This is a genomic window from Mycetocola lacteus (assembly GCF_003667575.1).
Classification (GTDB): Bacteria; Actinomycetota; Actinomycetes; order Actinomycetales; family Microbacteriaceae; genus Mycetocola; species Mycetocola lacteus.
Genome location: NZ_RCUY01000001.1, coordinates 1 through 56776 on the forward strand (window position 1 = coordinate 1; position 56776 = coordinate 56776).

Genomic DNA, 56776 nt, shown 5'->3' on the forward strand with positions numbered 1-56776 from the left:
CCTGAACGTCGAGCAGACCCCCGTGGGCGGCGCCGCCACCAGCCGCGACACCGTGTCCTTCAAGGTCCGCACCGGCACCTCCTCGGATGTCACCGTCACGACCCCCGCTCAGGACGGCACCGTCTCCACCAAGACCGTGACCTACACCGGCAAGGGCGAGCCGCTTTCCAAGATCACCGTGAACGGCACCAGCCGCCCGGTAGCATCGACCACTGTCCGCTCTGACGGAACCTGGGAAGCCATTGGAACCTTCGAACTGGCCAACGGAAAGTACACCTTCCGCGTCAGCCAGGAGGAGCTCAACGGCGACATGAAGCACACCGACCTGACCTTCACGGTCAAGGCCAACTAGTCACGAGCGCATAGTCGTTTCGACACACCCACGACTGGGGGCGGGAGTAATCCCGCCCCCAGTTTTGTGTTTCACAGCCCGATCACGGTGACACAATCGCAAAAAAGTGAGAGTAAAATATTAGATGGTGTTGCGCTTAGTCTTTATTTGTGACAGACTCATTCATGTTCTGAAATATCAGATTGTTAGAACATAGTGGGACGGACACAACCCTTCTCCGAGCCCGAACTGAGCCACCCGGCCCCTACCCGTAAGGAACCCCATGAAGACCGCAACCCGCACCATCGTGACCACCCTGGCCGGACTCGGCCTGATCGCCGGCCTGGCCGCCTGCAGCGCCGACGCCCCGGACAAGAACAACGCCAAGCCCTCCGCTTCCGCATCGGCTTCGGCCGACACCAAGAAGGAAGAGGCCAAGGACCCCTCGAACCCCGAGGAGATCGAAAAGGTCGAGGGCAAGTGTGAAAACGGCGTCGCCACGATCACCACCAACAACGTGGACGTGACCGTGCCCGACTGCGAGACCATCAAGATCGAGGCCAGCAACAGCATCATCCACATCGGTGCCACCACCAACCTCACCGTCAACGGTGCGATCAACGACATTCAGGGCACCACCGTGCAGAACGCCACCATCACCGGTAGCGCCAACACCCTGACCACCGATAACACCCCCAAGATCGACGACAAGGGTGAGCAGAACGAAGCAAAGACCCGCTAGTCCCCTGAATTCCCTCGGATTTTCCCCGTCCGAGGGAATTCTCCCCCGGCCATCGAAATATTAGATGGCACGCCAGATCCCGCGCCTCCCCCGCCTCCCACCAAGACATCCCTCACAACAGCCCAGCAGATCACCAGGAGCCCAGCAATGAACTTCACCGACTACATAGCGGCGGTACGCCGTCACTGGATCGCCGTGGTGATCGCCATCGTGATCGCCTGCGGAATCGCCGGTGTCGCCACCGCCGTCGCGACCCCGCAGTACCAGTCCAAAACCCAGCTGTTTGTCTCGGTGGGTGGCGGTGACTCGGTAGGCGACCTCGCCCAGGGAAACTCCTTCTCCGAGCGCCGTGTCTCCTCCTACGTGAGCCTGGCCACCAGCTCGCGCGTGCTGGAACCCGTAATCCAGAAGCTCAACCTGAAGATGAGCCTCGACCAGCTCAAGGCCTCCATCTCGGCGGCCTCTCCCCCCACGACGGTTCTGATCAACATCACCGTGACCCACCCCGATCCCGAACTAGCTAAGCGCATCGCCGATGCGGTGGCCGAGAGCCTCGTCTCCGAGGTTGAGGTGGTTGAGGGATCCGCCTCCACCTCGCTGATCAAGATGAGCGTGGCCGAGGAGGCCGTGGTCCCCACCGTGCAGTCCTCCCCCGACATCAAAAAGAACCTGCTGATGGCCATCGGTGTGGGCGGCGCCATCGGCGTGCTCTACGCGGTGCTGCGCTCACTCCTGGACACCCGAATCCGAAACCGCGAGGGCGTCACCAACATCACCGATGCCAGCATTCTCGGCGTGATCGCCGAGGAGCCGGGCCTGGACGATGACCCGCTGGCGATCCTCACCGACCCATACGGTGTGCGCGCCGAAAACTTCCGCCAGCTGCGTACCCAGCTGCAGTTCACCAACCTCGATCACACCTCTCAGAGCGTGGTGGTGACCTCGAGCCTGCCCGGTGAGGGCAAGTCCTCCACCTCGATCAACCTGGCACTGATGCTCGCCGAGGGCGGCGGCCGCGTGCTACTGATCGACGCAGACCTGCGCCGCCCCCGCGTGGCCACCTACCTGGGCCTGGAGGGCACAGTGGGTCTGACCACCGTGCTCGCCGGCCGCGTGGACGTGGCCGATGCGATCCAGTCGGTGGGCAACCGCAGCAAGCTCGATGTGCTCACCTCCGGGCAGATCCCGCCAAACCCCAGCGAGCTGCTCGGCTCGGCGACCATGAATACGCTGCTGCGAGACCTCGAGGAGCACTACGACACCATCATCCTCGATGCCCCGCCCACCCTGCCGGTGACCGACCCGGCCGTGCTGTCCACCATCACCTCGGGTGTGCTCATGGTCGCGACCCTTGACGGCCGCCTGCACAACGAGGAGCTGCGCGCGGGCCTGGATAACCTCGACGGCGTGGGTGCTCGCATCCTCGGGGTCGCCCTCAACCGGATGCCGCAGCGCGCCAGCGCCTACGCCACCTACGGCTATCAGGACACCATCGAACCCTCCCGCCGCGAGATGCGTAAGTCCGCACGCCGCGCGAAGAAGGGCTCGAAGCCGGGTTCCCCGCAGGCAAAGCCCCCGGCCGGTCCGATCCGCAAGCCCGCGACCGCCGGCGCACCTCGGCACAATGAGGCGATCGTATGACCCCGCTGAACGTGCTGGTGGTCTGCACCGGCAACATCTGCCGCTCTCCGTACGCCGAACGAGCACTGCAGGCGATGGCCGACCGGATCGCCCCGGGAGTGTTTCGCGTGACAAGCGCCGGCACCCGCGCGGTTGTGGGCCGCCCGATGGAGGCCGGGTCCGCACGGATCCTCGGCGAGCGCGGCATCCCCGCCGCCGGTCCCGTCGCCCGCCAGCTCACCACCTCGATGGTGCAGGACGCCGACCTGGTGCTGGGCCTCGCCCGTGAACACCGTGCCGATGTACTGGACCTGGTTCCCGGGGCCCTGCGTCGCACCTTCACCCTGCGTGAGTTTGCGCGCCTGCTGGAAACCTGCGGAACCCCCGCCGCCGAAGACCTGAATGACGCCCTCGCCGCCCCCGACATTCCCGCCCGCTGGCGCGCACTCACCCCGCTCGCCCTGCGACACCGTACCGATTCGAAGGCCGCTCATCCCGCGGACGACGACGTGCTGGACCCCTTTGGCCTGGACGACACCGCGTTTCGCACGATGGCCGCCCAGATCGACGCGGCCCTGATTCCCCTGCTCGACACCCTCACCAAACTCGCCGCCGCGGACCGCCATCCGCGCACCACCCACAGCTAGGAGCATCCCATGGCCACCACCCCCACTCGCCGCCTGGTGTATCTCGGCTGGCACGGCTTCATGAACTTCGGCGACGACCTGCTGCGCGACACCTGGCAGGCGGCCCTCACCGACGACCTCTCCCTCTCGGCGCCGCTCAGCCGCCGCGATTATGTGTCCCAGGCACCCCGGGTCGCGATGGACCGGATGCGCACCGCCGGTGCCGAACGCCTCGTGCTCCTGGGCGGCGGAACCACCGTGGGCTTTGCCAACTGGGCCGGGCACGCTCGGCGCGCACAGCTGGCCTACGATGCCGCCGGAATCCTGATCCCCGGGGCCGGGGCTGCCGAGTCCACCGACACGTTTGCGCTGGGCCTGCAGGAGCAGGGCTGGTCCGATTGGGCCGACCTCTCCGGCGTCGCGCTGATGGGTGTGCGCGGACCGCTGACGGCCCGCGAGTGTGCGGCTAACTGGATGCCGACCCCGGTGATTGGAGATCCCGCGCTGCTCTATCCCGCGCTAATCGATTTCTCTGGCGAGGAGCGCGACGAGACCACCATCGGTGTGGCGCTCGGCGCGGATCCCGAGTCCCGCTTTGACCCGCACGTGGTGGCCGAGGCGCTGCGCCGGATCAGCATGGCCGAGAGGATCGATCGGGTGAAGGTATTCGCGCTCTCCAGCTCCGACCGTGAGGGTGCCGAACGCTTCGCCCGAATGGTGGGTCCCCTTGCCGAGGTCATCACCTTCGAAGGCGATGTGGAGGCGACCATGCGACAGATCGCCCGCTGTGGGCTGTTCATCTCCGAACGCCTGCACGGTGCGGTGGCCGCGGTATCTCTCGGGGTGCCCACGGTAGCGCTGTCCTATGCTTCCAAGTGTGATGACTTCTGGCTGAGCGTCACCGGTGCACGATCCCCGATCACCGTGGGGCACAGCGCCGACGAGCTGCTGGCCGAGGTGCGCACCGTACGCGAGCCCGCCTATCAGGCATACGTGGCCGCCGAGGTGGAGTCGCTCCAGGGAACACTGGGCCGCGCGGCTGAGCGCATCAACCGCTGGCTCGCCGGTCAGTCCAGCACCACCGAAGTGCTCCATCCCACCACTGGCAGCTCGCCGATTTAATGCAATCCGGGGCGCGAGTACCGCGCGCCCCGGGGCGTGCGTACAGGCTCGCTCCGATAGGATCGTTCTACTCCATCGAGTAACCCCCTGCCATGAGGAGGCACCATGCCCATCACGTCCGGAAGCGCCCCGGTCGCCCGCAAATCCCTACGTGAGTCCGCCGCGGAACAGATCCGTGCTGCCATTCTGGACGGCACCCTGAAGCCCGGCGAAAACCTCAACGACGGTGAGCTGCAGGAGTGGCTGGGCATCTCTCGGACCCCGGTGCGTGACGCCCTGAACGACCTGGCCCGCTACGGCCTGATCGAAATGGCTCCGCAGCGCTACACCCGGGTGGCCAAACCGCGTCCCGAGGACCGCACCCAGATCATGCAGACCCTGGGTGCGCTGGTTGGCGGTGTGGTTCGGGTTACCGTGGCCGAGCTGACCGACACTCAGCGCGCAGAACTGATCACGTCCGTGCAGGCCGCCGCCGAAACCCTGCCCACCCGCGACTACGATGCCCACGGCACGCTGGGCTGGGACATGGTGCACCTGTTCCTCAAGTACTGCCCGAACCGGATCCTGGTGGCCGCAACCCAGGACCGCATCGACGGTCTTGGCTATCAGCTCACCATTACCCGCAACGTGGAGAGCACCGATTGGGCCGCCCTCGAAGCTGGCTACCCGGCGCTGATTACAGCGCTCCAGGCGGGCGACTCAATCGCCGCCGAGCTCGCGATCGAAACCGTCTTCCAGCTGCCCCTGCCCACCGCATAGCGCAGACACAAATCGCCCGTCCCGTTCCCGGGGCGGGCGATTTGTATACGGGGCGCTAATCCTGACCGCGGAAGGTTTCGATGAAGTTGCGGCGGGTGGGCTCGTACATCGCATAGATCAGATCCCCGGTGGCCTCGGCATCGCCGGTGTGGGCGGCGGCGTTGATGGCCTCAAGCTGATCGACGATCTCATTCACTCCGGTCAGGCCCTCCCGCGGGGTGAGGAAACGCAACAGCTGGAGCGAGAGCCCCTCCACGGTTTCAACCATGATCTGGTTGCCGGTGGCCTTTTCAAACACCAGGAAGAAGTCGCGGATCGCCGGCCCCAGACCCGCGAGGTTATCCTCGTCCAGGCACGCACGAGCATCCTCGGCGAAGCCCTGTAAGGCGGCCAGCTGCTCTGTACTCAGCGAACCGACAGTCTTGCGGGCAGCGTGCTCGTGGAGCACTCCGGTGGTGAAGATCGCCTCGTTGATGTTGCGGAAGTCCAGCGGGGCCACCCGCGTGTACTTATGCGGAACCAGCTCGACGATACCGTTTTCGGCCAGACGGTTCAGGGCCTCCCGGATCGGGGTACGCGAGGTTCCCAGCCAGGTTAGTAGCTCCTCATCGTGTAGCTGCTCGCCGGCTTCCAGGGTGCCGTCGAGAATCGCGTTGAGGATGGTGTCGTAAATCTCGTCGCGCAGCAGGCGACGACGGATCGGGGCGCGTCCGGTGCGGGGCATTAGGAGGCCTTCTCTGTGGGTGCCGAGGTCAGGGCAGGGGCCGCGGCGTTGGCCGCGAGGATCTGGTCATGGAAGTCGCTCACCTCGGAGGCAAAGTAGCGCGAGGCGGCGCGGGAGGCTTCGAGGGCGTCCCCGGCGAGGGTGGCCTCGACCATCTCGCGAATCGCATCGTAGGTGGAGGTGCGGCTGATCCGGTCACTGTGGGTACGCAGGATGCGCTGCACGTGCGGATCGAACCGGGCGGGCTGGCGCAGCAGCACCCGGTTGTCATAGCGGGTGATGTAGACCTCAAAAATCTCGGTCAGGATGACCGGGGCCTGCTCGGCCTTGCGCCCAGCCGGGCCGACCAGCTTCTTCAGCAGGGTGGTGAGCTTTTTGCGGTCGGCGTCGGTGAGCAGTGGCACGACCTCGCGGATTGCGGCGGCATAGAGCGCGCCGAGCACCTCCATCATCTCGCCGAACTGTACCGGGTCGATCTCGGCCACCCGCGTGGCTTTCTGCGGCTGTACCTCGACCAGCCCGGTGTTGGCCAGGCGCCCGAGAGCCTCGCGAATCGGGGTGCGCGAGGCACCCAGCCACACCTCCAGCTCCTTATCGGAGAGCGTGCGTCCGGGTTCAAACTCGCCGGAAACGATCGCGTTGAGGATGCGGTCATACACCTGATCACGCAGGAGCAACCGCGGGGTGACACTGGGTTTCTTGGGCACGGGCATGCCCCCATACTAACCGAGAGACACTGTAAATATCTAATATACCAATTGGATTTGTCGGATTTTTGCCGCCCTAGACCCGCGCCAGCTCGGCCTTGGACTTGGCCTTCGCCATCGCCAATGGCAGCTCCATTTCCAGGATCAGTCCGCCGTCGGGGTTGGCTCGCACCACCAGCTCGGTCCCGTGTGCGCGGGCGATGTTGCAGGCCAGCGCAAGCCCCAGTCCATTACCGCGCACCTGCCCGGGTACCCGCACCCGGCCGGCACCACGATAGAAGGGCTCGGTGATGCGCTCCAATTCATCTGCGCCCAGGTGAGCGCCGGAGTTGACCACGATCAGGCGGACGATGCCGTCCTGTCGAATCAGCTCCACCGTCACCTTCCCACCATCGATGTTGTGGCGCACGGCGTTATTCAGCACGTTATCCAGGAGCCGCGAGAGCAGGATCCGATTGACCTCCACCACGTAGCCCACCGGGCACTCGGTCTCGACAAACACCCCGTGGGCGCGCGCTTCGGCGCGCAGTCCGAGGGCGCACTCCCCCACCAGTTTGCCCAGGTCGACCTCCTCGGTCTGCAATTCCCCGTGGGCGGCTTCGGCGAGCTCAAGCAGCGCAGTCACCGTGTCCACGCTGCGCGCGGTAGTGTCCTGCAGCTGCGAGATCAGCAGCCTGGTGTCGGTGGATTCGGGACTATCAGCGGCGAGAGAAAGAAGTGCCTGCGTGGTGGCCAGCGGGGTTTTGAGCTCATGCGAGGCATTGGCCGCAAAGCGCTCATACTCGGCGAAGGAGCGCTCCAACCGGGCAAGCATCGAATCGAAGGTGTCCGAGAGTTCGGAAAACTCATCCCGGGGACCGGTCAGTCCCACTCGATGATCCAGCGACCCTTCGGCAGCCTTGCGCGCAGCCTGGGTAATCTCGTGCACCGGACGCAGCAGGCGACCGGCCACGATCCAGGAAATTAGCCCACCCACGAGGACCACGACGGCCAGGATCGCACCGGAGCTTTCCAGCAGCACCGAGAGCAGGTCGTGCACACTGCGCACCACCACGGAGCCATTTTTGCCATCGTCAGGGTTCGGCGAAGCAGGCACCTGAGCGGGGGGCGTCTGCAATGGGGCGATGTTCGAATCACTCGGCTTGAAACTATTAGGGGTGACGGCGCTGGTAATGGCATAGGTCGGCACATACTTCATGACCGCATAGAGCGCACCCATCATCAGCAAGCCACAGCCCAGCAGCATCGAGGTAAACACAATGGTGAGTCGAGCACGCGCGGTGACCCGCGGTCGCCAGGAAAGCAGCGAGGGCTTGGGTGCGGCGGCGGGGCTACTCAACGGGGGCCGCGATTCGGTAGCCCACACCCGACACGGTTTCGATGATCCCCGGCTGACCCAGCTTCTTCCGCAGGGTTGAGAGGGTCACCCGAATCGAGTTGGTAAAGGGATCCACGTTTTCATCCCACGCCTTTTCCAGGATGCGCTCGGCGCTCACGGTCGCCCCATCGGCAGCCATCAGCACCTCCAGAATGGCAAACTCCTTTTTGCTCAGACGAATATAGGTGCCGTCGCGGAACACATCGTGACGGAAGGCATCCAGACGCACTCCGTGATACTCATAGACCACCGGAGTCGCCTCGGCCGTACGTCGACCGAGTGCGCGCACCCGGGCGATCAGCTCGGGGAATGCGAAGGGCTTGGCCAGATAGTCATCGGCACCCAGTCGGAAGCCCTCAACCTTATCGGTCAACCGCCCCGAGGCCGTCAGCATCAGCACGCGAGCGCGGGATCCGGCGGCCGAGAGCTCGGCGCAGACCCGGTCTCCGTGAATCACCGGAAGGTCGCGATCCAGGACCACAACGTCGTACTCGTTGACCGAGTCCATCTCGAGCGCGGTGGCGCCATCGTAGGCGATGTCCGCGGCGATAATCTCGCGTCGGAATGCCTCGTGGATGGCCTGAGCCAGGAGCTCCTCATCGTCAACAATCAATACTCGCATCGGTGCGCCCCTTTCCGGACGTTGCGATAATCGCCCGATGCGATCATCTGATATGCAAATATTTAAGCACATTAGATGTAAAAAAAACATCAATTATTTTATTGACATCACCTGAACACCCCCTCGGCTGTACTGGAATCACGTTCACCCCGAACGCACCAACCAACGAGGAGATTCACCATGAAAACCATCCCTTTCACCCGTAAAACCCGCCTGGCTGCCGCACTGGCGGTCATCCCGCTGAGCATCGCACTCCTGGCCGGATGTAGCGCAGGCTCCTCGGGTAACAGCCCATCCCCCGAGGCCGGCGGCGACAGCAAGCCCGCCGCGGGCAACGGCGGCGGCACCACCGATCAGCAGTACCAGGAGTGGGTCCTGAAGTTCAACGGCTGCATGGAAAAGCTCGGCCACGATATGCCCGAGCCCGGGCAGGCAATGCAGGGCCTGGAGGAAGGCCCCGAGCTGGATGCCTATCTGGCAGATTCAGAAAAATGTATGAAGGAGGTGGGCGAGGCACCAGGCGCCAACAAGAAGTCTAAGGAGGAGGTCAACGAGGCCGCTCTGAAGTTCTCGCAGTGCCTGCGCGACAACGGCATCGATGTCCCCGACAGCGACCGCCCCAACGCGATCACGGTCCCGCAGAACGCCGACAAGGCTGTGCTCGACAAGTGCAATAAGGAAGCCGGAATCGGAGCCAACTAATGGGAGCAACCACACACCCAGCCTCACGCCGCAAGCGGCTCGGACTCATCATCTCGCTCGCCGCGGTGGTTGCGATCGGCGCCGGAGCAGCATTCTTTGTCTTCCGCGGCGGCAGTGCCGCCGCCGATCCTCCGCCACCCGCAGCGCCGCCGCCCACCACCGAGGTGGTTCGGCAGACCCTCCAGGAAACCATTACCGCGCAGGGCAAGCTGGGTCACGGCGAAGCTCGAGACCTGGCCACGGCCCTGGCCGGCATCATCACCGGCCTGCCCGCGGGCGGTGCCACCATCGGACTGGGCCAGACCCTGTTCTCAGTGGACAATAAGCCGATCACCCTGATGCGTGGCAGTATCCCCGCCTGGCGCGACTTTGCCGCCGATATGGACAAAGGTCCGGATATCAAGCAGCTCGAGCAGAGCCTTGCCGACCTGGGTTTCTTTGGGGGAACCCCGGATGAGAAGTTCACCGCGGCCACCACAACCGCGATCAAGAAGTGGCAGAAATCGCTGGGCCTGGAGCAGACCGGAACCATTGCGCTGGGCACCATCGTCTTTGAGCCCGAGGATGTTCGGGTGAACTCAGTGGAGACGGTGCTTGGGAGCATGGCCGGGGGCGAAAAACCGATCCTCACCATCACCGGACTCGGCCGGAAGATCACCGCCGACCTCAAGCTCGCCCAGCAGTCCATCGCGACCGTGGATGGCAAGGTCACCGTCAACCTACCCGACGGAACCAAAACCACCGGCACCATTGCATCGGTGGGCACCCCCATCAGCCGAGATGGTGATGGCGGAGGCGATGGCGGAGGTAAGGCCAGCACTGTGATTCCGGTGGAGATCATTCTGGATGATCCCGCGGCCGGGGCAGGCCTCCAGGAGGCCGCGGTGTCGATCGATTTCCCCACCAAGAGCGCCGAAAACGTGCTCGTGGTCCCGGTCGGGGCCCTGACCCCGGATGGGAAGGACGGCTACTCGGTCGAGATCCTCAACGCCGATGGCACCACCAAGAAGGTCTCCGTAACCCCGGGCCTGTTCGCCGGAGGCTCGGTGGAAATCACCGGTGACGGCGTGAAAGAGGGCGACCAGGTGGTGATTCCGAAACTATGAGTGCACACGTGATCGAACTCAACCACGTAACCCGGGAACACGGAAGCCCGCCGGTGCGCGCGGTGGACGGGGTCTCCCTGATCGTGGAGGCCGGCGAGATGGTGGCGATTGTGGGGCCGAGTGGGTCGGGCAAGTCCAGCCTGCTGAACCTGATCGGGACCCTCGATCGGCCCACCACGGGCTCGGCCCTGATCGACGGCGCCGACGTCGCCCGAATGAGCGATAACGCCCTCTCGGCGCTACGTGCCTACCGGGTCGGGTTTGTCTTCCAGCAGTTCCACCTCTCCGAGGGGGTGTCCGCCATCGACAACGTGGCCGACGGCCTGCTCTACACCGGAGTGGGTCTGCGGGAGCGCCGACGCCGGGCGAGCGATGCGCTCACCCGGGTGGGGCTCGGTCACCGCACAACCCATAAGCCCTCCCAGCTCTCCGGTGGTGAGCGGCAGCGGGTGGCCATCGCGCGAGCGGTCGTCTCCCGTCCGCCGCTGCTGCTGGCCGATGAGCCCACCGGTAACCTCGACCAGACCTCCGGGGCCAGCGTGGTTGAGCTGCTGCATGAGCTCAACCGGGATGGAACCACCATCGTGGTCATCACCCACGACGTGGAGCTCGCCCAGAAACTCCCGCGCCGGATCATGATTCGTGACGGTCGCGTGGTTTCCGACAGTAAGGACACCCCATGAAACGCCGCCGCACCGCACAGGAACAGGTGAGCGCACTCCCGGCCAAGACCCGCTCGCGGCTCCTGCGCAAGGACGTGCTGCGCCTGGGAGCTTCGGGCCTCAAGTCACGGCCCACCCGGGTGGTCCTGTCGGCACTGGGTATCGCGATTGGTATCGCCGCGATGATCGCGGTGGTGGGCATCTCAACCTCGAGCCAGGCGAAACTCAACGAGCAACTCAGCTCACTGGGCACCAATATGCTCACGGTGGGGGCCGGAAAGTCGCTGTTCGGCGACCAGTCAAAACTCCCCGAGACCGCCGCCGGGCAGGTTTCCCGCATCGAGGGGGTGGAAAAAACCGCCTGGCTGGCAGAATTGGAGGGAATCAAAAGCTATCGCAGCCGGCTAATCGACTCCGGGCAGTCCGGTGGCATCACCGCCGCGGCCGTATCGGACACCCTGCTTGATGTGACCGAGGCGAGCATGAAGTCCGGAAACTGGTTCAACGAAGCCACCGCGAACTACCCCACGGTGGTCCTCGGGGCCAAGGCAGCGCAGCGACTGGGCGTGGTCACCCCGGGCACTCAGGTGTGGATTCACGATCAGCTGTTCACGGTGTTGGGTGTGCTGGACCCGGTGCCGCTGGCCCCCGAGCTCGACACGATGGCGATGTTCAGCGAACATACGGCCATTGAGACGCTCGGCTGGGAGAAGAACCCCACCACGATTTATGAGCGATCTTCGGATGAGTCGGTGGATGCGATTCGCGCCCTTCTCCCCCGGGCCGTGAACCCCGAGAACCCCGAGGAGGTGGAGGTCTCGCGTCCATCGGACGCACTGGCCGCCAAGAACGCCGCCGACACCGCCTTCACCGGGCTGCTGGTGGGACTCGGTTCGGTTGCGCTCCTGGTCGGCGGCATCGGTGTCGCCAATACGATGGTGATCTCGGTCCTCGAGCGTCGCCGAGAGATCGGCCTCCGCCGTGCCCTCGGTGCCACCCGAAAACACATCCGCTCGCAGTTCCTCGCCGAGGCGCTGCTGCTCTCGGCTCTCGGTGGGGTGGCCGGGGTGGGGATCGGCATGGTGGTGATCACGGTGTTTGCCAACGCCAACGGGTGGCCAGTTTCGGTGCCACCGCTGGTGATCATCGCCGGCGTCGCGGCCACGATCGTGATCGGGGCGGTGGCCGGGCTCTACCCGGCGATTCGTGCGGCGCGCACGCCTCCCACTGCGGCGCTGGCGAGCTAGCAATTGTTCCCTCGGGCCTCACGGGTCCCGGGGGAACTTTTGCATGCCGTCATTTTTGCCATAAGACATATTAGATAATGTCGTGATTTTGCGTTTAATATGGCAGGGTCGAGTGCAGAGTGAAATATTAGGCTCACGACACAAACGAGGTTTCTCAATGCAGACGTTACCTGCTACCCGGCGTCCCACCCGACTCGCCCTCCTGATCGGCATCGCCGCCACCACGGTGGGCATCATTTACGGCTATGACTCGTCCAATATCGGTGGGGCGATGCTCTATCTCGCCACCGATTTCAACCTGTCCCTGGATCAGCAGCAGCTGGTGACCACCACGGTGGTGGTTGGCGAGATCCTGGGCGCGATCTTCGGCGGATACCTCTCCAATCGTTTCGGCCGCAAGGCGGTCATGGTCGGGGTCGCCGCGACCTTCGCGCTCTTCTCGCTCGCCTCCGGCCTGGCCCCGACGCTCGAACTGCTGATCCTCGCCCGCTTCCTCCTGGGGGCCACCATCGGCGTCTCGGTTGTGGTGGTGCCGGTATTTGTGGCCGAGTCGGCCCCGGCCCGCTCGCGCGGTGCGTTCCTGGTCATGTATCAGGTGGCAACCGTGATCGGCATCATCCTCGGCTACCTCATCGTCATGGCCCTCGCCCCCTCGGAGAACTGGCGCTGGATGCTGGGCCTCGCCGCGATCCCCGGCCTAGTCATCACCTTTGTCCTGCTGAAGCTGCCGGATACCCCGCGCTGGTATCTGCTGCACGGCCGACTCGACGAGGCCCGCGCGACCCTAGCCGGCATCGAGGGCGAGGGCGGCGATGTGGAGCGCGAGCTGGCGCTGATCCAGGACAGCATGAACACCCACAAAAAGGGAACCTGGCGGGACATGCTGCGCCGCCCGTTCCTGCGCGCGACCCTGTTCATCGTGGGCCTGGGATTCTTTGTGCAGATCACCGGTATCAACGCGATCGTCTACTACAGCCCGCGCATCTTCGAGGCGATGGGCTTCACCGACGACGTGACCAAACTGGGCCTCTCGGCGCTCGTGCAGGCGGCGGGCCTAGCCGCGGTATTCCTCGCACTCGCGTTCATCGATCGTCTGGGGCGCCGCCCGGTCCTGCTGATCGGCATCGGCACCATGATCCTCGCCAACGCGCTCCTGGTCACCGTGTTCCTGGTCGGCAACGGCACCTTCACCGGTGCCCTCACCACGCTGGGCTTTATCGGCCTGATGCTCTTCACCGCGGGGTTCTCCTTCGGATTCGGCTCGCTGGTGTGGGTCTACGCGGGCGAAACGATGCCCACGCACCTGCGCTCGCTCGGGGCGAGCACGATGCTCTCGGCCAACCTGGTGGGCAACATTCTGGTCGGATCCCTGTTCCTGACGGTGCTCACCCGCCTCGGGGGCTCGGGCACGTTCCTCTGCTTCGGGATCCTCGCCCTGGCTGCCTTTGGCTTCGTCCTCCGCTTTGCCCCGGAAACCAAGGGCCGCGACCTGGAGGAAATCGGCCAGTTCTGGGCGGCCGGCGGCCGCTGGAACGACACCACGGGCGCAGCCGAAAAAGCCTCGCAGCCTCGGGATAGCGCCCAGCGCTAACCACCCCACGAAACGTACAGAACCCCCTCGGCTTTCCGAGGGGGTTCTGTATTGAGACGATGTTCGCGCAAGAGGACCAACGACCTCGGGAGCGCCAGATCCCCATCGCCACAAACAAAAACTCCCCGCTTCGAAAAGCGAGGAGTTGATTTGCTGGGGTACCTGGACTCGAACCAAGAACAACTGAACCAGAATCAGCCGTGTTGCCAATTACACCATACCCCATCAGTTCGGAACCTTTTTCTCAGTGCCGTGCTGATGTTTCTAGAATAGCCCGAGGCTTAGCTGGACGCCAAATCGACGGCATGAATGCGCGTGTCGAGCGTGTCGCGCAGCACCGCTGCGGCCGTGCGCGCACCGGCACCGGCGGCCACGATCAGCTGCTGCGGACCGGGAGGGGTGATATCCCCCACCGCGTATACGCCGGGCACGCTGGTACGACCCTCGGCATCCACGGTGATCAGCGCACCCACCTCGGGGTCGACAGAGTCCGCCGCCGGGCCCACGTGGGCACTGACGGTACGCTCGAGGCCCAGGTCGGCGAGGAAGCTGTCCGGGACGGTCCACTCCGGCCGCACAAAACCGGCGCTGCGCTCAAGAACCTCACCGTCGGCAAACCGCACGCCGGTCAGACCGGTGCGGTCGCCCACCAGCTCGGCAATAGGCCTGCGATCCAGACGGATTCCCGCCCCGGCCAGCTCGGCCTCGGCGGTAGCCGGAACGCGGTCGCTGCCATTGCTCAGCGCGATCACATCGTTCGACCACAGCGAGGTGTGCAGTGCGCGGCGCACCAGGTCCTCGGTTTCGCCGAGCATCAGCAGCGGCTGGTCGCTCTTTTCGAAGCCGTCGCACTCGAAGCAGGAGTGAACGGAGGTGCCATAGAACGCGCGCAGGCCCTGGACCTGCGGCAGACGCTCGGTCAGCCCGGTCGCGAGCACCACGCGGCGCGCACGCACCTCGTGGTTGGCGGCCCCGCGCACGCCGGTAGCCTTGACCACAAAGCCCTCCCCCGCCGGGGTGATGCTGTCGACCTGGGCGAAGGCCACGGTTCCGTTTTCGTAGGCTTCCACATCCTCCCGGGCGAGGCGTCGCAGCTCAAGCGGCGGCACCCCGTCCCGAGTGAGGAAACCGTGGGACATCAACGTCGCGGCGTGCCGCGGACGGTTTCCATCCAGCACCAGCACACGCTGACGCGCACGCACCAGGTTCAGTGCACAGGACAGTCCGGCGGGGCCCCCGCCCACAACCACAACGTCAACATCCATCATTATTTCTATTCCCCTCGCAGTGCGGACAGACGCTCGAGACGCGCCAGCGTCTCGGCCTTGCCCAGGATTTCCATCGACTCAAACAGCGGCGGGGAGATCCGGCGACCGGAAATTCCCACCCGGAGCGGACCATAGGCGATCCGCGGCTTGAGTTCGAGGCCGTCGATCAGGGCGGACTTCAGCGCCTCCTGAATCGGGTCGGTCGTGAAATCTGCCACACCCTGCAGTGCGGCGATTGCGGCGGTCAACACATCCGTCGTGTTGGCCGGAAGGCTCTTCAGCGCGTCCTCCTGGTAGTCCAGGCTGGCGGCGTCGGTGAACAGGAAGCCGAGCATGGCCGGAGCCTCACCCAGCAGGCCGATGCGCTCCTGCACCAGCGGGGCAGCCTCGGCCAAAATTTCGCGCTCGGCCTCGGTAACCTCGGCACCCAGCACACCCGCGGTCTGCAGGTAGGGAATGGTGCGCTCGGCAAAGTCGGCCACATCCAGCAGTCGGATGTGGTCACCGTTGATCGATTCGGCCTTCTTGAGGTCGAAGCGTGCCGGCGAGGGGTTCACGTCGGCCACGTCGAAGGCGGCAACGAACTCGTCGATGCTGAACACGTCTCGGTCCGCGGACAGGCCCCAACCCAGCAGCGCCAGGTAGTTGACCAGGCCCTCGGGGATGAATCCACGCTCGCGGTGCAGGAACAGGTTCGACTCGGGGTCGCGCTTGGAGAGCTTCTTGTTGCCCTCACCCATGACGTAGGGCAGGTGGCCGAAGCGCGGGATCGCGGTGGCGACACCGATCTCGATCAGGGCCGAGTACAGGGCGATCTGACGCGGGGTCGAGGGCAGGATGTCCTCGCCGCGCAGCACGTGGGTGATGCCCATCAGGGCGTCATCCACCGGGTTCACCAGGGTGTACAGCGGCTGACCGTTGGGGCGCACCAGCACGAAGTCGCTAAACGAACCGGCGGGGAAGGTGATCTCGCCACGCACCAGGTCGTCAAAGCTCAGGTCGGTGTCCGGCACGCGCAGACGCAGCGCGGGCTCGCGGCCCTCGGCGCGGAACGCGGCCTTCTGCTCCTCGGTGAGGTCGCGGTCGAAGTTGTCGTAACCGAGCTGCTTGGCGCGGCCGGCGGCCTCGTTACGGGCGTCGATTTCCTCGGCGTTGGAGAAGGACTCGTAGAGGTGACCGGAAGCCTTGAGCTTCTCGATGACCTCGGCGTAGATCTCCGAACGCTGGGACTGGCGGTAGGGACCGTGCTCGCCGCCGACGCCCTCACCCTCATCCCAGTTGATGTGGAGCCAGCGCAGGCCATCGAGGATCTGCTGGTAGCTTTCCTCGCTGTCGCGGGCCGCATCGGTGTCTTCAATACGGAAGATGAGCTTGCCGCCGGTGTGGCGGGCATAGGCCCAGTTGAACAGCGCCGTGCGGATCAGACCGACGTGCGGGGTACCGGTGGGCGACGGGCAGAAACGGACACGAATGTCGGAGCCGGTCGCGGTGGTTACGAGGTGTGAGAGAGAGGTAGACATCGCAATCATTCTATCGCGAACCGGCCCGCGCGGACCCGACGAGTATGTGCCTCATGGTTATGACGCTAACAGCGCCGAATGTGCCCTCCGAGGACCGCGTCGGTTTTCGAACGGGCGCGCGACGGATGACCCTCGAACCAACAAACCGGGCCCCTCCCTCACCGCGAATGCGGAAGGAGGGGCCCGGTGAGAAAGACGGATTAGCGCACCGGGTTGCTCAGGATGCCCAGGCCCTCGATCTCGCACTCCACGCGGTCGCCGGGGTTCATCTCGCCCACGCCCGCGGGGGTGCCGGTGAGGATGATGTCGCCGGGCAGCAGGGTGAAGGCGGCGCTGACGTACTCGATAATCTTGGGGATGTCGTGGATCATGTCATCCAGCACACCGTCCTGACGCACCTCGCCGTTCAGGCGGGAGATGATGCGCTTGCCGGCCGGATCAAACTCGGTCTCCACGATCGGGCCGATCGGGCAGAACGAGTCCAGGCCCTTGGCCCGGGCCCACTGGCCGTCGGATTCCTGCAAGTCGCGGGCGGTCACGTCGTTGGCGATGGTGTACCCAAACACGACCTTGTCGGCGTCGGCGGCGGGCACGTTCTTGGCCACCGACCCGATGATGATCGCCAGCTCCGCCTCATAGGACACGCGCTTCGTGATCGGCGGGATCAGGATCGGGTTTTCCGGCCCGATGACCGAGGTGTTGGGTTTGAAGAACAGCAGCGGCTCGGCCGGCGGGGTCGCATCCGCGCCACCCATCTCGGTCACGTGGTCGCGGTAGTTCTTGCCCACCGCGACGATCTTCGAGCGCGGGATCACCGGGGCCAGCAGGGTCACCTCACCCAGCGGCACACGCTCGCCGGTGGTGTCGAAGCCCGCGTACATGGGATCCCCGTCGAGGACCACGATCTCGGTCTCGTCGATGATGCCGTAGGCGATGCGATTGTCGTGACTAAAACGTGCGATCTTCATGCACCCATCCTAAACCTGAACGACGCCGCCCCGGCTCGAATCTCCGAGCCGGGGCGGTGTCGTGAATGCCTGGATTAGCCGTCGACGCGGACCATCCAGCCGTGACGGTCCTCGCGGCGACCGTACTGAATGTCGGTGAGTTCCTCGCGGATGCTCAGGGTCAGTTCGCCGGGCTCGGCGTCCTCGGATCCGATGGTGAAATCGGTGGACTTGAGCTGGCCGATCGGGGTGATCACCGCGGCGGTACCGCAGGCGAACACCTCGGTGATGGTGCCGTCGGCCTCGCCCGCACGCCACTCATCGATACCGATGGCGCGCTCCTCCACCGTGTAGCCACGGTCCTGGAGCAGCTGGATGATGCTCGCGCGGGTGATGCCCTCGAGGATGCTGCCGGTGAGCTCGGGGGTGACCACGGTCTTGTCGTTGCGGACGAAGAACACGTTCATGCCGCCGAGCTCGTCGATCCGGGTGCCGGTCTCGCCGTCCAGGAACATGACCTGGGCGCAGCCGTTGCGGTACGCCTCCTCCTGCGGGAGCAGCGAGGCGGCGTAGTTGCCACCACACTTAGCGGCACCGGTTCCACCGCGGCCGGCGCGGGAGTACTCGGTGGACAGCCAGATCGAAATCGGCTTGATACCCCCGGTGAAGTACGCACCGGCGGGGCTGGCGATCACCAGGTAGCTGGCCTTGTGAGCCGAGCGCACACCGAGGAAGGTCTCGTTGGCGATGGTGAACGGACGCAGGTACAGGCTGGTGTCCGGGGCGCTGGGAACCCAGCGCTCATCGGCCTTAACGATCTGACGCACCGACTCGACGAAGTCCGCCACCGAGAGCTGCGGCAGGGCCAGGCGGGCGGCGGAGCGCTGCAGACGCTCGGCGTTCTGGTCGGGACGGAAGGTCCAGATCGAACCGTCGGCGTGACGGTAGACCTTGAGGCCCTCGAAGATCTCCTGACCGTAGTGCAGCACCGAGGAGGCGGGGTCGAGGATCAGCGGGCCGTAGGGAATGACGCGGGCGTCGGCCCAGCCGTTTTCCACGGTCCAGTCGATCTGCACCATGTGGTCGGTGAAGTGGTTACCAAAGCCCGGGTTGGCAAGGATCTGTGCGACCTCCTCCGCGCTGCGCGGGGAGGTGTTGGCCTCGTGCGAGAACGCGAGCGGGGCGGTGGTGGTGTCATGTGCCATGATTCAAATCCTTCAAACGTTACTGTGCTGCGGTGATCAGGGCGGCGATCGCGTCGCCCACCTGAGCGGTGGAACGGGTAGCCCCGTTACGAGCGGCGATATCGGCGTCCACGGCGGCCACAACCCGCTGAGCGAGTTCGGGGGCACCGAGGTGATCAAGCAGCAGTGCTGTGGAGAGGATCGCCGCGGTGGGATCGGCGATCTGCTTCCCAGCGATGTCGGGAGCGGACCCGTGTACCGGCTCGAACATGCTGGGGAAGGTGCCGTCGGGGTTGATGTTGGCCGAGGCAGCCAGTCCGATGCCGCCGCTGATTGCGCCGGCCAAATCGGTGAGAATGTCGCCGAAGAGGTTGTCCGTGACGATGACATCAAATCTAGCAGGGTCGGTGACAAAGAAGATAGTTGCCGCGTCCACGTGCAGGTAGTCCACACTCACCTGCGGGTATTCGGTGGCGACCTCGTTGACGATGCGCTGCCAGAGCTTACCGGCGAAGGTCAGCACGTTGGTCTTGTGCACCAGGGTCAGCTTATTGCGACGCTGGGTGGCGATCTCAAACGCGTGGCGGACCACCCGCTCCACACCGTAGGCGGTGTTGACCGAAACCTCGTTGGCCACCTCGGCGGGGGTACCCACGCGGATCGCGCCACCGTTTCCCACGTACGGACCCTCGGTGCCCTCGCGAACCACCACAAAGTCCACATCTCCGGCGTTCGCCAGCGGGCTGGGAACACCCGGGTAGACCTTGGTCGGGCGCAGGTTCACGTAGTGGTCCAGGCTGAAGCGGAGCTTGAGCAGCAGACCGCGCTCGATATTGGCATCGCGCAGTCGCGGGTCTCCGGGAACGCCGCCGATGGCACCCAGCAGGATCGCGTCGTGCGCCGCAATGGCCTCCAGATCGGTGTCGGTCAGGACATCGCCGGTCTCCAGATAGCGGGCCGCACCGAGCGAAAACTCGGTTTTGTCGATGCTGAGCTCGGAGCCCTCCACGACGGCGTCAAGGACCTTCACCGCCTCGGCTACAACCTCGGGTCCGATTCCGTCTCCGCGAATCACGGCAAGTTTGACACTGCGCGACATTATGCTCCTGCTCAGCCTGGGGTGGGTGTTGTTGAATCCACCTTACTCGTGCGCGGGAGTGCGTGTGGACGCGGTTACTGCAGCAGAAGCAGGACCGCGAGTGGCAGGGTCACCGCGTACCCAGAGCCCAAACGTTCGGGGCGCAGCAGCAGCGGCGGCAGGATTGCGGCCACGATCAGGACGTAGACCATCGCCAGCGGCGGCACCGTGCCGATACCGAGGATCCCGCAGACCAACTGGACCGGCAGGGTCATCAGGGCCGCGGTGACCACGCCGGTACCGATATCCACCGGGCCCAGGTGCCAGGATCGGCGGGCAAAGCGGCGCTCGAGCGCATTACCGGTGCAGGCAACCACGATCAACACGATCACAAAGAAGACCGCGACACCCACCACGCTCAGGGTTGCGACCTGCTCGGCGCGCACCGGGTCGCGCAGCAGCGCCAGGAGTTCTTTATGCGTGGAGGTGCGCACCTGATCCACCAGCACCAGGTAGCGCGGAATCGAGGCCAGGGTCGCCACAAATACGAAGGCGATCCAGGCAAAGACCGAGGAGGTGCGCGGAGGTACCGGCGCGATCGGTGCAGGGGTACTCATCGGGTCTCCTCCCGGACGTATTCGGTGACAACCGTGCGGTTGAGGGGGTAGCGTTCCCGCTCCACAAAGCCGTGTCGAGCTAGCTCCCGCTTCATCGCCTTGATTTCCGGGGTGGTGTGCTGTGAGCCGGCCACCCAAACGGTACTGACGCCTCGCAGCCGCTCCCCCAGTTTGCGCGGCGGCAGCGTCACATCGTTGAAGTTGCCGTTCTCCAGGTCGCTGCGCACAAACGCAAGATCCTCAAGCCCGGCAAACTCCGCGGGGTAGCCGTTGACGCTGAGTCGCGGACGAATGGTGGTCGTCTTGTCATTTTGCAGGAAGAACGCATCCCCCGGTGAGGCGTGCTCGGCGATGGTCTGCGCGGTCTGGAGGAAGTCAACGCCGTTCTGCTTGGCGTAGGGTCCGCGCTGAGCCACGTAGGTCGGCAGGCTTGCCAACGCGATCGCCCCCACCAATACCCAGACGATCCAGCGCCGCGAAAACACCGAAACCGCCAGCGCCAACAGCAGCGCAAAACCCGGGGTGGTGAACGACATGTAGCGCGAGGTGTAGAGCGGACCGAACAGCGAGTTGGCGATCAGCATCAGAATCAGCGGGGCAAACGCCCAGCCCGCGGCGAGCGCCACCAGCGGCGTACCAAACCGGGCCAGGATCTGTGGGAGACGACGCCCGGCGATCACCAGCAACACAATTACGAGGATCGCCAGCAGCCAGGACCCATCCAGCCACGGCTCCACCAGCGTCGTCCAGGCATTGACGATGGGCTGTCCGGAGAGCCAGGCAATCTGTCCGCGCTGTCCATACCCGGCCCGGACCAGCGGGAGCACGGCCGCCAGAATGATCAGCGCCGAGATTCCCCAGCGCAGCAGCGTTCGGCGATCCCGATGCGCAAACAGGAGGTAGGCGAGGTGCGCGGCGAGGATCAGCCCGGCATACATGAACAGGTAGATGGTGGCAATACTCACCACCGTGTAGATCACCCAGGACCACCAGGTGTTGCGCCGAGCGGCCGAGATCAACGCGATCACGCCCCACACTACGATGGCCGCGGCGAGCGCATAGGAGCGCCCCTCGATGCCCATAAACGTGGTGCGCGGCAGAACCAGGTAGATCAGCGCGGCGAGCACCCCGAATCGAACCCCGGCGAGCTTCGACCCCAGCACCACCAGTCCCGCGGTGCCGAGTCCCACGGCGAGCGCCGAGAACCCACGTAACGCAACCGAGGAGTCACCAAACGCCTGAATCCAGAAGTGAATGAGGGCGTAATAGAGCCCGTGCACCGCGTCCTTGTGCTGGAGGAATTGCCAGAGTCCCGGGCCGCCCAGGCGCGCGGCCATCAGCGTGGCGATCTCATCAAACCAGAATGAGGGGGTCGCGCTGCCGATCCAGGAGATCCCGGCGGCCAGCAGACCGAGCACTATGGCCAAGGCTGGCACGGAGCGCAGCATTCGCCGGACGGACGGGGTACGCATAGTCGAGGGCAAGCCGTGTCCTTTCTCTCCCACACTCAAACGGGATGACACCCGTGTGGGATGCGCATCAGTGCTCAACCCTAGCGCCGACAACCCGTAAGTTTGCCGAGCGCCTCACCACCCTTGTTTTCAGCGCCCCGCACGGCGAGGATGGAGGCGGGACATGCCCACAAGGCGCTGCCCGGCACACGAAATCGACGAGGATTTCGGTGCGGAAGGAGGAACCATGTTTAGTGCTCCACGTTCGGCCATCGTGATCGGTGCGGGAATGGTGGGCCTCGCCACGGCCCTGGAACTCTGCCGCCGCGGGGTCGCCGTGACGGTCCTGGATCGTGAGGGAGTGGCTGCAGGCTCCTCCCTCGGGAACGCGGGATGGATTAGCCCGGGTCTGGCGATGCCCCTCGCGGACCCGGCGATCTGGCCGAACGCGATCCGTTCGCTGCTGGATCCCGATGCGCCCCTGCACATTCCCCCGCGCATCGACCCCCGCCTCTGGAGCTTCCTCGCCCGCTTTGCGTCCCACGCCACGCACCGGCGCTGGGACCACACGATGGCGGCACTCACCACGCTGGACACCCTCGCCCTGGACGCCTTTGACCGCCTGGTCGCTGCCGGGGTGGCCGAGCCGACCCATACGACCCCGTACACCGTCGCCTTCGAGCGCGGCCGCGATGCCCGCGGGTTTGTGGATGAGCTGGCCCGCGTCGCCCGAGCCGGACAGGATGTGACGCTCGAACGGGTCCACACCGCCCCGGCCCAACTCTCCGGCGCGGTGAGCGCCGTCTATACGCTGAGCGGGCAGCGCTTCCTGGCACCGGGGCCCTTCGTCGCTGACCTTGCCCGGGTCCTGCGCGAACACGGCGGCACCATCCTGACCGGCGAACGGGTGGACCGCATCGACCCGCAGCGTGGCCAGGGCCGCCGTGAGGTGCGGGTACGCACCCGTTCCGGCTCGGTCCACACGGCCGACGCGGTGGTCATCGCGACCGGGGCCTGGCTTCCCGATCTTGCCCGACGCTTCGGGGTGCGCACTCGTGTTCAGGCGGGTCGTGGATACTCGTTCAGCGTGCCCACCGCCGAACCGGTGCAGGGCCCCATCTACTTCCCCACCCAGCGAGTGGCCTGCACCCCGTTCCGCGGCGGGCTACGCGTGGCCGGGACCATGGAGTTTCGCGGACCCGACGAACCCCTGCAGCAGCGCAGAATCCAGGCGATCGTCCGCTCGGTGCGCCCGCTGTTTCGCGGGGTCGACCTGGATGATCGCTCGAACGAGTGGGTCGGTTCTCGCCCGGTGACCCCCGACGGCCTCGCCCTGATCGGGCGTACCCGAGCCCCCGGGGTCTATGTTGCGGGCGGGCACGGGATGTGGGGCATGGTGCTCGGACCGATCACCGCCGAGCTCCTGACCGAGCAGATCATGACCGGTATCGCCCCCGAGATCCTCACCCCATTCGATCCGCTGCGCTAACAACACAACCCCGGATGCACGGGGCATCCGGGGTTGTGTGGGGTGAGACTAGCGGGCGTTACGCAGCGTGAAGACACCCACGATTGCGGCGGCGGCCACCAGGCCCGCACCGATCCAGGCGACCACACCGGCACCGCTGTCGAAGGCATGACGGGCGGATTCCAGCAGGGTTGCCGCCAGGTCCGGCGGCAGGGTCTCGGCCACATTGGCCGCGCCACCCAGGGTTTCCCCGGCGGCGTGCACCTGCTCGGGGGTCAGACCCTCGGGCAGCACCACCCCGGCACGGTAGTAGGCGGACAGTACGGTACCGAGCGTCGCGGTACCCAGCACCGCACCCAGCTCGTACGCGGTCTCGGACACGGCCGACGCCGCCCCGGCCTTCTCCGGCGGAGCACCGGAGATGATCAGCTCGTTGGACACGGTTTCGGCGGCACCGATTCCGAGGCCCAGCAGGGCGAAGGCCACCATCATCTCGTAGGCGCCGATGTCGCCGCCTGTGAGGGCCACCAGCACGTAGCCGGCGATACTCGTGAGCAGGGCGACCGGGATCACGATCGAGGGACGCACCCGCTTGGCGACCGGCACCACACCGAGGCCCGCGATGATCATCACGATCAGACCGGGCACCAGCACCAGGGCCGCATCAAACGGCTTGAGTCCCAGCACTAGCTGCAGGTGCTGGGAGACGAAGAACAGTCCACCCACCAGCGCAACCACGCTGAGCAGGTTGATCAGCACCGCACCGGAGAACTGGCCGCGGCGGAACAGGGTCATGTCCAGCATCGGGCTCTCGATGCGCAGCTGACGACGCACGAAGGTGACACCGCAGGCGAGACCGATCAGTAGGGTGATAACCGCCAGGGGCACGTTCGCACCCTCGGCGAAGGTCTTGATCGAGAACACAAACGGGGCCATGGTACCCAGAGCCAGCGGGATCGACAGATAGTCAATCTTGCCGGGGTTGGGGTCCTTGGACTCGGGGATCAGGATCGGCAGCAGGATCACCAGCGGCAGCAGCATCGGCACGGCCAGCAGGAAGACCGATCCCCAGGGGAAGCTGCCCAGCAGCAGGCCACCGACGACCGGACCCAGGGCGCTACCGGCGGAGAACGCGCTGGCCCACACGGCGATCGCCAGGCGACGCTCGTTACGGTCGGTAAAGATGTTGCGCAGCAGCGACAGGGTCGAGGGCATCAGCATGGCACCGAAGAAACCGAGCAGGGCACGGGCGAGGATCAGCTGTCCGGCCGAACCGGCAAACGCGGCAAAGACCGAAACCAGGCCGAAGCCGATCGATCCGATCAGCAGGAGTTTTCGACGACCCAGGCGGTCGCCGAGGCTGCCCATCGGGACCAGCAGGCCCGCGAGGATCAGCGGATAAATATCGACCACCCACAGCAACTCGGTGGCCGACGGGGTCAGCGCTTCCGAGATGGCCGGGAGGGCAAAGTTTAGGACGGTGTTGTCCACCGATACGAGCAGCACCGGGAGCATCAGCACAACGAGTGCGGCCCAGCGGCGGGTACGGCTGAGCGAGTCTGCCGCGGTGCGGTTGACGGAAAGCATGTTCACCTCTTCAATTACGAACTTATTTACTGTACCGTCTGGACGGTATACAATCAATATGATCGTGAATTTCAGTCGAAAGGAGTCGCATGGCTGCCGAGAGCACAACACGAGAACGCATCCTCGACGCGTTCGAATCCCTGCTCATCACCCAGGGGGAACGGGCCACCACCATCGAGGCGTGCGCCGCCCAGGCGGGCATCTCCAAGGGTGGATTGCTCTACCACTTCGGCTCCCGAGACGCACTGATCCTGGGCCTGATCGCCCGGGCCGATGTCCTCTCGGCCGAGTACCTGGCCGAGATGACGGCCTCCCCCGACGGAGTTGTGGACAGTCTGATTCGCACCTCACTGTTCAGCGACGACCGTTTTGACCACGCCACCATCGCCCTCAACCGGCTGGCTCAGGAGGATCACCGGGCCATCGCCTGCCTCCAGCGCTTTCGCCGCGACACCATCGCCCTGCTGGAGAAAGAGCTGGGCGATCCGGTCCTTGCCGAGACGGTCATGTTGATCAGCGACGGCATGTACTACGACTCGGTGCTGCGCACCCCCGAGGACAGCACTGTCCCCACTCCCAATGCCGTACCCGCCGAGGCAATCCTGGCGGTTGTGCACCGACTGATTCCCACCCGAACCACCTAACCTCGCCCAACCCGAAGAGGAGAACTGCAATGACCCGCCCGCACCCGCGAGCGCGCCTGCGCCGCTCAAACCGAATCGAATTTGCCGCCTACACCGCGCTGGCCGTCGCCGTCGCGATTGTGGTGGTGTTTGTCCTGTTGGATGTGCTGGATCAGATCCTGCCGATCCCCCGCATCTTGGTCCTCGCCCTGGGCATTCTGGTGGTGATCGCCGCGGGGATCGGGCTACTCGCGCTGATGAGTGTGCGCGCCCGTCGCCGAATTGGTGCGCTGCGTACCGAGCGCCCGGACGCCCTGGTTTGGTGGATCACCCCGGCCGATAGTTTCGGACCCGCACTCTCCGCGCTGGGCGGCCCAGACCTCACCCGCCGGGAACTTGCCGACGGCCTGGCACTGGTCGCCGAACCCACCGGGCTGGGCTTCTTTCAGACCGAGCGCACCGATTCCCGACAGATCCTGACCCTCCCGGCAGGCTCCATCATCCGAGTGGAAACCGGCCGCCTCACCGCCGGCATGAATCGCCGCATCGGCATCGCACTGACCGTGCGTGATCGGGCCGGCGACCAGCACCTCCTGGGCTTCCTGGGGGTCCACGACGTGCTGCCGTCCTACCTCACCCAGCACGCCACCCGGGCTCTCGCCGCCGAGATCCGCCGCACCCTCGCGGAGTCCACGGAGCAGGCCGCTTAGCCGAACCACGGGCGTTCCCGCCTGTCACACTAGGATGGGTTCTCGGGGGAATGCATGATCACCATTGTTGACGATTCAGGGCCCAAAACCCTTCGGCAGACCATACGCGAAGAGCTCGTCATCCGCTCGGTCCTCATCTTTTTTGTGATCGTTCTGATCTACGTTGTGCTCTTCGGGGTGATTCAGGTTGTCCCCGATGGGGACGCGATGCTGGCCATCATTATCGGTACCGTGCTGGGAATCGCCATCGTCCTACCAATCATCGCCTGGCGTTCGCGCTATCCCCGCCTGCGCGCACGTGCGCTCCGAGAAGCGAATCCCGATGCGCTGGTGTGGTGGGTCGCACCGGGCAGGACCCTCCCCCAACGCCTCGAACCGTTTACCGGAATTCGACTCCGAGAGCGTTCCGTGCTGAGTGGTCTCACCCTCGTGGCTTCTCGGGGCTCGCTTCAGCTGTGGCACGGGAAACGTCGCGGCAATCGTAAAATCTTCGAGGTGGGCAGAAGAGACATCGTGAAAATCGAATCACGGTTTGTGGTGGCCCAACGCATGCGTCATCACGGCGTGGTGTTCACAATCGATACACGAGACGAGCAGCCCCCGCTGGTGATCGAACTCTATGGGATGCAGGATGTACTTGCCACTCACCTGAGCCGTGAGGCAAACACCGCCTTTGTGCGGGAACTCAAGCAGTCCCTGGGCCGCCGCCCGCGGGCACCTCGGCGGCCTGATACGCCCATCGCTCCCGAGTCCGTGTAACGCTGAAGGTCTGATTGCCCCAGCGGAGACGGATCTCATCTGTCGGCTGGTACTCAAGGAGGTGCCAGAAGGCCTCCGCCGTACTCGAAGTCTCCAGCATCACCGCCGGCACACCGATGCCACGCCTCCCGCGGCCCGGGGTCACCTGGATCGGAACAAAACTCTGCTCAAAAGCCACCATGACGTTAACCGTGACACCCAACTCGGTGACGCGGTGCAGGGCTTCGGATATTCGAGAGTCGTGCAGGACGATGACATAGGCGGAGCGGCCCCGTGTGTCTCGGTGAACCGTTGGAGAGATTTGAGGAGACATCAGGCTGTATGTGATCCTTCTGGCGGCCTCAGTGTGCACGCGGATGCGTGAGTGCGACGTCATTCGATATTCCCTTCTATGATCCGGTTGTACGCAGCATACGTCTCGTCTATGGCCTCCGACAGAGCACGTTCCAAAATGTTTGGCGAGGAGATCTCCTCAATCGTCTCGGGCGGACCGTGCCCAGGCCCGTGTCGGTGCACGGTCCCGTGATTCCGGGTATCTATCGACATCACCTCATGTGATTTCCCACGATGATCCCGCTGAGCAAGTACAACGGCGAACTCCACCAGCATTCCGCTGCGGACAAGGCGGACGCGACGGATAACCATCGTAAAGCTCCGGGGAAGATCGATTTCTTCAGTGGATTCGTCGGTCGGTTGGCCTCTGGGAAACCAAAGACCGGCCTTACCGCCCGCGCGCCTCGATCTCCGGGTTTCGCGCTCCGTCCGTTGTCGTTTTCGTGGTCCAAATTTATTTGCCATCGCTCCCCGTGTTTTCTCCTCCCCGTCAACGCTATGAATCGCGGACGCAAAAAGCATTTGGTGGCCAAAGCTGTGGAGAAATTGAGGGCGGAGTCGGTCTGTGGACAGCTATCCCCGGACAGGATGGGTCGCGCGCGTGACTCGCACTGGGGGCTATTTTCCGGACGGCACGCAACTAATCTGACATCAGGATTCGGGCGCGCCGCGCCGGACCGGAGAAAGGGGCATCATGGCGGGAAAGTTTGAGCTCTACACGGATAAGGCGGGCGAGTACCGTTTCCGGCTCAAGGCGGGAAACGGCGAGATCATCGCGGTCTCGGAGGGATACGCCTCGAAATCGGGTGCGCTGAACGGCATCGACTCGGTGCGACGCAATGCACCCGACTCCCCCGTCGTGGAGATCGAAAAGTAGCGTCCTCACAGACCAAAACGGCGGGGCCGGAGGAAAAATCCTCCGGCCCCGCCGTTTGATGTTTGAGTGTTACGCGGTGATACCCACGGCGCGCACGATCGCGGCGTCGATGTCGGTGCGAACCTGCTCGAGCAGCTCCTCCGAGACCGGGGAGTCCACGGTCAGCACGGTGAGTGCCTGGCCGCCGGCCTCGGTACGGGCAATCTGCATGCCGGCGATGTTGATGTTGGCCTCACCGAAGCGTGCACCGTACTGGGCAACGATTCCGGGACGGTCGGTGTAGAGCATCACGACGTGGTGCTCGGCGATCGGCACCTCGATGTCGTAGCCGTTGATGGCGACGAGCTTCTCGATCTGCTTGGGACCGGTGAGGGTACCGGACACCGAGATCTGCGATCCGTCGGCCAGCGCACCGCGCAGGGTGATGACGTCGCGGAAGTCCTCGCTGACCGGGTCGGTGACCAGGCGCACCTCGACACCGCGGGCCTCGGCCAGCAGCGGGGCGTTCACGTAGGACACCGACTCGCTCACAACCTGGCTGAAGATACCCTTCAGCGCGGCCAGCTTCAGCACGGAAACGTCGAAGTTGGTGATCTCACCGCGGATGTCGACCTCAACGCTGGAGAGCGGCGAAACGGTCAGGGCGGAGAAGATCTGACCCAGCTTCTCGACCAGCGAAATGCCCGGACGCACGTAGGGGTCGATGATGCCACCGGCAACGTTCACCGCGTCCGGCACCAGGTCGCCACCGAGAGCGAGACGCACGGACTTGGCCACCGAAACGCCGGCCTTCTCCTGTGCTTCCTCGGTCGAGGCACCCAGGTGCGGGGTCACGATGATGTTTTCCAGACCCAGCAGCTTCTGGTCGGTGGGGGGCTCGCTCACGAAGACGTCGAGGCCGGCACCGGCGATCTCACCGGCGACCAGGGCGTCGTGCAGGGCATCCTCATCGATCAGGCCACCGCGGGCCACGTTGACCACATACGCGGTCTTCTTCATGGCCTTGAGCTGCTCGGCACCGATCATGCCGATGGTCTCGGGGGTGCGGGGCATGTGGATGGTGATGAAGTCGGACTGGGCGAGCAGTTCGTCCAGGCTCAGCAGGGTCACGCCGAGCTGCTGCGCACGAGCCGAGGTGACGTAGGGGTCATAGGCTACAACCTTGACGCCGAAGGCCTTCAGACGCTCGGTGATCAGCGCGCCGATGCGGCCCAGGCCGATAATACCGACGGTCTTCTCGAACAGCTCGGTACCGGTGTACTTCGAACGCTTCCACTGTCCCTGAGCCAGCGCGTTGTGCGCGGCGGGGATGTGACGGGCGAGCGAGAGGATGTGACCCACGGTCAGCTCGGCGGCCGAGATGATGTTTGAGGTCGGGGCGTTGACCACCATGACACCGGCGTTGGTGGCGGCCTTGATGTCCACGTTGTCCAGGCCCACGCCGGCGCGGGCGATGACCTGCAGGTGCGGGGCCGCGGCGATGGCCTCGGCGTCTACCTGGGTGGCCGAGCGCACCAGAATGGCGTTTGCCTCGGCCAGGGCCGAGAGCAGGGCGGGACGGTCGGTGCCATCCACGTTACGGATATCGAAGTCGGGCCCGAGGGCATCGACAGTGGCGGGCGAGAGTTCTTCAGCAATCAGGACGACGGGTTTCGACACGAAAACAAATCCTTCTGGAACGAGGGTTGGGAAGACTCGCGCCGCATCATCGGGACGCCAGGTACGTACACTCTACTAGGTGATTCATTCCACTTTTGCCGCGGGTGAACGATCGTTCACCCGCGGGTGGTATTAGGCCAGGAAAAACGCGGCGGCGAGGCTCAGTGCGATGGCCGAAGAGGCCGCCACACCAACCAGATAGGTGAGGATCATCGAGATCCAGCCACGACGACGACCGATCCGGTAGGAGAGGTAGAACGCGATCAGCGGAACGATGATGCTGAGGATCAGCATGGTCCAGCCGAGGGCCGATACCGAGCCACCGGCTTCGGAAACCCGACGCGGAATCGTAATCGCGCTGCCCACACCGCCCCACACCTGATAGGCGAAGAGCAGACCAAACACCACGGCAATCGCGATGGTCAGCCAGCGGCGAACCTTCGAGATCGGGGTCGCCTTCTCGGCCGGGGTGGCCAGGGCATCGAGGTCGTCATCGGCAGGATCCGCATCGTCAACACCTGCATCGTGGATGTCGGCGTCAGCACTGTCGAGGTCCGTGGCGGAGCGCTTGTTACCGTCGGCGGTTCCGGACCGAGCAGCGTCGGTCGCGGAGGTCGAAACCGTGCCGGTATGCGTGGGTGTCGACTCGGGAGTTTCGCTCTCGGTCACGATTTCCTCATCCCGAGCGGACGAAGCGGACGGAGTGGTGCCGGGGGTGGATTCGGTCATTAGCGCACTCCAAGCAGGAAGGGAATCGGGGCCAGGACGATGGCACCGACGATCAGGGCCACCACGCGCCAGCGCAGCGACTCGGCCTGACGGGTATTCCACAGGGTGGCGCCAAACCACAGTGCGGGTGCCAGGACGGCGAGGATCTTACCGATCGAGGTCATTCCGGTTGCCAGCGGGTCGGCACCACCAAACACGATGGTTCCAATCGAGAGCAGCCAACCGATCATGTAGAGCAGGTACACACCGGCGAGGATCCCGTGCACAAGAAGCAGCACCGAACTCATCTGAGTGCCACCGGTGTTGACGGCGACCTCGGCCTTGGGTCCGCCCACCACGCGCCATCCCGGAGCCACCTCGGTGCCCGCGGCGGGGACCTGAGACTTCTTGGCGGGCTTCTTCTTGGGGGCTACGGCCGGGTTTTGACCAACCAGCGTGGCATCGGTCGCGTCGCCGGCCCAGCTCAGGGCGTCGTCATCGGAGGGGGTGCTCATACCTCCAGATTACCGGACGCGCCGCGCCTCTCGACCAATGCCAGACATCAGCTCTTCGGGACACTCCGAACGCAGGGTATACACGGGTCGATTCTGCACCGTCAGCGTGACCGCGGGGCCTCCGCTCAGCAACAAGAACCGTTTCCCCGGCATCAGGCGATAACCAACGCCACCCGCGGCGCGCGGCAAAACCGTGACTTTCTGCATCGCGACGATGGACGTTACCGGGATGCGCACAACTCGCAGCGGAGACAGATAGCCGCGAATCTCGCCCTCGCTCACACACACTCTGGTGCGGTTCAGGATTCCCACGGCACTCGCAAGACCAAGGATCAGGAGCAGCCAGATTCCCGCCGCGACAAGCACCGGGAAAGCGGGGGTTCCCCAGACAGGCCCCAGCGACCCAATAATCAGGCATTCCGATCCGGCGGCGATAACCGCCGCCGTGATACCCAGCCAGGTCAGCCCGCGTGGACCACGCAGCGTTTCGGTGTACATTCTCCCCCGATCATCCCCCTCGTGTCCCGGCACCAGGAATGGGCGAGGGGTCCTTCACTTAGACCCTAGACCAGGGAGTAGGTGAAATGGCCGCGGTAGTTGGTGACGGTGCCCAGCAGCGGATTGGTCACGAGCACCTGCACGGTGCGGCGATTGTTTTCAGCGTCCCAGCCGTCCTCTACGCGGACGCTCACGCCGAGCAGGCGAGGCAGACGCAGTCGCAGCGGGCCGAGGCGTAGCGCGCACTCCTCCGAGCGCAGGGAGAGGTGACCCCGTTCGGTCGCGGTGCAGCGCAGGATGATTTCGATCACACGCCAGGTACCCACCCGGTTGCGCAGGGTACCCGGCGTGGGTCCGGCAAGGATGATGTCGCTCATCGCTCGGGTGACTCGGCGGAAACGGAAAAGGCGGAAGGCGGCGAGGGTGGGGGCTCCATGCTCATCGGTTCCGGGCTGGTTGAGGATCGTGAAGGGGACGTTTTTCTCGTGTCGATCCAGCAGCATCGCCGGCCCGACCACGGGCATGGCGAGCCAGGTCAGCCGGCCAAACTTGGTTCCGGCTGATTCGAAAACTCCGGTGCCCACACCGATACCCTGCTCCCCCGGACCGACCACGTACTCGCGCACCTCGGGCTTGAGCCTGTCGATATCGGTGCCGAGCGCCTCGGTGTACACGGATCGAATGGTGTGCTGATCGGTCATGTGTGCGGGTCCCCTTCGCGCGTGGTGCTGTGGCCCACCCTAGCAGGACGCACAAACCCGCCCCGGAAGAAATCCTCCGGGGCGGGTTTCGGCTAGAAGCTAACAGCTAACGATTAGCGTGCAGCCGAACCGTCGGTGTAGTCCTCGTCCTGCTGCTTCCAGGCGAAGAGCGAACGCAGCTCGCGACCGGTGGTCTCGATCGGGTGCTTCTCGGCCTTGGCACGGAGCTCCAGGAACTCCTTGCCGCCGTTGTCCTGGTCGTCGATGAAGCGCTTGGCGAATGCACCGGTCTGGATGTCGGAGAGAACGGCCTTCATGTTCTCCTTGACCTCGGGGGTGATCACGCGAGGGCCGGAGACGTAGTCGCCGTACTCGGCGGTGTCGGAGACCGACCAACGCTGCTTGGCGATGCCACCCTCCCACATCAGGTCCACGATGAGCTTGAGCTCGTGCAGCACCTCGAAGTAGGCGATCTGCGGCTGGTAGCCAGCCTCGGTCAGGGTCTCGAAGCCGTACTGAACCAGCTGCGAAACGCCACCGCAGAGAACAGCCTGCTCACCGAACAGGTCGGTCTCGGTCTCCTCGGTGAAGGTGGTCTTGATGACACCGGCGCGGGTTCCACCGATGGCCTTGGCGTAGGACAGGGCGATGTCCCAGGCGGTGCCGGTGGCGTCAACCTCAACGGCAACGATGTCCGGGATTCCGCGGCCGGCGACGAACTCGCGACGCACGGTGTGGCCCGGAGCCTTCGGGGCGATCAGCACAACGTCGACACCGGCGGGTGCCTCGATGTAACCGAAACGGATGTTGAAGCCATGGGCGAAGGCCAGGGTCTTGCCCTCGGTCAGCTTGTCCTTGACCGACTCGGTGTAGATCGAGCGCTGGTGCTGGTCCGGCGCCAGGATCATGATGAAGTCGGCCCACTCGGCGGCGTCGGCAACGTTCTTGACGGCGAAGCCGGCCTCTTCGGCCTTGGTGATGGACTTGGAGCCGTCCTTGAGGCCGATAACGACCTCAACGCCCGAGTCCCGGAGGTTGAGCGCGTGTGCGTGGCCCTGCGAGCCGTAGCCAATGATGGCTACCTTCTTGCCCTGAATGAGCGTCAGGTCGGCGTCCTGGTCGTAGACAATCTCAGTCACTGGTTATTCTCCTTGTTTGATCCCGCGGCCGCCGGTGCGGATCCGCAAGTGTTGGACCGTGTTCCCCGTTGGGGCACGGAAATTTAGTGTTTGAAAACGCGCTCGGTGATGGACTTCGAACCGCGTCCAATCGCGAGCAGGCCCGACTGTGCAAGCTCCTTGATCCCGAAGGGCTCAAGGACGCGCAGGAACGCCTGGGTCTTGCCGGTGTCTCCGGTGACCTCGATCACCAGGGCGTCGGTGGCCACATCGACCACGCGAGCACGGAACAGGTTCACGGCTTCGAGAACCTGCGAGCGGGTGGTGTTATCCACCCGAACCTTGATCAGCAGGTGTTCGCGCTCCACCGACTGGGTCGGGTCCAGCTCCACAATCTTGATCACGTTGATCAGCTTGTTGAGCTGCTTGGTGACCTGCTCGAGCGGCAGACCGTCCACCTCGGCGACCACGGTGATGCGCGAGAGGCCTTCGACCTCACTGGCACCCACCGCGAGCGACTCAATGTTGAATCCGCGACGGGCAAACAGACCGGCAACGCGGGTCAGCAGACCCGGCTTGTCCTCCACGAGGAGGCTGAGAACGTGACGCGACATGGCTTAGACCTCCTCATCGAATGCGGGAGCGTGCTCCCGAGCGTACTGAACAAAGCTGTTGGATACTCCCTGCGGAACCATCGGCCACACCATCGAGTCCGCCGAGACGACGAAGTCGATGACCACGGGGCGGTCGTTGGTTTCCAGCGCGAGCTTGATGGCGGCGTCGATCTGGTCCTCGCGCTCCACCCGGATGCCCAGGCAGTCATACGCGTCCGCGAGCTTCAGGAAGTCGGGGATGCGCACGGTGTCGTGACCGGTGTTGAGGTCGGTGTTGGAGTGGCGTCCGTCATAGAACAGGGTCTGCCACTGGCGCACCATACCCAGCGAGGAATTGTTGATCACCGCGACCTTGATCGGGATGTTGTTGAGGCGGCAGGTGGCGAGCTCCTGATTGGTCATCTGGAAGCAGCCGTCGCCGTCAATCGCCCAGACTACACGCTCGGGTTCGGCAACCTTGGCACCCATCGCGGCGGGAACCGCGTAGCCCATTGTGCCGGCACCACCGGAGTTGATCCAACCGTTGGGGCGCTCATACTTGATGAACTGCGCGGCCCACATCTGGTGCTGACCCACACCCGAGACGAACGTGCCCTCGGAGCCGGTGAGTTCACCGATCCGCGAGATCACGTGCTGCGGGGCGAGCAGGCCGTCGGTGGTCGGCGCGTATCCCAGCGGGAACTCGGCGAGTAGACCGTTCAGGCGGGTCCACCACTCGGCGATGTCCGGGGTGGTCTCGGGCAGGGCCTGAGCGTAGGCGGCGGAGAGGTCGCCGATGACGTCCTTCACATCGCCCACGATCGGCACATCGGCGATCCGGATCTTGGAGATCTCGGCCGGGTCGATGTCCACGTGAACAACCTTGGCGTCGGGGGCGAACAGGTCCGCCTTGCCGGTCACGCGGTCATCGAAGCGGGCACCGAGGGCCACGATCAGGTCGGATTCCTGCAGCGCGAGCACTGCGGGAACCGTTCCGTGCATGCCGGGCATGCCCAGGTTCTGCGGGTGCGAGTCCGGGAATGCACCACGGGCCATCAGGGTGGTGACGATCGGCACACCGGTGCGCTCGGCCAGCTCCAGGAGCTCCTCCGAGGCACGGCCGCGGATCACGCCGCCGCCCACGTAGAACACCGGACGCTTGGCTTCGAGGATCAGCTGCGCGGCGGCGTTGATCTGCTTGCCGTGAGCCTTGGTGACCGGACGGTAGCCGGGCAGGTCGAGGGTGACCGGCCAGATGAAGGGCACCGAGTCCTGCTGAGCGTCCTTGGTGATGTCCACCAGGACGGGGCCGGGACGACCGGTCGTGGCGATGTGTGCCGCCGCGGCCAGGGTTGCCGGAATGTCCTTGGCATCCTTCACCAGGAAGGAGTGCTTGGTGATCGGCATCGTGATACCCACGATGTCGGCCTCCTGGAAGGCGTCGGTTCCCATCAGGTTCGAGAACACCTGACCGGTGATCGCGAGCATCGGGACCGAGTCCATGTGGGCATCGGCGATCGCGGTCACCAGGTTGGTGGCACCGGGACCGCTGGTCGCGATGCAGACACCGAGCTTGCCGGTGGCCGCGGCGTAACCCTGAGCGGCGTGGCCGGCACCCTGCTCGTGACGAACGAGGATGTGGCGCAGCTCGGTGGAGTCCATCAGCGGGTCATAGACCGGCAGGATGGCCCCGCCGGGGAGACCGAACACGTCGGTCACCCCCAGCAGTTCCAGCGTGCGCACAACCGCCTGGGCACCGGTCAGCACCGGAGTGTCGGTACGAGCCGGACCCGGGATCGGGCTATCGGATTGGGGACGTGGGGTGGGAGTGTCAGCTGACATGTGACAAATGATTCCTCAAGTGATGATGATCTGACTGGGGACGCAAAATTAGCCGGTGATCGCGCCTTCAGCGGCCGATCGAACGAGCTTAGAGTATTTTGCGAGTACGCCACGGGTATAGCGCGGGGGAAGCGGTGCCCAGCCTTCACGGCGGGCGGCCAGCTCGGACTCCTCGACAAGTAGGTCAAGAGAGCGAGCTGCGATATTGACCCGAATGAGATCACCATCGCGCACGAATGCAATAGGACCTGCGTCCACTGCTTCGGGTGCTATGTGGCCGATGCACAGTCCGGTTGTGCCGCCTGAGAATCGACCGTCCGTTAATAGTAGTACATCTTTTCCGAGTCCCGCACCCTTGATGGCCGCGGTGATGGCCAGCATCTCGCGCATACCCGGTCCCCCCTTGGGGCCCTCGTAGCGGATAACCACGACGTCTCCGGCCTGGATCTTGCCCTCGGTCAGTGCGTCCATGGCACCTCGCTCGCGCTCGAACACCCGGGCGGGTCCCTCGAAGATTTCGGCGTCGAAGCCGGCGGTCTTCACCACGGCACCCTCGGGGGCAAACGAACCGTGCAGGATCGTCAGACCACCGGTGGCGTGGATGGGGTTGTCCAGGGTGCGGATGACCTCGCCGTCCAGCGGGTCGGGGTTCAGCTCGGCGAGGTTCTCGGCCACGGTCTTACCGGTCACGGTGAGTGCGTCACCGTGCAGCAGGCCGGCGTCCAGCAGCGCCTTCATCACGACGGGGATACCACCGTGGCGGTCCACATCGTTCATGACGTACTTACCGAAGGGCTTGAGGTCACCGATGTGGGGAACCTTGTCGCCGATGCGGTTGAAGTCGTCCAGGGTCAGGTCAACCTCGGCCTCGCGGGCGATGGCGAGCAGGTGCAGCACGACGTTGGTCGAACCACCGAAGGCCATGGCTACGGCGATGGCGTTCTCGAACGCCTTCTTGGTCAGGATGTCGCGGGCGGTGATGCCCAGACGCAGCATGTTGACCACGGCCTCGCCCGAGCGGTGGGCGAAGTAGTCGCGACGACGGTCGGCCGAGGGCGGCGCGGCCGAGCCGGGGAGGCTCATGCCCAGGGCTTCGGCGACCGAGGCCATGGTGTTGGCGGTGTACATACCACCACAGGCACCCTCACCCGGGGCGATCGCGCACTCGATGCGCTTGAGGTCTTCCTCGCTCATGGTGCCGGCCTTGCAGGCACCCACGGCCTCGAAGGCGTCGATGATGGTGACGTCCTTCTCGGTGCCGTCGGAGAGCTTGACCCAGCCCGGGGCGATCGATCCGGCGTAGAGGAACACGCTGGCCAGGTCGAGGCGGGCGGCGGCCATCAGCATGCCCGGCAGCGACTTGTCACAGCCGGCCAGCAGCACGGTGCCGTCCAGGCGCTCGGCCATGACCACGGTTTCTACCGAGTCGGCGATGACCTCGCGCGAGACGAGCGAGAAGTGCATGCCCTCGTGGCCCATCGAGATACCGTCGGAGACGGAGATGGTGCCGAACTGGAGCGGGTATCCGCCACCGGAGTGGACGCCTTCCTTGGCGCCCTGAGCAAGCCGGTCAAGCGAGAGGTTACACGGGGTAATTTCGTTCCACGAGGATGCGATACCGATCTGGGGTTTGTCCCAGTCGGCGTCTCCCATTCCGACGGCACGGAGCATGCCTCGGGACGTGGTGGCTTCGATTCCATCGGTTACTGCGCGACTTCGCGGCTTCAGGTCAATCTCGGACATAAAGAGAGTCTAGGACCTAATCCGTGACCGTTTTGGCATATGCGCGTGATGCACGTGCACGGGCGAGCGCACGAAGTACCAGCGCAACCTCGCGCGGGCCCGCGACCCGATGCTCGGCCCGCGTCTCCCCCGGCCCACACTTGAGTCCGAAATCCCCGGATTCAAGGGCCGCGAAGGCGTCCTCATCGGTCACATCGTCCCCGGCATAGAACACCGCATCGGCACCGGTATGTGCGCGCAAACGTGCAATTCCGTCGCCCTTAGTGGCCGACAAAATACTAAATTCCAGCACATCTTTTCCCGTACGTTCACTCAGTTCGGGATCGTTGGCGCGCACCCAGGCACGCGCGGCACCGTGCAGTGCCGGCACCGAGACCTGCTCGGCCAGACGGGTATGGACGGCGGCCCCCAGCGGCTTGGGTTCCACCCAGGCCCCGGCGATCCCGGCGGCTCCACGCTCAAGTGCCTGCACCAGTGCCGCGACCCGTGCCCGTTCGGCCTCGGTGGGCTCGGGTCCGGCGTCCTCACCCAGACGGTACTCGCCGCCATGGGAGGCGACGATGAGGATGCCCGCGGAGTCCGGATACAGCGCATCCAGCGAGGCCAGGTCGCGCCCCGAGACCAGGGCCACGGTGGTGTCCGTGAGGCCGCGCAGCTCGGCGATGGCCGCGGCCGATTCGGGCAGCGCGCGGGCGCTCATCGGATCATCCACGATCGGGGCCAGGGTCCCGTCAAAGTCCAGCGCCACCAGGATGCGGGGGTTCTGGGCAAAACGGCTCAGAGCCGCCTCAAGGATGGGGTCGAGGCCCGCCGCCGGGTTCACCTCAGCTCCGTGCTGTTCCGGAGCCGATGCGCCTTCGCCAGTCGCAGTCACTGCTGCTCCGCCCCGACCCGGTGCCCGCGCGCCTCATCCAGGCGCGCGGCGGCCGAGCGTTCCAGCTCGGCCAGGAACGCGGTAGACCAGCGCTCCACGTCGTTCTCGCGCACCTTCTTCCGCATCGACTTCATCCGCTTGGCCCGCTCGGGCTGGGGCATGTTGATCGCGGTCATGATGGTGTCCTTGAGACCCTCGATGTCGTGCGGGTTGATCAGCAGCGCCTGGGTCAGGTCATCCGAAGCCCCGGCAAACTCGCTCAGCACCAGCACACCGTCCTGATCGAAGCGGGTGGCCACATACTCCTTGGCCACCAGGTTCATGCCGTCGCGCAGCGCGGTGACCAGCATGACGTCGGAGGCGAGGTAGAGCGCCACCATCTCCTCACGCGGATAGCCATGGTGCAGATAGTGCACAGCTGAGTGCCCGATCTGACCAAAGTCGCCGTTGATCCGGCCCACCGTGAGCTCGATCTCATCGCGCAGCTGGCGGTAGGTTTCCACCCGCTCGCGGCTCGGGCTGGCGACCTGGATGAGGGTCACGTCGGCGGGGTCAATCCGCCCGTCGGCCAGCAGCTCCCCGTAGGCCTTCAGCCGGTGACGGATGCCCTTGGTGTAGTCCAGCCGGTCTACGCCGAACAGGATCTTGCCCGAGCCGCCCAGGTCCGAGCGGATCTCGGCCGCCCGGGCCTGCACCTCGGGGGTGCGCGCCAGGGCCTCAAAGCTGGCCGAATCGATCGAAATCGGGAAGTGCTTGGCGAGCACGTGACGGGTGGGACCGCCGCGGCGGTAGCCGCCGGTCTGTCCGGGCGCGGAGTCGGATTCCAACGGCACATAGACGCTGGTGCCCTTGGTCTCATAGCCGACCAGGCGACGCACGGCCCGAGTGAAGTTGGAGGCGTCAGCAACCCGCTGGAAGCCGATTACATCGGCACCGAGCAGACCCTCGATGATCTGGGTCCGCCACGGCAGCTGCGAGAACAGGCCGTAGGCGGGGAAGGGAATGTGGTTGAAGAAACCGATGGTGAGGTCGGGACGCAGCTCACGCAGCATGCCCGGCACCAGCTGCAGCTGGTAGTCGTGCACCCAGACGGTGGCGCGCTCGTTCGCGGTTTCGGCGGCGGCCTCGGCGAAGCGCCGGTTGACCTTCACATAGGAGTCCCACCACTCGCGGTGATAGGTGGGCGGCGCGATCACGTCGTGATAGAGCGGCCAGAGGGTGTCGTTGGAGAAGCCCTCGTAGTAGCTCTCCACCTCCTCGGCGCTGAGCGGAACCGGCACGATTCGGGTGCCGTTGTGGGTGAACGGCGAGATGCCCTCGGTATCGGCACCGGCCCATCCCACCCATGCGCCACCCAGGCGCTCCATCACCGGGGTGAGGGCAGTCACCAGCCCTCCCGGAGATGTCCGCCACCCCGGCTCGCCCTCGGCAGTGGTGTAGCGGTCTACCGGCAAACGGTTGGCCACCACCACAAAGTCAAAGCGGGCTTCGGACTGGTTGGTACCTGATGTCATCGTTATACTCCCCGTGGTTGCCAGACAGGCTATCAGTCGAAGATGTGCAGATCTCACCTCATTTTCACCTGTGGGGTCTATGCTGGCCCCGATGATACAGATCGGAATGAGCACGTCCTGCGTATACCCGCTCGAGACCGAGCGGGCGTTCCAGCTCGCACGGGAGGCCGGTTTTGACGGCGTTGAGGTCATGGTGACCAATGCCGCAACCACCCGTGATGCGGTTGCACTGCGCAAGCTGAGCAAGAAGTATCACCTGCCGATTCTGTCGATCCACGCACCGGTACTACTGCTCACCACGTTCGTGTGGGGGCGCGACCCGCAGGTGAAACTTGAGCGTTCGGCCGAGCTTGCCGCCGCCGTGGGGGCGGACACCGTGGTGGTGCACCCGCCGTTTCGCTGGCAGAAGGACTACTCGGAAAACTTCCTCGAAATCGTGCGCCGGATCGAAACCTCCTCCGGCATCAACATCGGTGTGGAGAACATGTTCCCGTGGAAGGCGAAGGGCCGCTCGGTTGCCGCCTACGCTCCCGGGTGGGATCCCAGCGACTGGGACTGCGATAACGTCACCCTGGACTTCTCCCATGCCTCCCTGGCCGGCCAGAGCGGGCTTGAACTCGCGCAGCACTTTGGCGATCGACTTCGTCATATCCACCTGTGTGATGGTTCGGGCTCCCAGGACGATGGCCAGATCTTTGACGAACACCTGATCCCGGGCATGGGCACCCAGCCGGTGGCCGAAACCCTGGAGTATCTGGCGGCCAAGAACTGGGACGGCGCGGTGGTGGCCGAGATTAATACGCGCCGGGCCAAGTCCGACGCCGAACGGCTCAAGGCGCTGCGCAAGACCGTGCGGTTTGCCCGCACCCACCTGGGTCTGCACACGCGATAGATTTCTGCGTATCCACGGCGGGTATATTCCCGCCTGGCCCCGGTCGCACGCTAGGGTTGAAGGGTTCCGGTTCGAAATGAGGGCGCATGCGTAAGTATCTTCTGAACATTGGTGTCATCAGCGCCGCGTTTGGTGCGGTGGGCCTGATCCGGGCTACCGCTTCCGGGCCGCGCAACTGGCGCCTCGCCCTGCTGTGGTTCAGCTGGCTGATCTCGCTCGCGCTGGCGATCGGGACCGTTGCCGAAGACAACCCGCGCATCGAACGCGACTAAATTTTTTCCTGCGCCGTTCCCCGGTTCTGACCTAGACTGACCGGGAATACACGCACGCCCACACTTCGACTCGCCTTCGGGAGTTTTATGCGCGCCCTTCCCGTCTCTCCAGACCCCACCCGCACCGCGATTGGGCATCGGCTGCGTGCCGCACGACAGGCGCAGCTGCTCACCATCGAGCAGCTGGCCGAAACCACCGGTCTCTCCAAGGGATTCATCTCCCGGGTGGAACGTAACCAGACCTCACCGAGTGTGAGCACCCTGGTGGCGCTGTGTGACGTGTTGAACGTGGCCGTGGGCGACCTCTTTAAGCGCTCCGAGCAGCTCGTGGTGCGCGGCGCAGATGCCCCGCGGATCACCCTGGGTGGCGAGGGCATGCTGGAGCTCCTGGTGTCCCCGCGGACCGAGAAGCGTGTCCAGGTGGTGCGCACGATCGTGGATCCCGGCGGCCACAGCGGCGAAGCCCCGTACTCGGTGAGCGCCGAGCTGGACCTGGTGTACCTGGTGCGCGGACGGATCGAGATGAGCTTTGCCGACGCCGTCTGGGAGCTGGGGGCCGGGGATTCGCTGACCCTGGATGGGCGCGAACCGCACTCCTGGAAGGTGCTCGGGGATGAGAGCGCCGAGCTGCTGTGGGTCATGGTCCCGGCCACCTGGAACGGTAATCCGACTTCGGGATAGAACCCAACACAAAACCCCACGGTTTCCCGTGGGGTTTTGTGGTATCGGGGCCCTCACGAAGACGTCGTGAGGGCCCCGCATAACCGGCGCGCCTAGAGGGCGGTCACCGGGTTTTCGAGGATGCCGATGCCGTCCAGCGCGGCCCGCACCGTATCCCCGGGCTTGATCGGGGACGCGGTCTCCGGCGAGCCGGTGAGGATCACATCCCCGGGTCCGAGCGTCATATACTCGCTCAGGTATTCGATCTGCTCGGCGATGTTCCAGGCGAGCCGGTCGGTGTCGCTCTGGCAGCGCAGCTCCCCATTAACAATGAGTTCGAGCGGAACCGAGTCGGGATCCAGGTCGCCGACCAGCCAGGGGCCGAGCGGGGTGAAGCCGTCTCCGCTCTTGGACTGGATCATCTTTTCGTCGAGGGCGATCTGGTCGGTCGCGGTCACGTCGTTGCCGATCGTATACCCGGCGATGACCTCGGCGGCGTCGCGTGCACTGACGTTGCGGCAGTGCACCCCGATGACCACGGCGAGTTCGGCCTCGGCGACAACGTTTCCGTGTCCGGGAACGATCCGGATCGGCTCCCCCGAACCGATTGCGGACCGGGCGGACTTCATGAACGCCTGCCGGGGAATGGCCCGGTCGGCCGCGGAACCGTTGTGAGCCATGCCGAGGATGACCCGGGGGTCACTCGGGGCGGCGAGCACCGCGCCCTCAAGCGGCCAGTAGCGACCGGTGAGCGGCGGAACCGCGGCCCACTCGTCGGCAACCTCGTACCAGGCACCGTCGATCTCGCGGACCGGGACGATCTGGGTGAGGCCGGGGGCGGCGGGTGCGCCGCCCCCGATGTGCAGTCTGGCCCGGCGCACTAGGAGCGTCCGACGGTGGCCAGCGGGCGCTCGGCGATCTGGGCGGCGGTGTCCGAGAGGGCGTCACCGTGCAGGGTCAGGTCGCGGCCGCGGGTTTCCGGGGTGACGAAGGTGGCCCACAGGGTGATCGCACCGAGCAGCAGCACGTAGCCGGCCAGCGGGATCCAGGATCCGGTGGTGGCGGTCAGCAGCGAGGCCCCGATCAGCGGGGCGATACCGCCGGCGAGCACCGCCGAGAACTCGCGGGAGACGGCCACACCCACGTAGCGGTGGCGGTTACCAAACAGCTCGGGCAGGGTCGCACACTGGGCGCCCAGCATCACGTTGATGGAGAGGGTGTAGGTCAGGGCGAGCACCGGGATGATGACGCTCACGTTGCCCTGAGACATCAGCCACCAGGCGGGGATCGCCAGCACCAGCTGGATGATCACACCGGCGCGGTAGACAGGCATCCGTCCGAAGCGGTCGCTCAGCGCACCGGCCAGCGGCAGGATGATCACACCGAGGGTCGCACCGATCGCGATGGCCAGCGGGCCGACCCAGCTCTCGACACCCACATACACGGTGATGAAGGAGATCGCCAGGGTCTGGTACAGCGCCGATCCACCGTTCTCGGCCATGCGCAGGCCGATGCCGCGGATGACGCTACCGAAGGACTTGGTGAAGACCTCCTTGAGCGGCGAGTGCTGCTCCTGCTCCTGCTTTTCCAGCTGAACGAAGGTGGGCGACTCGGCCAGGCGGTAGCGGATGAAGACCGAGACGGCGATCAGTAGGATCGAGGCCAGGAACGGCACACGCCACAGCCAGTCGTGCACGATCTGCTGGTCCACGAGGCCCAGCAGGTAGAACACGATCGAGGCCAGCACGGTACCGACCATGATGCCCACAAACGGCAGGGCGGAGAAGAATCCACGGCGGCGAACCGGCGCATACTCGGCCATCAGCGTGGTGGCACCGGCCTGTTCGGCCCCGGCACCGAGGCCCTGCAGAACCCGCAGAAAGACCAGGAGAATGGGGGCCCAGATGCCGATCTGCTCGCCGGTCGGCAGCACACCGATCAGGGTCGAGGCACCACCCATCAGGCCGATGGTGGCCATCAGGACCCACTTGCGTCCGAGCTTGTCGCCCAGCACACCGAAGAAGATGCCGCCGAAGGGGCGGGCGAAGAATCCCACCGCGTAGGTCGCGAAACCGGCGGCAATGCCGGCTCCGGTGCCGAGGGCGGGGAAGAAGAGCTGACCGAAGATCAGCGCGGAGGCGAGCCCGTAGAGGGCGAAGTCGTAGTACTCAAGCGCGCTTCCGACACTGGAAGCAAGGGTGGCGCGGCGCAGGTTGTTGGCGTATTCCGGATCGTCGGATCCGCGGACCTCTGCGGCGGGGGATGTGGACACGGTCTGTACCTTTCGGGACGGCTCGCATCTGGAGACTTCCCGGGTTCACCGTGGGTGGGGGCCGTCTACCTTGACGCGAGGGTTACCTCGATGTGGGCGTCGGTGCCCACGCCCCCACACTAACAGCATGCTGAACGAAGTTCAACATATTGAACGAACTAGGCGACGTCCCCGACCAGCAGCGGGTTCGACAGCGCAGCGGCGGCGGTTCCCAGGGCGCGCGTGACACGCTCGCGACGCCCATCCTCGGGGGCCAAACCCATCATGGAGGCACCCAGGGCTAGCGGCTGATCCCCCGCATTGCGCGGCGGAATCACCACCGCGACGCCGGTAACCGTGGGGAACATCTCCCCCTCGTCGAGCCCGAAACCGGTCTCGCGGGCGCGCCGGATCTTGGCAATCAGCGCATCCAGATCCGTGGTCGAGGCGGCGGTGACCTGTGGACGGGTTTCCGGATCGGCAAAGCGCGCGCGGATCTCCTCATCGTCCAGGCGCGCCAACAGGGCGTTACCCACGGCGGTCAGGGCGGCCGGATAGCGGTCACCGATGCCGGCGGTGAGCCGCAGCGGCGCGCGACCCTCGTGCCGGGCCAGGTAGAGCACGTCGGTCCCGTCGAGCACCGCGATCTGCACCAGCTCATGACTCAGCTCGGGCGACTCGGAGCACACCCGGTAGAACTCGCGCACCTGATCAAAGCTCGCCAGATAGGCGCCGCCGAGCTCCACCGTGCGCCGACCGAGCCGGTAACCGAGGTCGCCGCGCTGGATCAGCCCGCCCTCCTCCAGCGCCACACACAGGTTGGCGGTCGAGGACTTGGCGATGCCCAGCGCGCGGGCCAACTCACTGATCCCGAGCGGCTGCCCGTGGGCGGAAGCCAAGACATCAAGAATCGCGATGGCTCGGGTCACCGCGGGGGCGGCCGTCTTCTCGGTACGGGGTGCGTCGGTCATGCGCGCTGGGCTCGCTTTCTTCGAGAGGTGTCTCGTCGGGGTGCTGCTAGTAGAACTGAACCGTGTCTACCACGTTCTTGGGGGTGGATCCATCCAGAATCGCGGTGGCGTTAGCCACAAACAGCTCGGCGATGCGTCGCTCCTCGGCGGCATTCAGCGCGGCGGTGTGCGGGCTGACCAGCACGTTGGGCAGGTCCCACAGTGCACTGGTGGGATCCAGCGGCTCGGAGGCAAAGACGTCGAGCGCGGCGAAGCCCACGCGGCCATCCTGAAGCGCCACGGTCAGGGCATCCTCGTCGATCACGGTGCCGCGTCCGACGTTGACCACGGTCACGCCGGGCTTGACCAGCGCGAGCAGGTCGGCGCTGAGCATCTTCTCGGTTGCGGCGGTCCCGGGCAGGGTCACCACGATCGAGTCGGCGCGGCCGATCACCTCGGCAATGTTGTCGGGGTGCACGATCTCGGAGACTCCGGGAACGTCCACCGGGCGACGGCTGGTTCCGATCACGTGCGCGCCCAGGGCGTCGAGCTTACGCGCAACCTCGGCACCGATGCCGCCGAGTCCGAGGACCAGAATCGTCTGCTCCGATACCTGACCCATCTCCCAGCGGTCGGTCCACGCGTGCTCGGACTGCTGCTTCTGCAGACGCGGCAGGGTCTTGGCCCCGGCGAAGACGCCAAACACGGCGAACTCGGCCAGCGGTCCGCCGTGCACGCCGGCGGAGGTGGTGAAGGTCACCCGGGCAAGGTCAGCCTCGGAGAGTCCGGCGGCCTTGACCTGCCCGCCACCACCGGCTGCCATGATCTGCACCCAGCGCAGCGCGGGGTTGGCGGCCACGGTGCGAGCGAGGGCCGCGGGGTTGACGTCGGGGATACCGTAGAGCACGTCGGCCGAGTCCAGCAGCTCCTCGAAGCGGGCCTGCTGCTCGGGGGTTCGGGTGAAGGAGGGATCGCCGGCAAAGTCGGCGGCAAAGCGCATCGGGGGCAGCAGGTCAGCCTCGCGCACCAGGTCGATTCGCGGCTCACGCTCGGTGATCAGGGTGGCGAGTTCCTCGGGCAGCGGGGTGGCCACAACTACGCGGAGGCGGGTGGGGGAATCGGTCATGACGACGCGGACCTTCCTTTCGACGATGAGCGGGGTCTGCCCCCATCCTAACCCCCGGAGGCCAACTCTCTGAACGGAGTTCGATATAGTGGCCGCATGATGGTGATCAATGATGTTCCCAAAATTGGTGTTGGCGTGATCGGACTCGGCTCGATGGGCGCGCCGATGACCCACAATCTGCTCTCTCATAGGGCGGATGATGTGGAGGTCTTCGTCCAGGGCCGTCGCCCCGAGAAACTGGTGCCGTTTGTCCAAGCGGGCGCGACCGCGCGCAATACCCCGCGCGAACTGGCAGTAGATTCCGAGATCGTGATCGTGATGCTGCCGGATCTCGCACAGCTGGAACAGGTGCTCGCCGGACCCGACGGCCTGCTCGCGGGGATCACGGCACCGACCCTCCTGGTGGTGTGCTCCTCCGTCTCCCCCGCCGGGCTGCGCGACCTGGCCGCGCGCCTCACTGCCGACACCGACGGCCTGCTGCGCGTGGTGGATGCTCCGGTCTCCGGTGGCACCGAGGGGGCCGAGGCGGGGACCCTGTCGATCATGGTGGGTGGCGATCCCGAGGATGTGGCGCGGGTTCTGCCGATCCTGTCCACGATGGGAACCCCGCTGCATCTGGGACCGCTGGGCTCGGGCCAGGTGGCCAAGGCGTGTAACCAGATGATCGTCGCCGCCACGATGACCGCGGTGGCCGAGGCGGCCGTGGTCGCCGAGCGGGCGGGGATCGACGTGGCCGCCCTCCTCCCCCTGCTCCAGGGCGGGTATGCGGGTTCGCGGGTGCTGGAGACCAAGGCCGAGCGGATCATTACCCGGGACTACACCCCGACCGGGATCGCCGCGTTTATGGTCAAGGACCTCACCGCCGCGGTCGCCGAGGCCGACGCAACCGGCACCGCCGCCCGCCAGCTGCGCACCAACCTGGGGGTCTTCACGGACCTGGTGGACGCGGGCCTCGGCGAGGAAGATCTGGCGGTGGTGCACCGCTTCGCCGAGATCGACCCACTCGATTAGGTTCCCGGCTCCAACTACAGGCCGCAAAACACAGGCCGCAAAACCAAGAGTCCCGGCGGGAAACTCGCCGGGACTCTGTTGGTGCACCCCCTCGGACTTGAACCGAGAACCCACTGATTAAGAGTCAGTTGCTCTGCCGATTGAGCTAGAGGTGCCCACGCCGTAACCGACGTGATACCTCCACTGTACCCAGAGAAGGCAGCGAGAAAAAATCGACACCCGCGTGGCGCACCACCCGGTGTCGCGGAAAAACACAACACCCCGATTCCATGCGGAATCGGGGTGTAATGGGCTGGTGCACCCCCTCGGACTTGAACCGAGAACCCACTGATTAAGAGTCAGTTGCTCTGCCGATTGAGCTAGAGGTGCGCGCTAAACACTGCGGTGTTTGGCAACGTCACAACTATACACACAATCCCACACACCTCCTATTCGTGACACGTCCGGGCGCGTCTCGCCCGCGGCGCAATAGCATCGGGGCATACAGTTTTGCCCGTCGATCAAGGGACGCACCATGTCTGCCGTTGTAGTCACCGCCGTGTTCACACCCGTACAGGGTCAGCTTGAGGCCGTGCTGGACGCCCTGCGTCCGGCGATCGAGGCGGTGCAGACCGAGTCGGGATGCGAGCTCTATGCGATCCACCAGCACCCGAACGGTGACATCGTGATGATCGAGAAGTGGTCGAGTGTGGAGCAGCTGGACCGCCATGGCGAGGGTCCGGCCGTGGCCGCCCTCAACGCCGCACTGGTGGGCCTGCTCGAGCGCCCCGCCGATGTGACTCGGCTGATCCCGATTCCCGTGGGCGACACGATTCGCGGCACCCTGTAGCCGGAACCGCCACACCGGCGCCCGAGAATCGTATAATCGGCACGTGAGCTTCGCCGACCCGATCCTGCGTGTTCTCGGCCCAATCCGGGTGGGCGAGACCCCCGTCTCCGGCGAGCGCGCACGGGTTCTCCTCGCCGTACTTGCTCTGGCTCAGGGTGAGCCCCGCTCCCCCGGATACCTGGCCGACGAGCTGTGGCCCGAGCAGCCCCCGGCGGATCAGCGTGGTGCCCTTCAGGCCCTGGTTTCCCGGGTGCGGAGGCTACTGCCCGCCGGAACCCTCACACTCGAACCGGCCGGATACCGGCTGAGTATCGACTCCGACCTGAGCCGCACCCACGCCGCCCTGCGCACCCCGCAGGATCCCACGGCACTGCGCGACGCCCTGGGGCTCTGGAGCGGGGATCCGGGGTCTGACCTTGATCCGTTCCCCGTTGCCGACGATCTGGCCACCCACGCCAGGGACACCCGGATCGTACTACTTCGATCCCTCGGTACCCTCCTCTCCGGCCCCGATCCCGCCGGCGCACGGGGATTCCTGAACGAACTGTGCGCGCTGGAGCCCCTGAGTCAGGACGATCATCTGACACTGATCCGAGTGCTTGATGCGCTCGGAGAACCCGCGGCAGCTCTGGCCACCTTCGCGTCCCTGCGCGAACGCCTGGCCGAACAGCTGGGCACCGACCCGAGTCCCGCGCTGCGCGCCGAGCATGCCCGCCTCCTGCGTGCAGACTCCGCCGCGAGCGATGTCGAGGTTCGCACCCCCACGGCCGTGGACACCCTCGATCTCACCCCCGTGACCGTGTGTATGGGACTGCGCGGATTTGCCGATGCCCTGATCGGCCGCGACGCGGATGTCCACACCCTCGAGCAGGCCCTCCACCAGCACCGTCTGGTCACCATCCTGGGTCCCGGCGGTCTCGGAAAGACGCGGCTCGCTCAGGCGGTCGCCCACTCCTGGCGGGGTCAAATATCGCGGATCGTGGTGGCCGAGCTGGCCGGTGTACGAAGCGCGGAGGATCTTCCCCGCACGCTCGCCGCGCTGCTGGGTCTGCGCGACAATCTGGCCGATGCCCGCGTTGGCGATGCCCCACGCCTGGACCTCGCCGAACGTGTTCTCGCGGCCCTGGCACAAACCCCGACCCTGCTGGTGTTGGATAACTGTGAGCATCTGATTGATGCGGTTGCCGCCTGGAGCGCGGACGTGCTGGGGGCCTGCCCGGAACTACGTCTGCTCGCCACCTCGCGGTCCCCGCTGCTCGTCCCCGGCGAGCGGGTATATGAACCCACACCGCTGGCCTCCGGGGATGCCGAGATGCCCGGCCCCGCGCTCCTGCTCTTTGCCGAGCGCGCCCGCGCGGCCCGGCCGGATGCCCGGTTCGATCCGGTCCTTGTGACCGAGCTGTGTGAGCGCCTGGACGGGCTCCCGCTGGCCATCGAGTTGGCCGCCGCGCGCACCCGGGTGCTCACCCTGCCGCAGATCCTGGGCGGACTTGAGCACAGTCTCGGGGTGCTGGATCCCCCACGCTCGGGTGGTAACCGGATCGCGCCGGACCGCCACCGCACCCTCACCGCGGTGATCGGGTGGAGTTGGAACCTACTGACCGAACGCGAACGGGAAACCTATCTCGTGTGCTCGCTCTTCCCCGACGGGTTTGGGCTTCCCGCGGCCTCGTCCGCCCTGGGTCGGGATGCCTCCGAAGACCTGGAGGGTCTGGTCCTCCAATCGCTGGTTCGAGCCTCCGAGGATCCGGTCACCGGAACGATGCGCTTTCGCATGCTGGAAACCATTCGTGAGTTTGGCACCGCCGAGCTCGCGCTGCGCGGGGATACCGATGCGTTTCGGGATCGCATCATCGCCTGGGCCGAGGCGAGCGCGCTGGAGCTTCTGCCGCGCACCGACGGCCCCGAACAGGCACAGGGGTTTGCCCTGGTGCGGCTCGAGCACGACACGTTCATGTGGGCCCTGCGTGGTGCCCTGGAACGGGGCAATGCGCACGCGGCCCTGGCGATCTTTGGACTGGTGTCGTTCTATCAGGCTCGGCTCAGCATCTACACCGACGCCGATGGGCTGGCCGCGGCCATCCTTGCCCTGCCGCGCGTGGAGCGAAACTACACCGGGGTGCGCGCAAATGCCGCGGGCCTCGGATTTGTGGTGCTCGGCGTCTTTGGGCTGTTTGATGATCTTCGGACCGGGGTGACCGCGCTCACACGAATTCGCAAGATGCTCGACGCGGGGGCGGTCACCGATCGCCGGATCGAGGCGTTCTATCGGATGCTGCATGGCTCCGCAGCACCCGATCGCGTGATGACCGTGCTGCACACGATGGCGGAGGACCCCGAGCCCCAGGTTGCCGTCTACGGTCTGCTCCTGGCGGCACAGCTGGCCGAGAATGCCGGACGAGCCCAGGAGGCCATCAACTTCGCGCTGCGCGCCGAGAAGCTCGCGCGCGTGCTCGGCGACCTGTGGACACTCACGATGACCCGCGTGGTCCTCGCCCAGCTCACCAGTGAGGTCGCAGATATCGAGGACTCCATTGCCTGGGCGAAGCTCGCACTGCCCGGACTCACGACCCTGGGCCTGGCCGAGAACCGACGTCATATCCTCTGGCTCCTGGCGATTTACACCGAGTCTCCCGCCGAGCTGGAACCGCTGATCACCGATGAACCCAGCCCACATATGAACAGCACCGAGGAGGATTTCCGATCGGTCGCGTGGGCCGGTCGCGCCGAACTCGCGCTGAAAAACGGCGAGCGCGCCCGCGGTCTGGAACAGTATCGTCTCGCCGAACGCAACTTTGCCACCCCGATTGCCCGCGCCTATGCCTGGTACACGATGGTGGCGTCGGGCTCCCTCGCCGCGCACGGTCTGGCCCGCGAGCCTGAGCTTGCCATGTTCCGTCGCCTGCGCACCCGCGCCATCGCGCTGCAGCGCATCGGCGGTATCCACACGGACATGCCCGTGTGGGGCTCGGCCCTGCTCGCGGTTTCCACGCTGGGGCTCAGCACCCCCGAGGTTTCGGACCTCTCCCTCGAGCTCTTTGCCGTCTGCCGATCATTCTCGGCCCGGCAGGAACTCCCGGCTCTGCGCTACTCCGTTCATGAGGCCGCCCATGTGGAGGTCGCCGGCCCCGAGGCGGTGGCCCGGGCACTGACCGCGGCCGATGCACTGAGCGCCCGGGCCCGGGTGGAGCGCGCCGTCGCGATTCTGCGGGATCCCCGCTGGCGGGCCGCGGGGGCCTAAACGCACAACGTCGATATCCCTGAGGTCCGTCTGTCCGGGCGAACGGATGATCGAGAGCATCAGGCAGCCCGGGCCACCGGACCGTGCGGAATCGCGTGAGCCAACGAGAACCGGGAGTCCACACCGTAGCCACATGCCTGCCCGGCGAAAATGCTGAAGACCCGGTCGCCCACGTTCATCGTGCGGTGCTGGTCAACACTCACGCGCGCTTCGGCTTGGCCTGGCTGCCCGGGTGGATTAATCCAGCCCTCATATTTCCGCATCCAGAGTGTGTCGCTGTCCTCGCGAGAGAGGCCATCAACCGCCGCGATCAGCGCCTGAGCGGTCTGGGAGCACGCGACGATATTTGCGACCACCCGCAGGTCTCCGGGCACCGCCTCGACCCGACCGGAGAGGCCGATTCTGCACCGCGCCGTGTGTGCCTCGGCATCCACCTCCACCCGGGTGAGCGTAATCACGGGGGTGTCTCCGGCCCGGTGCGAGGCACGACCGCTTTCGCCCCAGTCGTTCGTGATGATGGCGTAGTCGGCCGAGGTGCGCATGTTGCCGATTTTCACCTCCGCGTGCACGGCCCGATTCTGCACCGACAGAATCCCGAGGATGGGGACGTTGTCGAGCGCTTCGATGGGGGCCGACCCGGCTCTTAAGACGACGTGGGTCAGCGCGGCGATATCGGTGGGCGCGATGCTGCCGCTACGCCGGTTCAGCTCACCAAACCGGCTGCCAATATGAGCAAGGAAGAGCACCACATCGATGGTGCTGAGGTGCGGCAGACGCTGCACCTGACCGCGTCGGCCCCAGTCCGCCGGATATCGCACCATCGCCGAGCCCTGGACGCTCCAGGTCTGCGGATCTCTGGCCTGGAAGCTCAGCGAAGATTGTTGTTGTGCACCTCGATAGAGGGAACCGAAAAATCGGCCGGACGCGTCGCCCAAGAGCTCATCGATGGACGCGGCTCTGATTGGTGTATTCATGGTGTTACTCCTCATTTCTCACTCCGATCGGTAGTTCCGATCCGAACGTCCTCTCGTCGCGAGTACATGGTGATGATCGAGACAAGACCAAAAACCAGCGCAATCACGGCGCTGGCGATCCCCACCGAGCGGAATGCCGTCACCGCATCGGCGCGGGCGAGGGCGGGGATGAACACCGCCCCAAACAGCGAGACGGCAACGGCTTCGCTGCCGACACGAATCGTGTTGATCCAACCCGCCGCCAGGCCCGCGTTGTTTTCCGGAGCCACCGCGAGAGCCTCGTTATCAACGAGCCCGGCGTGAAGTCCAAAACCGATACCGAGCACAACCATGACCGCGGCCAGCACACCCGGAGGGGAACCCGCGAAGCCCGCGATTGCCGCCGACCCGAGCACCATCAGAACAACCGCGATGGCCAAGACCGTCCGCGGGGCCGCGCACCGGCCCACCAGGAAGCCGGCCACAAGCGGGACGCCCAGCGTCGGCAGGGTCATAAACATCACAAAGAGTCCGGATTCGGTGGGACTCACGCCCCAGGCCGCCTGCACCAGGCTCGGCACATAGGTCACACACGAGGCAAAGCTAAAGCTGGCGACCACCACCACGAGGGTGACCCCCAGAAAGCGAGGCCGGCCGATGAGCCGAAAATCGAGAAGCGGCACCCGGACTCGACGCTCTCGAAGGATCAGACCCAGCACACACAGCCCCCCAATCGCCACCGGAATCAGCGTGCCCGGGGTGATCCAGGTCCCCGAGGATCCCGCCACAAATGCGGATACGAGTGCGGCAATCACACCAAAAAAGAGCAAAGCTGCCGGCCAGTCAAACGCGCCGGGTGCCCGCGGTTCACTCCGGGTAATGTCCCGGCAGGTCAGCATGATGACCACGGACAGGATCAGCAGCACACCCTGGATCGCAAAGATATGGTTCCAGCCCACCGCCTGTGTCACGATTCCGCTCAGGGTGGGGCCACTGGCGAGCGAAAGCCCGGCCACGGCCCCCATCAGGGAAAAGGCACGGGCACGCTCGGGCCCTGAAAACGCAAGCGACAGCAGCGCCGAGCCCACGCTGAATATGGCACCGGCACCGATGCCGGCAAGAATCCGAGCCGCGTCGAGAAGCAGATAGTCGGGGGCACAGAAACTCACGATGGACGCACCAATAAAGATCGCCCCGCCGAGACTAAAGGACCGCCAGCGTCCGATGCGATCGGCGAGCGACCCCCACGCCAGGGTCGACGCGGCAAATGTGATGTTGAACCCGTTCAGCGCCCACTGTTGACCCACCGGATCAGGACCGAGAGCCGCCGCGATATCGGCGAGCGCAACCGCGGTCCCCGAGACCGACAGCGGCACCACAAATACCGCGATCAGAACGGCGGCCGCCAGTCGATAGCGCTGCCCGGGTCGTGATGCTCGCGGGACCACGGTGCGGCCCGGCGACGTCCGGATCATGTGGCCTCCCCGGATACGAGGATGGATTCAAGGACCGCGTTAAACGCCACGGCTTCCGTGTGATGGGGAAAGTGTCCCGCATGCTCAATCACGTGGGGTGGCTCCTGACCCAAAAGCTCGGCGATTTCGTGCGCAATTGACACCGGCACATCCGGGTCCTCGGCACCGTGAATCAGGGTGATTGGGACGGCAATGTTTCGAAGGTAGGCTCTCGGGTCATACTCCCGGTGATCCGCGTAAAGCGCGGCGATAAACGGGCTGGACGCAAACACCTGTGCCCGAGCCCACGCGCCGAACGCCTCGGAATCCGCGCCCGAATACCATGAGGAGACCATCCGTGACAGGGTGGCAATTCGATTGCTCGCCAGCTGTTCGCTCAGGGACAGGACGGCAGAATCGGGCGAACGGGTCCCCAGATGAAAGGGGGCGTCGACGGCGACGATGCGCCGCAGCCGTTGCGGTTGGTCCCGCGCGGCTTCGATCGCGAAGGTTGCCCCCATCGAGGTGCCCACCAGCGTGACTCGATCCAGGTTCAGGGCTTCCAGGAACTCGACGATATCGGAGGCGATCTGCGCAATGGTGTTGCCATCGGCGCGCGCCTCGGTGTAGCCGCACCCCCGCCAGTCGGGCTGAATCACCCGATATCGCGCGGCGAAGTGCACGGCCTGTTGATCCCAGACGCGCCCGCTAGTTCCCCACCCGTGGAGGAAAACCAGGGGCGGTCCCTCCCCCGCATCGGTGTAGTGGAGGTTGATGGTGTTGACGCGGATGAATGGCATGGTCTTTCCCTTCGAATTCGGCTATCGCCGCCACCCCAGTTGGGTGAAGGTATGCACACGGATGGCATCGGGATCCAGGCGTTGATCGATGTGTTGGTCGGGACGAACAATCAGCGCCGTGCGCGCAGGACCAATCACGGCGCGGAATCCGAGACCACCGGCAATCCCGGCCAGGTCGATCACTCGGAAATACCCGGGTGTCTCGGCGCGCACGCGCAGCACAGTGCGTTGCCAGTGCGCGGCGGAGTACACGGACCCTGGATACAGCAAAACGGTGGGTGAGGTCCCGTCGATCGAGGCGCGGCGATGCGCCGCCGAGGCAGGCAGGGGCGGAACCCGGTCGTGACCCGCCCCATACTCCGTATCAAGCTGCGCTAGCTGGCGCAGGCCCGGGAGAGCGGGCGCTTCCCGCCCGTCCTCACCATGCTCGTCCACCCGGGCTGTTTGCGCGCGGGTGAGGGCAAGAACCGTGTCCACGTGGGCACGGCGCTCCCGAGCATAGTCATCCAGGCTCGTCTCGCCCAGGTGCCCCAGAAGCACCCGACCCAACCTCCAGCCGAGTGCAATCGCATCCTGGATGCCGGTGTTCATCCCCTGTCCGGAGGCCGGAGTACCCACGTGGGCCGCATCACCGGCCAGCAGCACCCGACCGGCACGGTAGGTGGCGGCCTGGCGAGTCTCGGATCGAAAGTCTGCCCGATACCGAACCGTGCCAATCCGCCCCGAGATCTCAAAGCTATCCAGGAGGTGCTGTATGGCGAGCCTGACGGATCCCTCCTCCGGGGAAAGGTTACTGGTGGCGAACCGAAAGAGGTCGGCACCGATGGGGGCAATCGCCAGGCTGCGCTGCGAATCGAAATAGTACGAGCCCTGATCGGCGGCGATGCCCTGGGCAACTGCGTCCACGAGGGTATAGTCGACCGGCACCACCTCCCCCACAAAGGCGATTCCGGCGCATTCCCGTACACGAGATTTACTGCCGTCGGCACCGATCACCCAGGCAAACCGTCCGTACTCGGGTGTTCCGTCTGCTCGACGCAGTGTCGTGAGCACCCCGCTAGCATCCTGGGACGCATCCAAAAATTTGGTGCCGCGCTCGACGTGCACCCTGAATTGATGGAGTCGCTGTTCACACAGGAATTCAATATCTGGTTGAGGCAGCGTCAGGGCAAACGGAAACTCCGTATCCGTCAGCTCAGCGAGGTCGTGGATCTGCGGTGACTGTCCCCGCTGAGTGAAACCGACATGTTCAATCTGGTGCGCCTGCCTCAACAGAGGCTCGGCCAGATTGAGCCGAGCCAGAAGTTCCAGAGACCGGGGCCACACCACGTTGGCCTTGCTGTGCCGAGTGGCACGCTCGCGATGATCGATGATCCTCGCGCGAACACCGGCGTGTGCGAGCTCATGGGCGATGACGAGCCCTACCGGCCCCGCCCCGACGATCAACACATCGGCATCGTTCACGCTTGTCATCACATCCCCTAACTGAAACACGAATGTTTCATGCTAGGCATGACTACAGGACTTTAAGTTCTATGTTTCACAAAAAGTGGATGCCATCTGTACAATTATCGAATGAGTGAACTGAGCGAAGAACTCCGGGAAAAGGTCTTTGGCCAGAGCCTCTCCGACGGTGCCGTCGCAAAAACAACACGTATTCTTGTCGCCGCGGATCGCCTTCTCCGCACGAACCCGGCCGCCACTCTCGACGACATCGGTGCCGAGGCCGGAGTGTCGCGGACCACGGTCTATCGCAGGTTTCCCACCCGCCAACTTCTCATCCTGACCCTGTCTCGCTGGGCGGTGGGAAGAATTGCCGAGGCACTGGAGCGTGCGAGTATCGGAGTCGTCCCCGCCTATGTGGCGCTTTATCAGGCGACCCGAAACGTGATCGCTGTCAAGGTGAGCCTCGATTACACGCGCGGCCTGCCCCTACCCGAAGACCCCGTCGTGAGTGAGTATCAGGAACAGATGACCCACACGGCCATCCGGCTGGTGGAACAGTGCCAGTCGGAGGGCATCATCAGCAATGACGTGGATCCTGGATGGGTGCGCGCCATGTTCTATGCCATCATCCACGCGGCGACCGGTTTCGACTCCCACGACGCGGAGACGGTCGATGAGGACGTGCTGGCCCGACGCATCGTTGATTCACTCCTCCACGGCGTGGGCACCGGACGAACACTGTAGCGCTTCCGAGAACACAAAACC

54 protein-coding genes and 3 tRNA genes are annotated in these 56776 nt (G+C 65.2%); 23 read left to right on the forward strand and 34 right to left on the reverse strand.

Annotation, left to right across the window (positions count from 1 at the left end):
* The 6 genes from D9V34_RS17680 to D9V34_RS00030 all read left to right on the forward strand — a co-directional run.
* On the forward strand, window positions 1-352 hold a 352-nt coding region (locus D9V34_RS17680), incomplete at its 5' end, for an Ig-like domain-containing protein (protein ID WP_183091778.1).
* 262 nt (window positions 353-614) lie between these two features.
* On the forward strand, window positions 615-1073 hold the full coding sequence (locus tag D9V34_RS00010; RefSeq protein WP_121686930.1) for a DUF3060 domain-containing protein: 459 nt from the start codon (window positions 615-617) through the stop codon (window positions 1071-1073).
* Between the two features lie 147 nt (window positions 1074-1220).
* A complete protein-coding gene (locus D9V34_RS00015; protein ID WP_121686931.1) occupies window positions 1221-2714 on the forward strand; it encodes a tyrosine-protein kinase domain-containing protein in 1494 nt (497 codons plus the stop codon).
* On the forward strand, window positions 2711-3340 hold the full coding sequence (locus tag D9V34_RS00020; RefSeq protein WP_121686932.1) for an arsenate reductase/protein-tyrosine-phosphatase family protein: 630 nt from the start codon (window positions 2711-2713) through the stop codon (window positions 3338-3340). The genes D9V34_RS00015 and D9V34_RS00020 overlap by 4 nt, the downstream gene beginning before the upstream one ends.
* A gap of 9 nt (window positions 3341-3349) precedes the next feature.
* On the forward strand, window positions 3350-4441 hold the full coding sequence (locus D9V34_RS00025; protein ID WP_121686933.1) for a polysaccharide pyruvyl transferase family protein: 1092 nt from the start codon (window positions 3350-3352) through the stop codon (window positions 4439-4441).
* A gap of 105 nt (window positions 4442-4546) precedes the next feature.
* A complete protein-coding gene (locus D9V34_RS00030; protein ID WP_121686934.1) occupies window positions 4547-5200 on the forward strand; it encodes a GntR family transcriptional regulator in 654 nt (217 codons plus the stop codon).
* A gap of 55 nt (window positions 5201-5255) precedes the next feature.
* Here D9V34_RS00030 and D9V34_RS00035 read toward each other — a convergent pair whose 3' ends face one another.
* The 4 genes from D9V34_RS00035 to D9V34_RS00050 all read right to left on the reverse strand — a co-directional run bounded on the left by D9V34_RS00035 (window position 5256) and on the right by D9V34_RS00050 (window position 8631).
* A complete protein-coding gene (locus D9V34_RS00035; RefSeq protein ID WP_121686935.1) occupies window positions 5256-5924 on the reverse strand; it encodes a GntR family transcriptional regulator in 669 nt (222 codons plus the stop codon).
* Window positions 5924-6637 carry a GntR family transcriptional regulator gene (locus D9V34_RS00040; protein ID WP_121686936.1) on the reverse strand — a complete coding sequence of 238 codons (714 nt, stop codon included), beginning with the start codon at window positions 6635-6637 and terminating at the stop codon, window positions 5924-5926. Before D9V34_RS00040 ends, D9V34_RS00035 begins: the two co-directional genes overlap by 1 nt.
* Before the next feature lie 70 nt (window positions 6638-6707).
* Window positions 6708-7970 (reverse strand): sensor histidine kinase, encoded by a 1263-nt coding sequence (locus D9V34_RS00045; RefSeq protein ID WP_121686937.1) that lies wholly within the window; start codon window positions 7968-7970, stop codon window positions 6708-6710.
* Window positions 7963-8631, reverse strand: a complete 669-nt coding sequence (locus tag D9V34_RS00050; RefSeq protein WP_121686938.1) for a response regulator transcription factor — start codon at window positions 8629-8631, stop codon at window positions 7963-7965. The genes D9V34_RS00045 and D9V34_RS00050 overlap by 8 nt, the downstream gene beginning before the upstream one ends.
* A gap of 180 nt (window positions 8632-8811) precedes the next feature.
* On the opposite strand from D9V34_RS00050, the gene D9V34_RS00055 reads away from it, so the two are divergent.
* From D9V34_RS00055 to D9V34_RS00075, 5 genes are all read left to right on the forward strand, one after another.
* A complete protein-coding gene (locus tag D9V34_RS00055; protein WP_121686939.1) occupies window positions 8812-9333 on the forward strand; it encodes a hypothetical protein in 522 nt (173 codons plus the stop codon).
* Window positions 9333-10439, forward strand: a complete 1107-nt coding sequence (locus D9V34_RS00060; RefSeq protein WP_121686940.1) for a peptidoglycan-binding protein — start codon at window positions 9333-9335, stop codon at window positions 10437-10439. Before D9V34_RS00055 ends, D9V34_RS00060 begins: the two co-directional genes overlap by 1 nt.
* Window positions 10436-11122: an ABC transporter ATP-binding protein gene (locus D9V34_RS00065; protein ID WP_121686941.1), complete on the forward strand. Its 687-nt coding sequence runs from the start codon at window positions 10436-10438 to the stop codon at window positions 11120-11122. Before D9V34_RS00060 ends, D9V34_RS00065 begins: the two co-directional genes overlap by 4 nt.
* The gene (locus tag D9V34_RS00070; RefSeq protein ID WP_121686942.1) at window positions 11119-12348 is read left to right on the forward strand and encodes an ABC transporter permease; all 1230 of its coding nucleotides are present in this window, start codon (window positions 11119-11121) and stop codon (window positions 12346-12348) included. Before D9V34_RS00065 ends, D9V34_RS00070 begins: the two co-directional genes overlap by 4 nt.
* A gap of 157 nt (window positions 12349-12505) precedes the next feature.
* On the forward strand, window positions 12506-13939 hold the full coding sequence (locus tag D9V34_RS00075) for a sugar porter family MFS transporter (RefSeq protein ID WP_121686943.1): 1434 nt from the start codon (window positions 12506-12508) through the stop codon (window positions 13937-13939).
* Window positions 13940-14092: 153 nt separating this feature from the next.
* On the opposite strand, the gene D9V34_RS00080 is transcribed toward D9V34_RS00075, so the two are convergent.
* From D9V34_RS00080 to D9V34_RS00115, 8 genes are all read right to left on the reverse strand, one after another.
* Window positions 14093-14164 (reverse strand) — tRNA-Gln (locus D9V34_RS00080).
* A 56-nt stretch (window positions 14165-14220) separates the two neighbouring features.
* Entirely contained in the window at window positions 14221-15207 is a 987-nt protein-coding gene (locus D9V34_RS00085) for an NAD(P)/FAD-dependent oxidoreductase (RefSeq protein ID WP_121686944.1), read from the reverse strand.
* A 5-nt stretch (window positions 15208-15212) separates the two neighbouring features.
* The gene (gltX, locus tag D9V34_RS00090; RefSeq protein ID WP_121686945.1) at window positions 15213-16727 is read right to left on the reverse strand and encodes a glutamate--tRNA ligase; all 1515 of its coding nucleotides are present in this window, start codon (window positions 16725-16727) and stop codon (window positions 15213-15215) included.
* Window positions 16728-16927: 200 nt separating this feature from the next.
* Window positions 16928-17695 carry a fumarylacetoacetate hydrolase family protein gene (locus D9V34_RS00095; protein ID WP_121686946.1) on the reverse strand — a complete coding sequence of 256 codons (768 nt, stop codon included), beginning with the start codon at window positions 17693-17695 and terminating at the stop codon, window positions 16928-16930.
* A 74-nt stretch (window positions 17696-17769) separates the two neighbouring features.
* A complete protein-coding gene (locus D9V34_RS00100) occupies window positions 17770-18879 on the reverse strand; it encodes a branched-chain amino acid aminotransferase (protein ID WP_121686947.1) in 1110 nt (369 codons plus the stop codon).
* A gap of 19 nt (window positions 18880-18898) precedes the next feature.
* On the reverse strand, window positions 18899-19957 hold the full coding sequence (locus tag D9V34_RS00105) for a 3-isopropylmalate dehydrogenase (RefSeq protein WP_121686948.1): 1059 nt from the start codon (window positions 19955-19957) through the stop codon (window positions 18899-18901).
* 74 nt (window positions 19958-20031) lie between these two features.
* Window positions 20032-20553 carry a hypothetical protein gene (locus tag D9V34_RS00110; RefSeq protein WP_121686949.1) on the reverse strand — a complete coding sequence of 174 codons (522 nt, stop codon included), beginning with the start codon at window positions 20551-20553 and terminating at the stop codon, window positions 20032-20034.
* Window positions 20550-21989, reverse strand: a complete 1440-nt coding sequence (locus D9V34_RS00115) for a glycosyltransferase family 39 protein (protein WP_183091779.1) — start codon at window positions 21987-21989, stop codon at window positions 20550-20552. Before D9V34_RS00115 ends, D9V34_RS00110 begins: the two co-directional genes overlap by 4 nt.
* Before the next feature lie 262 nt (window positions 21990-22251).
* Here D9V34_RS00115 and D9V34_RS00120 point away from each other — a divergent pair, with 262 nt between their 5' ends.
* A complete protein-coding gene (locus D9V34_RS00120; RefSeq protein WP_121686951.1) occupies window positions 22252-23493 on the forward strand; it encodes an NAD(P)/FAD-dependent oxidoreductase in 1242 nt (413 codons plus the stop codon).
* Window positions 23494-23541: 48 nt separating this feature from the next.
* Here the strand turns inward: D9V34_RS00120 and D9V34_RS00125 are convergent, their stop codons facing one another.
* The gene (locus tag D9V34_RS00125; RefSeq protein ID WP_121686952.1) at window positions 23542-25059 is read right to left on the reverse strand and encodes an MFS transporter; all 1518 of its coding nucleotides are present in this window, start codon (window positions 25057-25059) and stop codon (window positions 23542-23544) included.
* 89 nt (window positions 25060-25148) lie between these two features.
* Between D9V34_RS00125 and D9V34_RS00130 the strand changes: the two genes are divergently transcribed.
* From D9V34_RS00130 to D9V34_RS00150, 4 genes are all read left to right on the forward strand, one after another.
* A complete protein-coding gene (locus D9V34_RS00130) occupies window positions 25149-25703 on the forward strand; it encodes a TetR/AcrR family transcriptional regulator (RefSeq protein WP_121686953.1) in 555 nt (184 codons plus the stop codon).
* Window positions 25704-25732: 29 nt separating this feature from the next.
* Complete coding sequence (locus tag D9V34_RS00135; protein ID WP_121686954.1) at window positions 25733-26392, forward strand: hypothetical protein; 660 nt, start codon at window positions 25733-25735, stop codon at window positions 26390-26392.
* Between the two features lie 54 nt (window positions 26393-26446).
* The gene (locus tag D9V34_RS00140) at window positions 26447-27151 is read left to right on the forward strand and encodes a hypothetical protein (protein ID WP_121686955.1); all 705 of its coding nucleotides are present in this window, start codon (window positions 26447-26449) and stop codon (window positions 27149-27151) included.
* Window positions 27152-28178: 1027 nt separating this feature from the next.
* Entirely contained in the window at window positions 28179-28361 is a 183-nt protein-coding gene (locus tag D9V34_RS00150) for a YegP family protein (RefSeq protein WP_121686957.1), read from the forward strand.
* 69 nt (window positions 28362-28430) lie between these two features.
* On the opposite strand, the gene serA is transcribed toward D9V34_RS00150, so the two are convergent.
* The 11 genes from serA to otsA form a co-directional block, all read right to left on the reverse strand.
* Entirely contained in the window at window positions 28431-30020 is a 1590-nt protein-coding gene (gene serA / locus D9V34_RS00155; protein WP_121686958.1) for a phosphoglycerate dehydrogenase, read from the reverse strand.
* A 132-nt stretch (window positions 30021-30152) separates the two neighbouring features.
* Window positions 30153-30749: a hypothetical protein gene (locus tag D9V34_RS00160; RefSeq protein WP_121686959.1), complete on the reverse strand. Its 597-nt coding sequence runs from the start codon at window positions 30747-30749 to the stop codon at window positions 30153-30155.
* The gene (locus tag D9V34_RS00165) at window positions 30749-31243 is read right to left on the reverse strand and encodes a hypothetical protein (protein ID WP_121686960.1); all 495 of its coding nucleotides are present in this window, start codon (window positions 31241-31243) and stop codon (window positions 30749-30751) included. The genes D9V34_RS00160 and D9V34_RS00165 overlap by 1 nt, the downstream gene beginning before the upstream one ends.
* Before the next feature lie 9 nt (window positions 31244-31252).
* Window positions 31253-31741 carry a hypothetical protein gene (locus tag D9V34_RS00170; RefSeq protein ID WP_121686961.1) on the reverse strand — a complete coding sequence of 163 codons (489 nt, stop codon included), beginning with the start codon at window positions 31739-31741 and terminating at the stop codon, window positions 31253-31255.
* Between the two features lie 65 nt (window positions 31742-31806).
* Window positions 31807-32442, reverse strand: coding sequence for a DUF4166 domain-containing protein (locus D9V34_RS00175; protein WP_121686962.1), 636 nt, complete (start codon window positions 32440-32442; stop codon window positions 31807-31809).
* Window positions 32443-32555: 113 nt separating this feature from the next.
* Window positions 32556-33581: a ketol-acid reductoisomerase gene (ilvC, locus tag D9V34_RS00180; RefSeq protein WP_121686963.1), complete on the reverse strand. Its 1026-nt coding sequence runs from the start codon at window positions 33579-33581 to the stop codon at window positions 32556-32558.
* Window positions 33582-33664: 83 nt separating this feature from the next.
* Window positions 33665-34174 (reverse strand): acetolactate synthase small subunit, encoded by a 510-nt coding sequence (ilvN, locus tag D9V34_RS00185; RefSeq protein ID WP_121686964.1) that lies wholly within the window; start codon window positions 34172-34174, stop codon window positions 33665-33667.
* 3 nt (window positions 34175-34177) lie between these two features.
* Window positions 34178-35995 (reverse strand): acetolactate synthase large subunit, encoded by a 1818-nt coding sequence (locus D9V34_RS00190; protein WP_030148610.1) that lies wholly within the window; start codon window positions 35993-35995, stop codon window positions 34178-34180.
* A 48-nt stretch (window positions 35996-36043) separates the two neighbouring features.
* The gene (ilvD, locus tag D9V34_RS00195) at window positions 36044-37738 is read right to left on the reverse strand and encodes a dihydroxy-acid dehydratase (protein ID WP_030148609.1); all 1695 of its coding nucleotides are present in this window, start codon (window positions 37736-37738) and stop codon (window positions 36044-36046) included.
* A 16-nt stretch (window positions 37739-37754) separates the two neighbouring features.
* Complete coding sequence (gene otsB, locus D9V34_RS00200) at window positions 37755-38612, reverse strand: trehalose-phosphatase (protein WP_121686965.1); 858 nt, start codon at window positions 38610-38612, stop codon at window positions 37755-37757.
* Window positions 38609-40126, reverse strand: coding sequence for an alpha,alpha-trehalose-phosphate synthase (UDP-forming) (gene otsA, locus D9V34_RS00205; RefSeq protein ID WP_121686966.1), 1518 nt, complete (start codon window positions 40124-40126; stop codon window positions 38609-38611). The genes otsB and otsA overlap by 4 nt, the downstream gene beginning before the upstream one ends.
* A 91-nt stretch (window positions 40127-40217) precedes the next feature.
* Between otsA and D9V34_RS00210 the strand changes: the two genes are divergently transcribed.
* From D9V34_RS00210 to D9V34_RS00220, 3 genes are all read left to right on the forward strand, one after another.
* Window positions 40218-41018: a sugar phosphate isomerase/epimerase family protein gene (locus tag D9V34_RS00210; protein ID WP_121687295.1), complete on the forward strand. Its 801-nt coding sequence runs from the start codon at window positions 40218-40220 to the stop codon at window positions 41016-41018.
* 86 nt (window positions 41019-41104) lie between these two features.
* A complete protein-coding gene (locus D9V34_RS00215) occupies window positions 41105-41290 on the forward strand; it encodes a hypothetical protein (protein WP_030148605.1) in 186 nt (61 codons plus the stop codon).
* A gap of 87 nt (window positions 41291-41377) precedes the next feature.
* Window positions 41378-41971 (forward strand): helix-turn-helix domain-containing protein, encoded by a 594-nt coding sequence (locus D9V34_RS00220; protein ID WP_030148604.1) that lies wholly within the window; start codon window positions 41378-41380, stop codon window positions 41969-41971.
* A 92-nt stretch (window positions 41972-42063) separates the two neighbouring features.
* Here the strand turns inward: D9V34_RS00220 and D9V34_RS00225 are convergent, their stop codons facing one another.
* The 4 genes from D9V34_RS00225 to D9V34_RS00240 all read right to left on the reverse strand — a co-directional run bounded on the left by D9V34_RS00225 (window position 42064) and on the right by D9V34_RS00240 (window position 46277).
* Complete coding sequence (locus D9V34_RS00225; RefSeq protein ID WP_220700521.1) at window positions 42064-42831, reverse strand: fumarylacetoacetate hydrolase family protein; 768 nt, start codon at window positions 42829-42831, stop codon at window positions 42064-42066.
* Window positions 42831-44222, reverse strand: coding sequence for an MFS transporter (locus D9V34_RS00230; protein ID WP_121686967.1), 1392 nt, complete (start codon window positions 44220-44222; stop codon window positions 42831-42833). Before D9V34_RS00230 ends, D9V34_RS00225 begins: the two co-directional genes overlap by 1 nt.
* 158 nt (window positions 44223-44380) lie before the next feature.
* Complete coding sequence (locus tag D9V34_RS00235) at window positions 44381-45172, reverse strand: IclR family transcriptional regulator (RefSeq protein WP_030148601.1); 792 nt, start codon at window positions 45170-45172, stop codon at window positions 44381-44383.
* A gap of 46 nt (window positions 45173-45218) precedes the next feature.
* Window positions 45219-46277 (reverse strand): D-2-hydroxyacid dehydrogenase, encoded by a 1059-nt coding sequence (locus tag D9V34_RS00240; RefSeq protein ID WP_121686968.1) that lies wholly within the window; start codon window positions 46275-46277, stop codon window positions 45219-45221.
* Between the two features lie 96 nt (window positions 46278-46373).
* On the opposite strand from D9V34_RS00240, the gene D9V34_RS00245 reads away from it, so the two are divergent.
* Complete coding sequence (locus D9V34_RS00245; RefSeq protein ID WP_245991774.1) at window positions 46374-47288, forward strand: NAD(P)-dependent oxidoreductase; 915 nt, start codon at window positions 46374-46376, stop codon at window positions 47286-47288.
* A gap of 79 nt (window positions 47289-47367) precedes the next feature.
* Here D9V34_RS00245 and D9V34_RS00250 read toward each other — a convergent pair.
* Window positions 47368-47443: transfer RNA gene (locus D9V34_RS00250), tRNA-Lys, on the reverse strand.
* Window positions 47444-47581: 138 nt separating this feature from the next.
* Window positions 47582-47657 (reverse strand) — tRNA-Lys (locus D9V34_RS00255).
* A gap of 145 nt (window positions 47658-47802) precedes the next feature.
* On the opposite strand from D9V34_RS00255, the gene D9V34_RS00260 reads away from it, so the two are divergent.
* Together D9V34_RS00260 and D9V34_RS00265 are read left to right on the forward strand one after the other, a co-directional pair.
* Complete coding sequence (locus D9V34_RS00260; protein WP_121686969.1) at window positions 47803-48117, forward strand: putative quinol monooxygenase; 315 nt, start codon at window positions 47803-47805, stop codon at window positions 48115-48117.
* Between the two features lie 43 nt (window positions 48118-48160).
* Window positions 48161-51358: an ATP-binding protein gene (locus D9V34_RS00265; protein WP_121686970.1), complete on the forward strand. Its 3198-nt coding sequence runs from the start codon at window positions 48161-48163 to the stop codon at window positions 51356-51358.
* 59 nt (window positions 51359-51417) lie between these two features.
* On the opposite strand, the gene D9V34_RS00270 is transcribed toward D9V34_RS00265, so the two are convergent.
* The 4 genes from D9V34_RS00270 to D9V34_RS00285 are packed head-to-tail and all read right to left on the reverse strand — an operon-like array spanning window position 51418 to window position 56038.
* Entirely contained in the window at window positions 51418-52332 is a 915-nt protein-coding gene (locus D9V34_RS00270; RefSeq protein ID WP_183091780.1) for an AvrD family protein, read from the reverse strand.
* 11 nt (window positions 52333-52343) lie between these two features.
* Window positions 52344-53786, reverse strand: a complete 1443-nt coding sequence (locus D9V34_RS00275; RefSeq protein ID WP_121686972.1) for an MFS transporter — start codon at window positions 53784-53786, stop codon at window positions 52344-52346.
* On the reverse strand, window positions 53783-54565 hold the full coding sequence (locus D9V34_RS00280; protein ID WP_121686973.1) for an alpha/beta fold hydrolase: 783 nt from the start codon (window positions 54563-54565) through the stop codon (window positions 53783-53785). The genes D9V34_RS00275 and D9V34_RS00280 overlap by 4 nt, the downstream gene beginning before the upstream one ends.
* A gap of 21 nt (window positions 54566-54586) precedes the next feature.
* Window positions 54587-56038, reverse strand: coding sequence for an FAD-dependent monooxygenase (locus D9V34_RS00285; RefSeq protein WP_121686974.1), 1452 nt, complete (start codon window positions 56036-56038; stop codon window positions 54587-54589).
* A 102-nt stretch (window positions 56039-56140) separates the two neighbouring features.
* Here D9V34_RS00285 and D9V34_RS00290 point away from each other — a divergent pair, with 102 nt between their 5' ends.
* Window positions 56141-56755 (forward strand): TetR/AcrR family transcriptional regulator, encoded by a 615-nt coding sequence (locus D9V34_RS00290; RefSeq protein WP_121686975.1) that lies wholly within the window; start codon window positions 56141-56143, stop codon window positions 56753-56755.
* The last annotated feature ends 21 nt before the right edge of the window (window positions 56756-56776 follow it).

Excerpts from the sequence above, each read along its gene's own strand:
- D9V34_RS00010 (WP_121686930.1), top strand. The coding sequence starts at position 615 with ATGAAGACCGCAACCCGCACCATCGTGACCACCCTGGCCGGACTCGGC.
- D9V34_RS00015 (WP_121686931.1), top strand. The coding sequence starts at position 1,221 with ATGAACTTCACCGACTACATAGCGGCGGTACGCCGTCACTGGATCGCC.
- D9V34_RS00020 (WP_121686932.1), top strand. The coding sequence starts at position 2,711 with ATGACCCCGCTGAACGTGCTGGTGGTCTGCACCGGCAACATCTGCCGC.
- D9V34_RS00025 (WP_121686933.1), top strand. The coding sequence starts at position 3,350 with ATGGCCACCACCCCCACTCGCCGCCTGGTGTATCTCGGCTGGCACGGC.
- D9V34_RS00030 (WP_121686934.1), top strand. The coding sequence starts at position 4,547 with ATGCCCATCACGTCCGGAAGCGCCCCGGTCGCCCGCAAATCCCTACGT.
- D9V34_RS00035 (WP_121686935.1), bottom strand. The coding sequence starts at position 5,924 with ATGCCCCGCACCGGACGCGCCCCGATCCGTCGTCGCCTGCTGCGCGAC.
- D9V34_RS00040 (WP_121686936.1), bottom strand. The coding sequence starts at position 6,637 with ATGCCCGTGCCCAAGAAACCCAGTGTCACCCCGCGGTTGCTCCTGCGT.
- D9V34_RS00050 (WP_121686938.1), bottom strand. The coding sequence starts at position 8,631 with ATGCGAGTATTGATTGTTGACGATGAGGAGCTCCTGGCTCAGGCCATC.
- D9V34_RS00055 (WP_121686939.1), top strand. The coding sequence starts at position 8,812 with ATGAAAACCATCCCTTTCACCCGTAAAACCCGCCTGGCTGCCGCACTG.
- D9V34_RS00060 (WP_121686940.1), top strand. The coding sequence starts at position 9,333 with ATGGGAGCAACCACACACCCAGCCTCACGCCGCAAGCGGCTCGGACTC.
- D9V34_RS00065 (WP_121686941.1), top strand. The coding sequence starts at position 10,436 with ATGAGTGCACACGTGATCGAACTCAACCACGTAACCCGGGAACACGGA.
- D9V34_RS00070 (WP_121686942.1), top strand. The coding sequence starts at position 11,119 with ATGAAACGCCGCCGCACCGCACAGGAACAGGTGAGCGCACTCCCGGCC.
- D9V34_RS00075 (WP_121686943.1), top strand. The coding sequence starts at position 12,506 with ATGCAGACGTTACCTGCTACCCGGCGTCCCACCCGACTCGCCCTCCTG.
- D9V34_RS00085 (WP_121686944.1), bottom strand. The coding sequence starts at position 15,207 with ATGATGGATGTTGACGTTGTGGTTGTGGGCGGGGGCCCCGCCGGACTG.
- gltX (WP_121686945.1), bottom strand. The coding sequence starts at position 16,727 with ATGTCTACCTCTCTCTCACACCTCGTAACCACCGCGACCGGCTCCGAC.
- D9V34_RS00095 (WP_121686946.1), bottom strand. The coding sequence starts at position 17,695 with ATGAAGATCGCACGTTTTAGTCACGACAATCGCATCGCCTACGGCATC.
- D9V34_RS00100 (WP_121686947.1), bottom strand. The coding sequence starts at position 18,879 with ATGGCACATGACACCACCACCGCCCCGCTCGCGTTCTCGCACGAGGCC.
- D9V34_RS00105 (WP_121686948.1), bottom strand. The coding sequence starts at position 19,957 with ATGTCGCGCAGTGTCAAACTTGCCGTGATTCGCGGAGACGGAATCGGA.
- D9V34_RS00110 (WP_121686949.1), bottom strand. The coding sequence starts at position 20,553 with ATGAGTACCCCTGCACCGATCGCGCCGGTACCTCCGCGCACCTCCTCG.
- D9V34_RS00120 (WP_121686951.1), top strand. The coding sequence starts at position 22,252 with ATGTTTAGTGCTCCACGTTCGGCCATCGTGATCGGTGCGGGAATGGTG.
- D9V34_RS00125 (WP_121686952.1), bottom strand. The coding sequence starts at position 25,059 with ATGCTTTCCGTCAACCGCACCGCGGCAGACTCGCTCAGCCGTACCCGC.
- D9V34_RS00130 (WP_121686953.1), top strand. The coding sequence starts at position 25,149 with ATGGCTGCCGAGAGCACAACACGAGAACGCATCCTCGACGCGTTCGAA.
- D9V34_RS00135 (WP_121686954.1), top strand. The coding sequence starts at position 25,733 with ATGACCCGCCCGCACCCGCGAGCGCGCCTGCGCCGCTCAAACCGAATC.
- D9V34_RS00140 (WP_121686955.1), top strand. The coding sequence starts at position 26,447 with ATGATCACCATTGTTGACGATTCAGGGCCCAAAACCCTTCGGCAGACC.
- D9V34_RS00150 (WP_121686957.1), top strand. The coding sequence starts at position 28,179 with ATGGCGGGAAAGTTTGAGCTCTACACGGATAAGGCGGGCGAGTACCGT.
- D9V34_RS00160 (WP_121686959.1), bottom strand. The coding sequence starts at position 30,749 with ATGACCGAATCCACCCCCGGCACCACTCCGTCCGCTTCGTCCGCTCGG.
- D9V34_RS00165 (WP_121686960.1), bottom strand. The coding sequence starts at position 31,243 with ATGAGCACCCCCTCCGATGACGACGCCCTGAGCTGGGCCGGCGACGCG.
- D9V34_RS00170 (WP_121686961.1), bottom strand. The coding sequence starts at position 31,741 with ATGTACACCGAAACGCTGCGTGGTCCACGCGGGCTGACCTGGCTGGGT.
- D9V34_RS00175 (WP_121686962.1), bottom strand. The coding sequence starts at position 32,442 with ATGACCGATCAGCACACCATTCGATCCGTGTACACCGAGGCGCTCGGC.
- ilvN (WP_121686964.1), bottom strand. The coding sequence starts at position 34,174 with ATGTCGCGTCACGTTCTCAGCCTCCTCGTGGAGGACAAGCCGGGTCTG.
- D9V34_RS00190 (WP_030148610.1), bottom strand. The coding sequence starts at position 35,995 with ATGTCAGCTGACACTCCCACCCCACGTCCCCAATCCGATAGCCCGATC.
- ilvD (WP_030148609.1), bottom strand. The coding sequence starts at position 37,738 with ATGTCCGAGATTGACCTGAAGCCGCGAAGTCGCGCAGTAACCGATGGA.
- otsA (WP_121686966.1), bottom strand. The coding sequence starts at position 40,126 with ATGACATCAGGTACCAACCAGTCCGAAGCCCGCTTTGACTTTGTGGTG.
- D9V34_RS00210 (WP_121687295.1), top strand. The coding sequence starts at position 40,218 with ATGATACAGATCGGAATGAGCACGTCCTGCGTATACCCGCTCGAGACC.
- D9V34_RS00215 (WP_030148605.1), top strand. The coding sequence starts at position 41,105 with ATGCGTAAGTATCTTCTGAACATTGGTGTCATCAGCGCCGCGTTTGGT.
- D9V34_RS00220 (WP_030148604.1), top strand. The coding sequence starts at position 41,378 with ATGCGCGCCCTTCCCGTCTCTCCAGACCCCACCCGCACCGCGATTGGG.
- D9V34_RS00235 (WP_030148601.1), bottom strand. The coding sequence starts at position 45,172 with ATGACCGACGCACCCCGTACCGAGAAGACGGCCGCCCCCGCGGTGACC.
- D9V34_RS00240 (WP_121686968.1), bottom strand. The coding sequence starts at position 46,277 with ATGACCGATTCCCCCACCCGCCTCCGCGTAGTTGTGGCCACCCCGCTG.
- D9V34_RS00245 (WP_245991774.1), top strand. The coding sequence starts at position 46,374 with ATGATGGTGATCAATGATGTTCCCAAAATTGGTGTTGGCGTGATCGGA.
- D9V34_RS00260 (WP_121686969.1), top strand. The coding sequence starts at position 47,803 with ATGTCTGCCGTTGTAGTCACCGCCGTGTTCACACCCGTACAGGGTCAG.
- D9V34_RS00270 (WP_183091780.1), bottom strand. The coding sequence starts at position 52,332 with ATGAATACACCAATCAGAGCCGCGTCCATCGATGAGCTCTTGGGCGAC.
- D9V34_RS00275 (WP_121686972.1), bottom strand. The coding sequence starts at position 53,786 with ATGATCCGGACGTCGCCGGGCCGCACCGTGGTCCCGCGAGCATCACGA.
- D9V34_RS00280 (WP_121686973.1), bottom strand. The coding sequence starts at position 54,565 with ATGCCATTCATCCGCGTCAACACCATCAACCTCCACTACACCGATGCG.
- D9V34_RS00285 (WP_121686974.1), bottom strand. The coding sequence starts at position 56,038 with ATGACAAGCGTGAACGATGCCGATGTGTTGATCGTCGGGGCGGGGCCG.
- D9V34_RS00290 (WP_121686975.1), top strand. The coding sequence starts at position 56,141 with ATGAGTGAACTGAGCGAAGAACTCCGGGAAAAGGTCTTTGGCCAGAGC.